This window comes from Paenibacillus sp. E194 (assembly GCF_000935845.1).
Lineage (GTDB): Bacteria > Bacillota > Bacilli > Paenibacillales > Paenibacillaceae > Paenibacillus_B > Paenibacillus_B alvei_B.
Window position 1 is genome coordinate 1 of record NZ_JMDX01000003.1, and the last position, 57671, is coordinate 57671.

At 48.1% G+C, this 57671-nt stretch carries 50 protein-coding genes, 2 pseudogenes and 1 riboswitch (1 of these 53 running past the window's edge); of the genes and pseudogenes, 7 read left to right on the forward strand and 45 right to left on the reverse strand.

The features are described 5' to 3' along the window. The 15 genes and pseudogenes from AZ66_RS00710 to AZ66_RS00780 all read right to left on the reverse strand — a co-directional run. Window positions 1-236 (reverse strand): annotated as a pseudogene (locus tag AZ66_RS00710) (4-hydroxy-3-methylbut-2-enyl diphosphate reductase); the annotation flags it as partial. Window positions 237-318: 82 nt separating this feature from the next. Further along, a complete protein-coding gene (locus tag AZ66_RS00715) occupies window positions 319-1788 on the reverse strand; it encodes a sensor histidine kinase (protein WP_044353174.1) in 1470 nt (489 codons plus the stop codon). A 4-nt stretch (window positions 1789-1792) separates the two neighbouring features. Continuing rightward, entirely contained in the window at window positions 1793-2479 is a 687-nt protein-coding gene (locus tag AZ66_RS00720) for a response regulator transcription factor (protein WP_021261002.1), read from the reverse strand. A gap of 175 nt (window positions 2480-2654) precedes the next feature. Further along, window positions 2655-4304 (reverse strand): S1C family serine protease, encoded by a 1650-nt coding sequence (locus AZ66_RS00725; protein WP_044353175.1) that lies wholly within the window; start codon window positions 4302-4304, stop codon window positions 2655-2657. Window positions 4305-4592: 288 nt separating this feature from the next. Beyond that, a complete protein-coding gene (locus AZ66_RS00730) occupies window positions 4593-5258 on the reverse strand; it encodes a response regulator (protein WP_082061391.1) in 666 nt (221 codons plus the stop codon). Window positions 5259-5284: 26 nt separating this feature from the next. Next, window positions 5285-6370: a HAMP domain-containing sensor histidine kinase gene (locus AZ66_RS00735; RefSeq protein WP_044353176.1), complete on the reverse strand. Its 1086-nt coding sequence runs from the start codon at window positions 6368-6370 to the stop codon at window positions 5285-5287. 7 nt (window positions 6371-6377) lie between these two features. Beyond that, a complete protein-coding gene (liaF, locus tag AZ66_RS00740) occupies window positions 6378-7424 on the reverse strand; it encodes a cell wall-active antibiotics response protein LiaF (protein ID WP_044353177.1) in 1047 nt (348 codons plus the stop codon). Window positions 7425-7666: 242 nt separating this feature from the next. Then, window positions 7667-7855 (reverse strand): hypothetical protein, encoded by a 189-nt coding sequence (locus AZ66_RS00745; protein WP_044353178.1) that lies wholly within the window; start codon window positions 7853-7855, stop codon window positions 7667-7669. Between the two features lie 139 nt (window positions 7856-7994). Continuing rightward, window positions 7995-8612 carry a 3D domain-containing protein gene (locus tag AZ66_RS00750; protein ID WP_442950264.1) on the reverse strand — a complete coding sequence of 206 codons (618 nt, stop codon included), beginning with the start codon at window positions 8610-8612 and terminating at the stop codon, window positions 7995-7997. A gap of 321 nt (window positions 8613-8933) precedes the next feature. Continuing rightward, a complete protein-coding gene (locus AZ66_RS00755; RefSeq protein ID WP_231586679.1) occupies window positions 8934-9551 on the reverse strand; it encodes a PadR family transcriptional regulator in 618 nt (205 codons plus the stop codon). Beyond that, a complete protein-coding gene (locus tag AZ66_RS00760) occupies window positions 9548-11080 on the reverse strand; it encodes an MDR family MFS transporter (protein WP_044353180.1) in 1533 nt (510 codons plus the stop codon). Before AZ66_RS00760 ends, AZ66_RS00755 begins: the two co-directional genes overlap by 4 nt. A 172-nt stretch (window positions 11081-11252) precedes the next feature. Beyond that, complete coding sequence (locus AZ66_RS00765; RefSeq protein ID WP_044353181.1) at window positions 11253-15191, reverse strand: SdrD B-like domain-containing protein; 3939 nt, start codon at window positions 15189-15191, stop codon at window positions 11253-11255. A gap of 280 nt (window positions 15192-15471) precedes the next feature. Beyond that, complete coding sequence (sdaAA, locus tag AZ66_RS00770) at window positions 15472-16341, reverse strand: L-serine ammonia-lyase, iron-sulfur-dependent, subunit alpha (RefSeq protein ID WP_044353182.1); 870 nt, start codon at window positions 16339-16341, stop codon at window positions 15472-15474. Next, window positions 16326-17033 (reverse strand): L-serine ammonia-lyase, iron-sulfur-dependent subunit beta, encoded by a 708-nt coding sequence (gene sdaAB / locus AZ66_RS00775; protein ID WP_044353183.1) that lies wholly within the window; start codon window positions 17031-17033, stop codon window positions 16326-16328. Before sdaAB ends, sdaAA begins: the two co-directional genes overlap by 16 nt. A 76-nt stretch (window positions 17034-17109) precedes the next feature. After that, window positions 17110-18171 carry a PTS sugar transporter subunit IIC gene (locus tag AZ66_RS00780; RefSeq protein ID WP_021261982.1) on the reverse strand — a complete coding sequence of 354 codons (1062 nt, stop codon included), beginning with the start codon at window positions 18169-18171 and terminating at the stop codon, window positions 17110-17112. Window positions 18172-18774: 603 nt separating this feature from the next. Here AZ66_RS00780 and AZ66_RS00785 point away from each other — a divergent pair. Further along, entirely contained in the window at window positions 18775-19449 is a 675-nt protein-coding gene (locus tag AZ66_RS00785; protein ID WP_044353184.1) for a helix-turn-helix transcriptional regulator, read from the forward strand. 167 nt (window positions 19450-19616) lie between these two features. On the opposite strand, the gene AZ66_RS00790 is transcribed toward AZ66_RS00785, so the two are convergent. The 8 genes from AZ66_RS00790 to metA form a co-directional block, all read right to left on the reverse strand. Beyond that, window positions 19617-21089, reverse strand: a complete 1473-nt coding sequence (locus AZ66_RS00790; RefSeq protein WP_044353185.1) for an ammonium transporter — start codon at window positions 21087-21089, stop codon at window positions 19617-19619. Between the two features lie 285 nt (window positions 21090-21374). Continuing rightward, on the reverse strand, window positions 21375-23600 hold the full coding sequence (locus AZ66_RS00795) for a M1 family metallopeptidase (RefSeq protein ID WP_044353186.1): 2226 nt from the start codon (window positions 23598-23600) through the stop codon (window positions 21375-21377). 221 nt (window positions 23601-23821) lie between these two features. Next, window positions 23822-25795: a threonine--tRNA ligase gene (gene thrS, locus AZ66_RS00800; RefSeq protein ID WP_044353187.1), complete on the reverse strand. Its 1974-nt coding sequence runs from the start codon at window positions 25793-25795 to the stop codon at window positions 23822-23824. 543 nt (window positions 25796-26338) lie between these two features. Continuing rightward, a complete protein-coding gene (ytxC, locus tag AZ66_RS00805; RefSeq protein WP_082061394.1) occupies window positions 26339-27295 on the reverse strand; it encodes a putative sporulation protein YtxC in 957 nt (318 codons plus the stop codon). A 181-nt stretch (window positions 27296-27476) separates the two neighbouring features. Continuing rightward, on the reverse strand, window positions 27477-28616 hold the full coding sequence (gene mqnC / locus AZ66_RS00810) for a cyclic dehypoxanthinyl futalosine synthase (RefSeq protein ID WP_044353216.1): 1140 nt from the start codon (window positions 28614-28616) through the stop codon (window positions 27477-27479). Window positions 28617-28840: 224 nt separating this feature from the next. After that, window positions 28841-30016, reverse strand: a complete 1176-nt coding sequence (locus AZ66_RS00815; protein ID WP_044353188.1) for a trans-sulfuration enzyme family protein — start codon at window positions 30014-30016, stop codon at window positions 28841-28843. A gap of 5 nt (window positions 30017-30021) precedes the next feature. After that, window positions 30022-31203, reverse strand: a complete 1182-nt coding sequence (locus tag AZ66_RS00820; protein WP_044353189.1) for an aminotransferase class I/II-fold pyridoxal phosphate-dependent enzyme — start codon at window positions 31201-31203, stop codon at window positions 30022-30024. After that, the gene (metA, locus tag AZ66_RS00825; RefSeq protein ID WP_021261991.1) at window positions 31200-32144 is read right to left on the reverse strand and encodes a homoserine O-acetyltransferase MetA; all 945 of its coding nucleotides are present in this window, start codon (window positions 32142-32144) and stop codon (window positions 31200-31202) included. The genes AZ66_RS00820 and metA overlap by 4 nt, the downstream gene beginning before the upstream one ends. A 168-nt stretch (window positions 32145-32312) precedes the next feature. Further along, window positions 32313-32440: riboswitch (SAM riboswitch) on the reverse strand. 536 nt (window positions 32441-32976) lie between these two features. Here metA and corA point away from each other — a divergent pair. Then, entirely contained in the window at window positions 32977-33912 is a 936-nt protein-coding gene (corA, locus tag AZ66_RS00830) for a magnesium/cobalt transporter CorA (RefSeq protein ID WP_021261992.1), read from the forward strand. Between the two features lie 81 nt (window positions 33913-33993). On the opposite strand, the gene AZ66_RS00835 is transcribed toward corA, so the two are convergent. After that, complete coding sequence (locus AZ66_RS00835) at window positions 33994-34359, reverse strand: winged helix-turn-helix transcriptional regulator (RefSeq protein ID WP_044353190.1); 366 nt, start codon at window positions 34357-34359, stop codon at window positions 33994-33996. Window positions 34360-34510: 151 nt separating this feature from the next. Here AZ66_RS00835 and AZ66_RS00840 point away from each other — a divergent pair, with 151 nt between their 5' ends. Next, window positions 34511-35599 (forward strand): LLM class flavin-dependent oxidoreductase, encoded by a 1089-nt coding sequence (locus AZ66_RS00840; RefSeq protein ID WP_044353191.1) that lies wholly within the window; start codon window positions 34511-34513, stop codon window positions 35597-35599. 124 nt (window positions 35600-35723) lie between these two features. On the opposite strand, the gene AZ66_RS00845 is transcribed toward AZ66_RS00840, so the two are convergent. Next, the gene (locus tag AZ66_RS00845) at window positions 35724-36785 is read right to left on the reverse strand and encodes an HRDC domain-containing protein (RefSeq protein WP_044353192.1); all 1062 of its coding nucleotides are present in this window, start codon (window positions 36783-36785) and stop codon (window positions 35724-35726) included. 281 nt (window positions 36786-37066) lie between these two features. Here AZ66_RS00845 and AZ66_RS00850 point away from each other — a divergent pair, with 281 nt between their 5' ends. Further along, window positions 37067-37363, forward strand: a complete 297-nt coding sequence (locus AZ66_RS00850; protein ID WP_021261995.1) for a DUF3055 domain-containing protein — start codon at window positions 37067-37069, stop codon at window positions 37361-37363. Between the two features lie 99 nt (window positions 37364-37462). Here AZ66_RS00850 and AZ66_RS00855 read toward each other — a convergent pair whose 3' ends face one another. From AZ66_RS00855 to AZ66_RS00915, 14 genes and pseudogenes are all read right to left on the reverse strand, one after another. After that, window positions 37463-38353: a 5'-3' exonuclease gene (locus AZ66_RS00855; protein WP_044353193.1), complete on the reverse strand. Its 891-nt coding sequence runs from the start codon at window positions 38351-38353 to the stop codon at window positions 37463-37465. 117 nt (window positions 38354-38470) lie between these two features. Next, window positions 38471-38596 (reverse strand): CBS domain-containing protein, encoded by a 126-nt coding sequence (locus AZ66_RS33670; RefSeq protein ID WP_442950263.1) that lies wholly within the window; start codon window positions 38594-38596, stop codon window positions 38471-38473. Window positions 38597-38672: 76 nt separating this feature from the next. Next, window positions 38673-38888: pseudogene (locus tag AZ66_RS33675) on the reverse strand (magnesium transporter); the annotation flags it as partial. A 59-nt stretch (window positions 38889-38947) separates the two neighbouring features. Next, on the reverse strand, window positions 38948-39652 hold the full coding sequence (locus tag AZ66_RS00865) for an MgtC/SapB family protein (protein WP_021261998.1): 705 nt from the start codon (window positions 39650-39652) through the stop codon (window positions 38948-38950). Between the two features lie 473 nt (window positions 39653-40125). Continuing rightward, window positions 40126-40497, reverse strand: a complete 372-nt coding sequence (locus AZ66_RS00870; RefSeq protein ID WP_044353195.1) for an arsenate reductase family protein — start codon at window positions 40495-40497, stop codon at window positions 40126-40128. A gap of 32 nt (window positions 40498-40529) precedes the next feature. Then, complete coding sequence (locus AZ66_RS00875) at window positions 40530-41537, reverse strand: RluA family pseudouridine synthase (protein WP_044353196.1); 1008 nt, start codon at window positions 41535-41537, stop codon at window positions 40530-40532. Then, window positions 41534-42121: a cob(I)yrinic acid a,c-diamide adenosyltransferase gene (locus AZ66_RS00880; RefSeq protein ID WP_021262001.1), complete on the reverse strand. Its 588-nt coding sequence runs from the start codon at window positions 42119-42121 to the stop codon at window positions 41534-41536. Before AZ66_RS00880 ends, AZ66_RS00875 begins: the two co-directional genes overlap by 4 nt. A gap of 65 nt (window positions 42122-42186) precedes the next feature. Continuing rightward, window positions 42187-42753, reverse strand: a complete 567-nt coding sequence (locus tag AZ66_RS00885; RefSeq protein WP_044353197.1) for an adenosylcobinamide-phosphate guanylyltransferase — start codon at window positions 42751-42753, stop codon at window positions 42187-42189. 88 nt (window positions 42754-42841) lie between these two features. Then, window positions 42842-43381 (reverse strand): hypothetical protein, encoded by a 540-nt coding sequence (locus AZ66_RS00890; RefSeq protein ID WP_044353198.1) that lies wholly within the window; start codon window positions 43379-43381, stop codon window positions 42842-42844. Between the two features lie 132 nt (window positions 43382-43513). Beyond that, window positions 43514-43774 (reverse strand): aspartyl-phosphate phosphatase Spo0E family protein, encoded by a 261-nt coding sequence (locus tag AZ66_RS00895; protein ID WP_021254576.1) that lies wholly within the window; start codon window positions 43772-43774, stop codon window positions 43514-43516. A gap of 147 nt (window positions 43775-43921) precedes the next feature. After that, the gene (locus AZ66_RS00900) at window positions 43922-45130 is read right to left on the reverse strand and encodes an aminotransferase class I/II-fold pyridoxal phosphate-dependent enzyme (protein ID WP_044353199.1); all 1209 of its coding nucleotides are present in this window, start codon (window positions 45128-45130) and stop codon (window positions 43922-43924) included. A gap of 13 nt (window positions 45131-45143) precedes the next feature. Continuing rightward, entirely contained in the window at window positions 45144-45644 is a 501-nt protein-coding gene (locus tag AZ66_RS00905; protein ID WP_021254574.1) for an Lrp/AsnC family transcriptional regulator, read from the reverse strand. Window positions 45645-45918: 274 nt separating this feature from the next. After that, window positions 45919-46311, reverse strand: a complete 393-nt coding sequence (locus AZ66_RS00910) for a spore coat protein (protein WP_021254573.1) — start codon at window positions 46309-46311, stop codon at window positions 45919-45921. A 27-nt stretch (window positions 46312-46338) separates the two neighbouring features. Further along, window positions 46339-46608, reverse strand: a complete 270-nt coding sequence (locus tag AZ66_RS00915; protein WP_044353200.1) for a hypothetical protein — start codon at window positions 46606-46608, stop codon at window positions 46339-46341. A gap of 106 nt (window positions 46609-46714) precedes the next feature. On the opposite strand from AZ66_RS00915, the gene AZ66_RS00920 reads away from it, so the two are divergent. After that, window positions 46715-47935 carry an NAD(P)/FAD-dependent oxidoreductase gene (locus AZ66_RS00920; RefSeq protein ID WP_044353201.1) on the forward strand — a complete coding sequence of 407 codons (1221 nt, stop codon included), beginning with the start codon at window positions 46715-46717 and terminating at the stop codon, window positions 47933-47935. Between the two features lie 95 nt (window positions 47936-48030). On the opposite strand, the gene AZ66_RS00925 is transcribed toward AZ66_RS00920, so the two are convergent. From AZ66_RS00925 to AZ66_RS00940, 4 genes are all read right to left on the reverse strand, one after another. Next, entirely contained in the window at window positions 48031-49236 is a 1206-nt protein-coding gene (locus AZ66_RS00925) for an MFS transporter (protein WP_021262006.1), read from the reverse strand. Window positions 49237-49323: 87 nt separating this feature from the next. Continuing rightward, the gene (locus AZ66_RS00930) at window positions 49324-49842 is read right to left on the reverse strand and encodes a hypothetical protein (protein WP_044353202.1); all 519 of its coding nucleotides are present in this window, start codon (window positions 49840-49842) and stop codon (window positions 49324-49326) included. Window positions 49843-50100: 258 nt separating this feature from the next. Then, window positions 50101-50520 carry a DUF350 domain-containing protein gene (locus AZ66_RS00935; protein ID WP_021254568.1) on the reverse strand — a complete coding sequence of 140 codons (420 nt, stop codon included), beginning with the start codon at window positions 50518-50520 and terminating at the stop codon, window positions 50101-50103. 26 nt (window positions 50521-50546) lie between these two features. Continuing rightward, window positions 50547-52910 carry an endonuclease MutS2 gene (locus tag AZ66_RS00940; protein ID WP_021262008.1) on the reverse strand — a complete coding sequence of 788 codons (2364 nt, stop codon included), beginning with the start codon at window positions 52908-52910 and terminating at the stop codon, window positions 50547-50549. 154 nt (window positions 52911-53064) lie between these two features. On the opposite strand from AZ66_RS00940, the gene AZ66_RS00945 reads away from it, so the two are divergent. Together AZ66_RS00945 and AZ66_RS00950 are read left to right on the forward strand one after the other, a co-directional pair. Continuing rightward, on the forward strand, window positions 53065-53421 hold the full coding sequence (locus AZ66_RS00945) for a phage holin family protein (protein ID WP_021254566.1): 357 nt from the start codon (window positions 53065-53067) through the stop codon (window positions 53419-53421). Window positions 53422-53565: 144 nt separating this feature from the next. Next, a complete protein-coding gene (locus AZ66_RS00950; protein ID WP_021262009.1) occupies window positions 53566-53943 on the forward strand; it encodes a cytochrome c oxidase subunit II in 378 nt (125 codons plus the stop codon). Window positions 53944-54043: 100 nt separating this feature from the next. On the opposite strand, the gene AZ66_RS00955 is transcribed toward AZ66_RS00950, so the two are convergent. Together AZ66_RS00955 and zapA are read right to left on the reverse strand one after the other, a co-directional pair. Further along, the gene (locus tag AZ66_RS00955) at window positions 54044-54658 is read right to left on the reverse strand and encodes a CvpA family protein (RefSeq protein WP_044353203.1); all 615 of its coding nucleotides are present in this window, start codon (window positions 54656-54658) and stop codon (window positions 54044-54046) included. A 32-nt stretch (window positions 54659-54690) separates the two neighbouring features. After that, on the reverse strand, window positions 54691-57671 hold the 3' portion of the coding sequence (gene zapA / locus AZ66_RS00960; protein ID WP_044353204.1) for a cell division protein ZapA. 577 nt of this gene lie beyond the right edge of the window; 2981 of the gene's 3558 nt are visible here — the last part of the coding sequence; its start codon lies off the right edge, out of view — the gene reads right to left on this strand; its stop codon occupies window positions 54691-54693.

Genomic DNA, 57671 nt, shown 5'->3' on the forward strand with positions numbered 1-57671 from the left:
GTGAAGATAATCGTCCCCGACTCTACTTGATCCAGGATTTCCATCCGGTTCGGGCCATCAAGCGTAATGATGCCCTCATCCTCGAATGCGTTCGTCACATGACTGTTGTGCACAATCATGCCCAATATATAGATAGGCCGCGGCAAATCCAGATTGCGTGCGGTTTGCTGTGCAATGACCATTGCATCAACAACACCATAGCAATAACCGCGCGGTGTTATTTTCATTACTTCCACAAGTACACCTGCTTCCCTTCCAATCGCTTCGTCTGCTATAAGAGCTGCAATGAAACTGCACCACAAGCATCCGGCATCTTCATTATACCGGAACTTCCTCGCATTCGTCGACCGAAGCAAGCGGCAGCCAGATAATGAACGTCGTTCCCTCATTTGGCTTCGTGACTACTTCCACAGAACCGCGGTGCTCATCTATGATCCATTTCGCAATCGACAGACCGAGCCCCGTTCCGGAAGTAACGCCGCGAGATATGTCAGCACGATAGAATCGCTCAAAGATATACGGAACTTCCTTCTGATTCATGCCCATTCCCGTATCTTGCACCTTCAAGCCAATTTGCTCGTCCTGAATAATCGCATCCAGACGCACAAACCCGCCATCTGTGTATTTGAATGCATTCTCGATGAAGATGAACAGCATCTGCTGCAAATAATCTTTGTTGCCGTACACTATTTTCTGTTCGATTGCTTCTATATCTCCAAGAATCCATTCCGCCTTGCGCGGCAAGAATTGCGCTCTTCTCACAACTTCCTCCACGAGAGACTTCAATTCAATCATCGACTTCTCCATCACATAACCGGCATCCGCCCGAGCCAGTGACAGCATATCATTGATGAGCCTGCTCATTCGACGCGATTCATCTGCTATGTCGCTTAACGCCTCCATAGACATTTGCTGCTTGTCTACTTCCGTTAACGACAGAGTCCCGCTTTCTTGCAGCCACATCTTCTCAAGCAGATCAACATTTCCCCGAATCGTAGTCAGCGGTGTGCGCAGTTCATGCGATGCATCAGAAACGAATCTGCGCTGTGCCCGGTATGCCTCGTCAAGCTCATTATAGAAGGCTTCCATCCGCCCGAGCATACTGTTAATGCGGTCAGTCAATTGACCAACCTCATCATCCGGCGGCCCGACGCGCGGAATTCTTACACTGAGATCCGCACCCTTCTGAACCCGGTCTGTCGCTTTAATAATGTTCTCAATCGGACGTAATGATTTCTGCGCCAAGAAGAGCCCTAGTGAGAACGCCAGTACAACGGTAACCATGGACGCAACAACGAGAATACTCCTTAGTTCACGCATAAATCGAGCCTCATGTCCGGTAAAGGCAGCGACCTGTACAGCTCCGATAATCGTATCATTGTTCTCCAGCTTCAACAGCTTCTCATACACGAGAAATTGAAACGATTGCACTTCAACCTTACGGATACCTGCTTTAATTTGGCTTGGATTCGACGGAACAGGCAGCTTCAGATTGAGGGACTTCAAATTATCAGAACGAATTAGCTTGCCTGAACTGAAGTTAATCGTCTGAAAAAACACTTCCTCATTATTTAACCGATTAGACTGCTGAACATCCCAATTCAGCTGGGAACGTTCCCAATCGATAGATGGGAGGATATACAATTGATCCATCTGGTTGGAAATGCGGGTCTTAATATCTTTATAGATGTTGTAGTCGACAAATGTATAAATCGCAATCCCGAACAAAAATAAGGTAAAGGCAAGCAAAGCCGAATACCAGACTGTAAGCCGCAAGCGAATTGACATCGATCTAACTGTCCCCTCTCAATACATAGCCCGTCCCACGGATCGTTAATATGATGCGTTTGCCTCCATGCTCCTCTGTCTTCTGACGAAGCATGGCAATATATACTTCCAACACATTGGATTCACCGCTGTAATCATATCCCCATATCTTCTCCATAATCATATCGCGCGGCAGTACCCGCTTCGGGTTCTGCATGAATAGATGGAGCAGTTCAAATTCCTTCGCTGTAAGCTCGATCGCCTTGCCGTCCCGCTGAACTTCACGTGTATGTAAGTCCAGCACAATATCCTCGAATGTTAGGCGATGCGATCCCCCTTCACTATCACTGCGACGCCGCAACAGGGCACGGACACGTGCAAGCAGCTCTTCAAGTGCAAACGGCTTGACCAAGTAATCATCTGCCCCGTTATCAAGCCCCTTCACGCGATCCTGCACCTCATCCTTAGCCGTCAGCATGAGCACAGGCACACTGCTGCCCCCTTCACGCATGCGGCGGCATACTTCCCATCCATCAACTTCGGGCATCATGACGTCCAATATGACCATGTCTGGTTCATGCAGCATCATGTCCCGCAGCCCTTCCGATCCATTCGAGGCCGTGCGCACCTCGTACCCTTCAAACACCAACCCCCTTCGAAGCATGGAGGTAATTTTCTCATCATCGTCAATTACCAGTATCGTTGATCGCATCATACTCATCCCCTTTTTCCGATTTCCATCAAATATGCAAATCATTTGTTATTCTGCCAATAAAGCGAAAAGGAAGCCAGAAATCGCATAAGCCATTCTGTGCTTCCTATCTTTATACTTAGGGGGATGCGTCCTTCAAGTGCCATTGCTCATGTCGTGACGCACTCCCTTCCCCTTATTGCTGCAATTGTTTCGTGAATTTGTTCTTATCGCCAATCTTCACATTCACATCGATCGACTTGCCGTTGCGTACGACTTGAAGCTTAACGGTATCGCCAACCTTCTTCTTGCTAATCTGTTCAATTAGCTCTTCCTTGGTTGTATATTTAGTCCCATCCATACCGGTAATGATATCATAAGCGCGCAAATCTGCCTCATAAGAAGGAGTACCGAACAACACTTCACTCACGAGAGACCCCTTAATTAGATTCATACCTAATCGTTCTGCAATATCATCTGTCATCGTAATGAGTGTTGCACCGATAAATGGCAGAGGCTCCTTCGCAATCTCGCGTTTGTTCTTCAAGTCCTCAACAACCTTACTCATCACATTCGATGGAATCGCAAACCCAATCCCTTGCGCCTGGCGACTTACCGCTACGTTCATGCCGATAACTTCGCCCTGCATGTTCAACAACGGACCGCCAGAGTTACCAGGGTTGATCGATGCATCTGTCTGAAGCAAGTGTTGGTATTCACGAGCGCTGCCGTTATCGTCAACATTGATTTTGCGTTCGCGTGCACTAAGTACACCAACAGTAACCGTATGATCGAATCCAGACGGGTTGCCGATTGCAACAAGCCAATCTCCGATTTGAGTTGCATCAGAATTGCCAAGGCTAACAGTAGGAAGATCGCCCTTGCTTTCAATCTTCAGTACTGCCAAATCCAAGTCCTTGCTGTGTCCCAGCAGCTCTGCCTTAATCGGCTCCTTGTTTCCTTCCACCTGTACCTGAATCGCCTCCGCACCTTCAATCACGTGCTGATTCGTCAATATATAACCTTCTTTATCAAAAATGAACCCTGTTCCGATTCCAAGAGGCTGCAGCTTCGGCTTCACATCCTGGCGGGAATTGTCATTCCCATAGCTGTCTCCGAAGAATTGGCGGAAGAACGGGTCATCCGTCCACGGATTGCTGCCACCACCACTTTGCCCTCTTGTCGTTGCAAATGTCTCGATCTTCACGACAGCAGGACTAGCTTTCTTAAATACATCCGCTACACTGTTCGAGCCGTTCGGCAGCGTAGTTCCAGGACCATTGGTTTGCACCGCATTCGCTCCTGCCGCACTGCTTCCAGCGCCCTCACCCGCAAGCGCCGTTCCGCCCGTAAACAGGTTCGTCTTGTCAGCCGTAATCATAAGCGCCGTAATGACGAGTGCCCCTGCCATGAAGGAAGCAAATATTGCCTTGAAGGAAGTCCCCTTCTTACGCTTCGAATCCTTGAAGTTCCAATCACCTTGCGGTGGAGCAGATTGTCCTCCTCCGTCACCACGCATATTCGGAGCCACGTATCCACCCGCTTGAGCCCCACCCTGCTGCGTAGCGCTGGAGAATGGAAGCGGCTTAACTGGATTCGGCGGCGTTACCTGCACATCATTCATACGTCCAGTCGTATCTGTCGATGTTGTGGTTCTCGAAGGTTCTTCTTGTTTTACGGATTGATAAGGGCCGTAGGCGTAGTAGTAACGTTCATTTTGCTTGCCCAGTTCCTGTTCTTCACTCAGGCTGCCATCGTGCTCTTGTCGAGCAGCGCTGTCGTCTGATGCTGATGTATGAGAATCCTTGTCGGATGCACGAAATAAATTGCGTTTTTGTTCGTCCATTTTGCCTACCTCCTAATGTACTCGTATCAAATGAAGTATCGTAATGATATGTTTATATAATGGACGATAAACCTTAATCCTAGCTTAAAAACAATATAAAACACCATAAAAGATGATCATACAAAAGTTCGACAAAAAAACAGGCCCTTCGGCCTGTTCTGCAATTCCTGTCGACGCAATAAACAGCACAGTTCAAATCTGTTAGTGTCTAGACCTAGAATATCATATATCTAGAAAACTGAGGCATCACGTTCACAACTACTACGTCTATTTACAGGATAGACGAAATTATTCGTTTTTAACCCACCCTTTACGATGAGCGAATACCGCAAGCTGTGTACGATCCTGCAGCTCACATTTCATAAGAAGATTCGATACATGTGTCTTAACCGTCTTGATGCTGATATGGAGCTCATCTGCAATATCCTTGTTCGTCTTGCCATCAGCAATAAGCAGCAGCACTTCCTTCTCCCGCTCCGTCAGTCCCTCGTCATCCGGCTGTGCTGCACGCTTGCGCAGCCCACGGGTCAATGCCTGCGATACTTCACCGCTCATAACTGGTCTGCCCTGCAGCGCGCCACGAATCGCATATACCAGTTCTTCAGCCGACACCGTCTTGAGCACATAACTGACTGCCCCCGCCTGAATCGCTTCGACAACCTGCTCATCTTCCATGAAGCTGGTCAGCATGACAATTCGCAAATTCGGAAACTGAGCGATAAGCTCTCTTGTCGTCTCTACCCCGTTCAAGTCAGGCATCATTAAATCCATAAGAATCAAATCAGGCAGCGGCTCATTCCGACTGGCCATCGCTTGGATGGCAGCAATCGCTTCTCTACCTCCACTAGCCTCGCCAATGACTTCAATCTCCGGATCGAGCATTAAGTACGTTTGAAGACCTAGCCGTACCATTTCATGATCGTCCACAAGAAATACCGATGTCCTATCCCCCAACCGATTCGCCTCCCGTCCGTTCTCCGTTACTCACATATTTCTTTATCGGAATGATCTCCGCCGTTTGTTTGTTCTTCTACTTGTTCAAATCGTGGGATATGTACGCGAATCGTCGTTCCCGCTCCCGGACGGCTAATGAGATCCATGTGACCGCCAAGCTTATCCACCCGCTCTCGCATCGTCGTCAATCCATAGCTTCCTGCCTTGAATGACGCACTCTGAAGATCGAACCCTTGACCATCATCTGCCACAGCAAGAATAATCTGATTCGGCGTCTCCTGCAGAGTCAAGGTAACCTTCGTCGCCTTCGCGTGCTTGACTACATTGGCCATAGCTTCCTGAATCATTAAGAAGCACTGATGTTCTTTCGCTTCCGACAACTCACAATTCAGTTCAATATCAATTTTACCTTGCAAGCCATTCTGCCGGCAATAGTCAGGGAACCAGCGTCCCAATGCTTCTTGCAATGTCTTGCCGTCGAGCTCAAGCGGCCGCAGCTGTGCAATTAAGCCGCGCATTTGGCGCTGTGCGGTATGGGACATCTCAACAAGATGGCCAACCACCTTCTTCGCCCGATCCATATCCATGTCCATGACCTTCGTCAAGGAAGAGGAAGCCATATGAAGTGCAAATAGCTGCTGACTGACTGTATCATGCAAATCCCTCGCTAGACGTCTTCGTTCCTCCAGCACAACAGCCTCGCATTCCCGCTCCCGATCCATTACTTGCTGCTCGGACATCTTCTGCAAGATGCGAAGCTTCTGTTCCATCCCGCTTACCATCGTATTGAAGTCTTCATACAAGCGAGCAAATGACTCTTCATCGCCAAGCGGAATCCGCTCTGCCCAATTGCCCTTCATCACCTGCATCATACTATCGTGAAGCACGTCCAGGCGGCGCTGAAGGCGCACGCCTGCGACATAACCCATAATGACCGATACGATGATGACCGTCACAATACCGAACAGCCACCAGTTCATCCCACTATACCAGGAACCTCCATAGACGAAGCCAATCCAGAACACACTCATGATAATGCAGCCTGAAATCACAAAGGTGAGAAGCAGCTCCCACTTGACACTCTTCGTGCTGCGAAACCAGCGTGACACCATGATTGCACTACCCCACTTTCATGACCTTTACATCTCCTATGAAGGTACTGACGGAGATTTTCACTTTCTTGCCTGCTTCATAATAATAGGGAGTCTCCACTTGCAGATTGTTCATGAACCCTTCCTTCTCCTGATTGAATACTCTCACATCGCCAAGGAAGGAGCTTGAACTTACCACTACACCAAGATCCATATCATTCGGAACATATACTTTCACATCTCCTATAAAAGAAGAAACATTGATCTTCGTCTCGCCGTACGACACTTGCGCCTTCGTCAAGTCGATTACCGTGTCACCAATGAAATGCGAGATGTTCATCGGCTTCAATTCCCAATAATCAGAGCCTAAATGAATATCACCGATAAAGCCTGACTTGTTCACCGTGTCGAACTTCGATCCCGAGCCCATTGGCGGAGGCGGCGGTGGTGGCGGTGGTACTGATCCCTTATACGAAAATGGATCATAATCAGATGATTGACTTTGATTGCGTCCAAACGGTTCTTGATAGCGTCTGTCGCTATCCCCGCCTACTGCCGATCCAGTCTCATCATATCCCGGAGGCGGAGGAACATCGGATACACCATCTTTATTAAAATGCTTATTAAAGGTCTGATCAAAGTCATCATCTAGTGGACGCGGTTCACTATACGGTCGATCCTGTTGTCCACCATGTTCATGCCAGTACCCTTCGTCCCAACGCTTACGATCACGATACTTATCTCTATGCCGATTTTTTCGTGGACGAATCAACATCCCTACACCGACCATAATGAGGATAAATGGAACGAGCATCCTCATAGCTGAACCAATATCCACCGTCAGAACTCCTAAATTCGATAACTGGAAGTAGCCACCGATGGCTAGAAGGATAAGCCCCCAGAACGCCCCCTGTATAAGCGCATTGAATCCCGTTAAGATGAGGATCACCGGCCAGAATGTGCGTATCAATTCCCCAAAATCCATATCAATATAACCAAGTTGGTTAAGCATAAAGAAAGCGCCGATCGCGATTAGAAACAACCCTCCCGACCATCTGCCACGCTGATTATTCATACGGTTCCCTCCATTTCTCTACAGTCATTTCATTTATTATGTAGTAATTGTAAGAGAAATCATGTCCATCTACCAGCGACGGAGGAAGGAAGTTTGTCTCAGTCTCGAGACCGAGGAACTGGTAATGAATTACTATTTTGATTTTCACCTCCCCAATGAAATGAAAATGGCTGCCCAAGCAAGGGCAGCCATTCGTTACGATGCCTGGCTGAGTCTATAACTCGCCGCTGCATCTTGGTGTATTATTGTTGTTGATCAGCTTCCTGCACTTTTTGCACGATGCCTTTTTCTGTTCCTTTTACAGCACCTGCTGTAGGAGCAACCTCTTGGCCAAACTCAATGTCAGCAGCGTTGTTTTGTGCTGCAAACTCACCAGAAGTGTACTTCGCGTTAGCAGGTTGCATGCGGTTCGCTTTGTTGTTCTTCGGCATTTCCATTCACCTCCTGCATCTCCGCGTTTCGGCGGGTCAAATTCAGAAACTTGCGTTCCTACAGGAGATATTATGCTTAGTGCAGCACTCGATTATTCGAATGCACACCCCTAGCGCTCATCATGAAACAAAGTCCCAATTAGAGCATGGACTCCGGAATCCCTTTATTTTTAAAGACAGCTGCATTCAAATCGTCCAGCATTTGTTCCGATACTTTTCCATTGCCGCGTTTAATTAGCTTGACTTCCACTTCTTTCTTGCCCCACTGCCCGTATACCTGCTTCTTTGTTTGGAAGAATAGATCAAGCTTCTTTCCCTTAATTTTGCCACCAATATCCGTTACAATCCCATATCCATATCCCGGAATATAGAGGATGCTTCCTAATGGAAATACGGATAAATCCGCTGCGATCGTTGACACATAGTCTCGACGCACTTTAACACCGGAATAAGTAATCCCGTACTCTGGATGCCCCGGTTCCTTGCCAGTTGATTCCGCTCCTGCCGTATAGCCAGTAGCAACTACCTTTACCGAGCGAATGATGCGCTCCTGTTGTGGAGCAAGCTCAGCAGCCGTGAATGTCAGTTTGGCCGCTGCAACCGCCACATGTGGACGTTCCTGCTCTTCCTTCACCTTCTGCCCTTTGACCGTCGGCAATGGCTGCACATACACAAGCGGCAGCGCTTCAGTTGCGGCGTTCGAGGTCCAGGTCAATTTCTTTGTTTGCTGCACCTGTGAGGAAGCATGGGTGGACAACGTTGCTTGTGTTAACGCTCCTTGTTGATATGCACCCGTCTCTGTCGTCCACGCTTGGACAGACATTGGAGCTATAAGCATACCCGCTGCTACACACAGCACCGCTCCAGCAATACCTAACGACAACCTTGTGAATACGATAGCGCGCTTATCCGATCTCGATGTCATGTTTCCCTTCCGTTCCGAACTTGTAGTCGATATTGTAAACATATGGTTACCCCTCCCTTAGTGGGAAGGATGTCCTGCTCATTTCGCTTTTATTCATATTCAACAAAAAAAGAACATCCCCGACATTCCGAGACGTTCTTTCGACAACTTCCATTAATGCTGCTTCTGTACTGGCAAGGGTTCGCCCTTACTGCCTAATTTGCCAGCCAGCGCATCTTCGTGAAGGCTTTTCAGCCAATTCAGTTCCGTTACAGTATATTTATAGCCTCCATACAACATATGAAGAACGGAACGAGGGGCATATGAGATATGCTCCTCATATAGCGCCCACATACGTTCTGCTTCCTGCTCATAAATGTGAATGCGATTCTGAATAATCTCCATAACTATAGCCTGATCCGCATACTTCACAAAGGACAGCGCCGCATAAAAGGGATGATTCAAATGAGGCAGCTTTTTCATTTCTTCAATTAGCAGTTCTTCAAGCTCACGCTTTCCTTTTTCCGTAATGCGATAAATCGTCTTATCCGGGCGAGAACCACCGCTAACGAATTCAGCCTTTTCTATAAACTCGCATTTGTTTAACTGGTCAATGGCATAATACAGCGACCCGTATTGAATTTTCATATAATTATGCATTTCGCGTTCTTTCATAGCCTGACTCATCTCATAAGGATGGCGATCTTGCTCCATAAGCAAACCAAGTATGGCCAGCTTCATCGACATGTGTTCCACCTCTTCCTTCATGAAACGACAGCCATTCGCAATCACGCAGGTTCTCCACCTTGCTCTGCGGCTGCCGCACTCCCATGAGAGTGTTTAGACATCATTGTAACACGTCCCATAAGCAAAATGAACAAAAGGGAAAGCACCGCGATCGGAATGGACCACGCATAAACATGGGCAATGGAATCAGACAGCACACTGGTCAACTGTTTCAAAATTGGTTCGGGAATGGATGAACGCACTTGATCCTGCAGCAGAACCTGCGGGTTGCCAAGCTGCTCCACAAGCTTTGGATCAGTTAGCACACCGCCGAAGCGATCTCGTAAATAAGAGGTCTGAATACTCCCTAATATACTGATTCCGAGCGTATTGCCAAGTGTTTGGAAGAACCGCACTAGCGAATTGACTGTGCCCCGCTGCTGATAATCCACCTTATGCTGTGCCGCGATCGAGGTAACAGGAAAGGAAGCACCTATCCCCAAGCCCATCATGATCATATATACAATCATCGTAGACATGGAGGTGTCAGGCGTTACCTGTGATAAAAGCACAACAGACAGCAGAAGCAATGTTCCCGATATAAGCATTATGCTGCGGAACGACATCTTTCTCAGCAGAAATCCTGCCGTAACGGTGCTGCAGACGAGTGCCAGCATCATCGGCGTCAGCACTGTACTAGCATTCGTCGCGGATCCGCCCACAACTCCTTGAATGAATAACGGAATGAAGGTCGCTCCTGCCATCAACAGCATTCCAATTAGCAGCCCTGCCCCCATGCTCGCGGTAAACAGCTTACTCTTGAACAAACCAAGCGGGACGACTGGCTCTTGCACCTTCATCTCGACAATGATAAATAGAACAAACATAAGGAGTGCCCCTGCAAAAAGTGAGATGATCGTCGGGGAAGACCATGCATAATCCTTGCCCCCCATCTCCAATCCGAACATGAAGCACAATATTGCAGCAACCAGCGTGAATGTTCCCAGCCAATCAATCCGCTGCTTCTTGAAGCTTAGCGTCTCCCGATAGCCAAGCATAACAAGTAGAAGCGCAATCAATCCTAATGGAAGATTCACGTAGAAGATCCAGCGCCAGTGCAGGTGGTCGGAGAAAAAAGCTCCAGCCATGGGCCCAAACACACTGGATAGACCAAATACTGCCCCGAACATCCCTGTCATCTTAGCTCGTTTTCCCTCTGGGAATATATCGAACAGAATTGTAAATACAACGGGCATAAGCGCACCGCCGCCAATACCTTGAATTGCACGATACCAAATTAATTCCTGCATCGAGCCGGCCATTCCACATAGTGCCGAGCCTACCATGAATACGATGATCCCGAGCATATAGAATCGCTTGCGTCCGTACATATCAGATAACTTGCCGAACAACGGCATACACGCCACGCTTGCAATCAGATAAGCCGAGAACAACCATACATACTGTTCGAAGCCGCCAAGCTTTGCAACAATTGTCGGCACGGCTGTCGATAGTATCGTCTGATCCAGCGACACAATCAACAGCCCGAGCAGAAGACCAATAACCGTTATGCGAGCACGAGAAGAAGAACTCACCCTTACCACCTCTATATTCAAATTTGAATAACGCGAACATAAATTCATTATATTCAAATTTGAATATAAAGCAACTTTTTTATCGCATGATTTTGAAAATTTGTACGCACGTTTGTCCGTCAATGCACAAACAAAAGCCGTCAAGGAGCTTTGCTCCTCGACGGCTGATTCGTTAACGATCTGCTGCCCCTCTTTTGCTTAATCTCCACATGATGACAGCTGCGGCGCACAAGAATATACCGATGATTGGTTCAATTGGCGCTTGCTCTCCAGTCTTAGGCAAGACGTTCGGGCGATTCGGCTGCCGATCAACGTCCTGCTCCCCGCCCAAATCGGTACCGTCCGCTTCATCCTCATTCGTTCCTTCAACTGGATCTTTATCAGTACCTTGACCTTTATCTGGCTTTGTATCGCCATCCGGCTGTGTCACTTCGCCTGGGTCGGGCTTCGTCTCGCTATCTGGATTCCCAGTTCCAGGTTCTACAATTGTACCTGGAATCGTTGGCCGTTCCTGATCGCCCGGTTTGCCCGGCTCTACAGGCGTTCCAGGATTTGTAGAACCGCCACCTCCAGGATCAGTAGATCCGCCCGTTCCCGGTTCCGGATCTGGATTGACCGTTCTTACAATAAGTCCCGCATCAATCGTTAGATCCCGTGGTCGTTCCGCCGTAAGTACGATGTTGTCTGACCAGCCATTCAGATCCGCATCAGAATCGAGTGCGCGATCATCTCCCTGATACCGTTTCGTGAACGAATACCCCTCTGGGGCAATGAATCGAATCTTATAAGTACTGAGATCCAATTCATTAAATAAGTAGTAACCAGACTGATACACGTAATCGGTCACGGCAGGATCGTAGACCGATCCCGTGACAGTCGGATCATAGACCGAATTTGTCACCGAGCTGTAATACACGGAATGGGTGACAGTCGTAGTCAGCTTCTCATTATTGTGGTTATATAATTCGACCACAACCCCATTTAATCCAGTACCATTTTCATCTTGAATCCCATTGCCGTTCGTGTCTATCCATACATATTTGCCGATGGCTCCCTTGCCCGGAATAGATGGAATATCCTTCTTAATTAGACCTGCGTCAATGTTATGATTTTTACCGCCCTGCTCCAGTGTAATGATGTCTGTTCTACCTTCCACATTCGCCTTGGAGTTTCTCCCTGGATTCGTTATCGTATCTTTCACCGTAAATGCATCATAGCCTTCCGGCAAGTGGAACGTAACGTAGTATTTGCCCGCATCCAAGCCAGTAAACAGATAGTATCCGGGCTGACCTTCGTGATTATTGCCGGTTACAGTGCTTTGTATTACCTTGCCGTCACTCTCGCGATGCAAGTCGACGCGAACGCCGTTAACACCATGATCCGGTGCTTCATCCTGAATCCCATTGCCATTTTCATCGTACCAGACGTAATCCCCAATCTCTCCCTTTGGATCGCCCTTGATCTTAATGCCGACCTTGAGCGGCTCTGCCGGGAGCATAGCCTTATCGCTAATGACCGGAGTCGCGGTGTATCCGAAGGAATTCCATGCGATCTGATCGTCGCCTGCAGGCGTATCAACAGGCGCACGCATTGTCCATGTCAATTCCTTGGATTGGCCAGGAGCCAGTATGACATCACCAGCGAATTCGAACTTTAAGGCTCGCACCTTCGATATATCTTGCGGAGGCTCTTTATCCCAGTTGCCGCCTGACATCGATATCTCCTCATCGATGCTGTAATATACCGTTACACCGTTCGGAGGCGATATCGGCTCCTTCAGAATCGGGGTCCACTTGCTGCCTCGCGACGATTTGTCGATGACTCCGTGATCACCGATATGCGGAAGGGCATCTACGATCAAAAGATTTTTGACGCCAATTGATCCCCGATTCGTTATAGAGATCTTATACTTAAGTTCCCCGCCTGGCGCAACATTGCCGATATCTGGATACTTAGACCATTGTCCGTTATCCAAATCCCCTTGAACCCATTTTTCGGAGATCAAGCTATCGATGCCGTTCACATCAATTTTATCTCCGTTGTATACATACCACTTGCCGTTCTCTTCCTTATAGCGCTGGTTCTTGAAGTTGGTCAACCCGTTAATATAGTTGTGCCGTTCTGATGTGACCTCAACTTCATTGTAAACTTCGCCCGTCGGGGTATCCGGCTTCACTCTCGCTTCGAAGGTAAAGGTGAGCGCTTCGCCCTTCTGCAGCGTCAAGGAGTTGCTGCCTTCTGTACCCCACGCCCATGTAATCGGCGTGCGCCCTTGCTGATCCTGCTTGGCTTCTGAGAACGCAGGGGCAGGCATCTGCTTGCCGTTAAGCGGCCCCAGCTTCAAGCTGTCCGGCACATATTCCAATTCTTTCGGCAGCAGATCCGTTACAACCGGGTCGCGAAACGGAACATCAATCGGACTGGCATTGGTTACAACGATCCTATAAGTAACCGTACCTCCTGGGGAAGTACTTTTTCCACTCACAACCGATTTATCCACTTCCAGCAGCGGACGCTTATCCACCGCCAATACCTTAACCCCCGTCAAATACTCGGTCTTCTCGCCATTGAAGCTGTATTCCATGCTTGCATAGTTAATCGTTTGTTTCCACTGCTTCGGGTGCTGCTTGGCTTCCTCGTTCGTAGGAAGGCCGTTATTTTTGTCCAGATAAGTAAAGTCATCGTGCGGGTACTTTTCTGTCAGTCGAGGGAAATCTCCATACTTATAATCATTATGTTTGACACTATCATAAGAGGTTAATTGGTAACGAAGTTCTAAAACATCATGCGGACGGAACGCAACGGGTACGTCTCCCAAAACAAGGCGAATGCCTTGAATGTCAGCGTTCAGATCTGCTGCCAACAGCTTGTGTTGTGTCTTAAAATTTAATTCCTTCCAGAGTTTCCAGTCGCTCTCATCAGGTGTGCTTTTCGACGTGTACTGAATTTCGTACTCATCTTTATCTGCACCGTCAAAGGCTGGAATACGGATATACTGCAATTTCATGCCCTTCGGTGTCATATCTGTCATGACGGCTTTATCCAGAGAGACATTGGCAGCATTCCCTACTCCGCCAATATAAAAGCTGACTTCCTGGCCTTCCGACAATTCCTTCTCCTGACCGCTCCAGATTTGCTTGTAAATCCATATTCCTCCGCCAGGCTGCTTGATAAAGTCGTGTTCCGCCTTCGCAGTCAGTTCCTTGGCCGCATCTCCCAAAGGTTGATAAGATGCTTTGGCCGTATTCACCACCGATTTCGTGTTGCCGGTGCTCGGATCAATCACCTTATCTTTAGGGTACTTAACCGTAACGAGTATGCTTTTGGAACGATCCGTTATTTTCTCCTTATTGAGTTCCTTCGCATCAATCTTCCATGTCAGGGTCTGACCCTGTATGGAATCAGGCGCGGGGGCCGCCTTGGAGAATTCGGCTTCAGGCGGCAGAACGTCGGTAATCACTACATGGTCAATGTTAAGATTGCCGTCTTTGTCTGCCGGATTCTTGTTATCCTTCAGCATAATTTCGTAGACGACTTCTGTTCCTGGCTGCGGCTTCACACCTTCAACAGGTACGATTCGCTCCTTCGTAAGTATCCAGTCCGCAGATGCCTTCCCTGTAACTGTTACAGGGTTCGATTCAACCTGCAAGCTTCCGGAATGGTGGATGAATGTTGCCGTTGCCGTTCCGGCAGTCCCGTCAGGCGTTGTGTGGTTAGGGAAATGTGCCTTCACCTGCAGTTTTCCCGTCGCGCCGGATGGGGTAGGATTTTTGAATGTAAACGTCACCTTATCCACGCCGCCCACATTCTCATGTTTGCTTACGACATGTTCAGATCCCTGCACTTCCTCGAATACGATGCCCTCAGGCAAGGGAAGCACAATTTCCGCATCGGAATAGTCCTCTGTCGTGCTGGATAGACTGTAATCAATTGTGTAGGTAAAGGTTGCTCCTGTGAGCACAGTGTCCTTACTGCTGCTTAATCGCAATTGAATTCCTTGTGAGTCGTTACCATCTGCGTTCGCATGCGCCGTAACAGGCAGGAGCACTATGTTCAAGATGAGCAGCAGCGCCCATATAGACGCCTGCGCCCTTCTTAGTGTCCTCCTCAAATCGTTCCCTCTCCTTTCCGTAAATAAATTTGAGCCGTACGTTTGGAAATTCTACCCACACGAACGACTTCCTTCCTATCCTAATCAATGGCACTGAACAAATTCTGAATGAAAGTTGGGGGCAATCTTAATCGATATGCAAAGATAGGGAACTGAACTAAAAAGCGATGACAGAAAAAAGGCAGGCGATTGCCTGCCTTTGCCTTACATGAACGTAACGTTGAACTCCATCTCATGGCATATAAGCCAAACAAGCTTCCAGGGGAACTTTGGCGTTCGGTTATTGGCCCAGCACGAGCTGTTCCAGCTTGCGGCCTGTCGGCGTGTTGGCCAGACCGCCTTCGGCAGTTTCGCGGAAGGAGCTTGGCATGGAACGTCCAACTTCATACATGGCCATAATCACCTCATCGGCCGGTATTCTGCTCTTGATGCCGGCTAAAGCCATATCCGCGGCTACGACTGCCGACGAAGCACCGACTCCGTTCCGCTTCACACAAGGGACTTCGTCAAGTCCTGCTACCGGGTCGCATACTAATCCCAGCATATTCTTGAGTGCAATCGCCATCGCTTCTGCTGATTGCTGCGGCGTTCCGCCTGCCATTTCCACGACTGCCGCAGCAGCCATTCCCGTTGCGGATCCAACCTCCGCTTGGCAGCCGCCGGCCGCGCCCGCGATGAAAGCATTGTTTGCGATAACGAACCCAAAGGCGCCTGCCGTAAATAGGAATTCGAGCATTTGCTCCCGCGTAGGTTTCAGCTTCTCCTTGACGGCGAACAAAACACCTGGAACAACACCTGCCGAACCTGCGGTCGGATTGGCGCAGATAATGCCCATGGCCGCATTTACTTCGTTGGTTGCAATGGCCTTGCTGACTGCGTCAAGTACGAGAGATCCAGCTAAGGCATTGCCGCTGGCAATATATTGATGGAGGAGGAGGGCATCCCCTACGGTTAAGCCCGAGAGAGACTGGACTCCTTTTAGGCCTTTTTCGATGGCCTGCTCCATCACGGTTAGATTGGCATCCATTGCCTGCATGATTTCTTCTTCCGTCTGCTGCCGAAGCGCTACTTCTCTCTCCAGCATGACGCGGGATATTTTACACTGCTTTTCTTCGGCCAACCGGACAAGCTCGGCTACGCTATGGAACATGATTGTCCTCCTTCCGCGCTTGTACGCTGGTAGGTTTGCACTTGCCATACTTCTTTAATATGAGGGAGCGCATGCATGCGATTGATTACAGTCACATCAACCGCTTGGTCAAGCTCGATGGCCATCAAGGCGCTCTCGCCTTTACCTGAACGGGACACTTCCATATATCCGATATTAATATGATGCTGTGCAAGCAGCGAGGTTACATTCGCCACGGCACCATGCTTGTCCTCATGCAGGACGAGCATGGCCGGGATTCTGCCGATTGGGTTCGGATCCAATTGTTTGACTTCGCGGATTTCCATGCTGCCTCCACCGATTGACACGCCGACGACTTCGATCGCACCGCGCTTGTCCCGCAACGTAAGGCGTGCCGTATTCGGATGCTCACTCTCCTCCTCTGATGTCACGAAAGTAATGTGGACGCCCTGCTCTTCTGCGATGCTGAGGGCATTCGGGATACGCTCATCTGACGTGTCAAAATCCAGGATTCCGCTTACAATTGCCATATCAGTCCCATGGCCTTTGTACGTTTTCGCAAATGAACCGTATAAGGTAACCGTGACGGATTCTGGTAGCCGTCCGAACAGATTGCGGGCTGCGCGTCCAATTCGGTTGGCTCCTGCCGTATGCGAGCTGGATGGACCGATCATAATAGGGCCGATAATATCAAATACAGATGTGAACGGCATAATAATCCCCCTCTTACACAGAATTGATGAAAGATTGATGCTACTAATACTAACTTTCGTTATATCTTGTTCTGGTCTACGCCACTTCAGTGCCCACTGCGGCTGTAGGCTTAGGAGCAGGCGCGGTTCCGCGAATCTCAGCGACTGTGCGGATCTTATAGTTCTTGAAAATCCGTGAGCCGATTAAACCTGCCGTGATGCCGCAAAGGGCGCATAGGGCTGCCGCAATTGTTACCGTAAGCGCATCGTTGAAGCCGTACATGACCATGAGTCCTGCAATTGGGGTTGCGGTACCTGTCGCATTATTCGTTAGATTGAACAAAGCCACGACGACCCCAGCCATCGCTCCTCCCAGAAAGTTGGTTACATATACCGGAATCGGATTGGCTGATATGATGTCTGCTTGCGTTAATGGTTCAATCGCCACCGCAATCGTGTCTTTGCGGTCACCGAACTTCATTCGATGGAAAAAGACGAAGTTCATAAAGGATGATCCCATGACGGACAAGGCTCCGATGGCCATCGGCAAGCCCGTAAGTCCCAGCATGGCAGTAAGCGCCATCGAGCTGAGCGGTGCGGTTGCCACGACGGTTATGACTCCACCAAGCACGATACCCATCACGATTGGATTATCATTAGCTGCCGTTGTGATGATGCCGCCAATATTAAGCAATGTCGCATTGACTACTGGTGTTGCTATGTTTGCTACAAATCTAACGAGCGGTGCAGCAACGATGATGCAGACGATGAGATCAAGTCCATCCGGGACTTTCTTTTCAATCAGTTTGACAAGGAACGATACGAGATAACCGGCAATGAAGCCAGGCAGCAATCCTGTTCCCGCACAAGCTGCCCCCAGCAGCAGAGCATAGACGGGGGAAACGCCCATTGCAAGCGCTACCAATGCAGCTGCGGCCACACCGCCCATACTTCCGGAAGCGAGCCCAACCTCCTTGGCAAGACTGAAGCCGAACAAATCGCCACCTACATAACTTTGAAATGCTTCTACCAAAAAACTGGCAACTGCCGCATTTGCTAGGGCTCCCATTGCCTTCATGCCGTTAGGTGCTTTGAAGCTGAAAAGGGAGAAAAGGGACAATACAAGCAATAGTAGGGCTGTACCGATTACGATGTCCATACGTAACGCTCCTCCTTCATGGGTACAAAGTGTGGTAACCGCTTACAAAACATTAAAAGTACATTTATACTGCGACAAGATTGATTGAAATACATTCTAAATGAATGATTATTAGTTAATAAACTCAAAAATAATTGAGTTTATTAACTTCAATTTGATTGTATCAACTTTTCTTTATTTACACAATTCTTTTATACATATTTTCGGAAATTGCCGCAATTTACCTTTATTAAGCCGTTTTCCATGGATACTGATTCGAGGAATACGGAAACTGAATGGAAAAGGAAGACGCTATATTAGCTTATAATGAGGCACGTCTCCCTATTTAAAGATCGTAAAATTAGGTATAACTAATATCGAATTCCGAACGGATGATTTTGGAAAGTCCAATGAATCGGGGATTGATTGCGGTTGAAGTTCGCGTTATGATAATAGTAATTTATCATTACTAATTGTTGATATAATCAACTTGAATTTATTTCATCAACTATTTTTGATTGTCCAGAGCGTCATTATTGTGTTGTATCAAGCAATATAATATTTCTCGAATGACAAAGAAATCTTCTGGTCAAATTCGGGTTGTCTAGGGAAGGACTTGATGCAATGAATACAAGATTTACAGAGCAAGATCATTTAATTTTGGAATCTTACGATGCAGTAGTAGAGGGATTAGCCAACTATTTGGGGCCTGCTTCGGAAATTGTTCTTCATAGTTTGGAAGATTATCAGCATTCGGTTGTCAAAATCGCAAATGGGCATCATACAGGCAGGGAACTGGGAGCGCCTATCACCAATATTGCTTTGCAAATGCTGCAAGAAATTGAACAATCCAATGGGAAGCAGTCGCTCAGCTATTTTACGAGAAGCAAGAATAATCGTCAGATGAAGTCCAGCACGATCGCGATTCGGGGTGATAGCGGCAAGATTATCGGACTGCTTTGCATCAACATGAATATTGACGAATCTTTTGCCGATGTGCTGCAAACCTTCCTGCCGCAACCGGATATGGAAGCAAAGGGGCAGTCCGAGCATTTTGCTTCATCCGTGGAGGATATGATTCAAGAAACGATTGAACGAACGATTGAAGAGGTTGATTCTTCTCCGGACATCTCTTATGCGAACCGGAACAAGCATATTATCGGACTGCTGCATGAACGGGGCGTATTCAACCTGAGAGATGCGGTCACCCTTGTGTCAAACGCGCTGAAAATCACCAAACACACGGTATATCTACATTTGCGCAATAATGCCTCCAAAGCTGAAAAAGCAATGAAATAGAGACAGAAAGAACGATGAACACAGCAGGATTAGCGACCGGGTTTTCAAAATGAGCCTGGTCGCTGTTTTTTTGCGGGCAGCACCTGCCGTAAGGATAGCCCCCTTCAGGGGAGATTCTTTAGGTTTTCTCACCACTTCAACAGAGTTTTATTCGCAATCACTCCCCTTTAGATCAAGAGATTTTTTCGTCTTACTCCTTCGGAATACTGCTTCACGCTTTCCTCATCTGACTCCGTTCTGAGCGATTCTTGCATGTCTTGATCAACATGTTCGAAATGTTCTGGATAGCCATACTCGCCATGTTCACTTAAATCCAAGCCGATACGCTCTTGCTCCGCATTGACACGCAAGCCAAACAACCGTTTCCCTGCATACAACAGCACGTAAGAAGAGACAAATGCAAATCCGCCCGCCGCTAGAATCCCATAGGCTTGCACCCATAACTGATGCAGACTGCCTGTATCCAGCCAGCCTCCTTGGCCTACACCAACCTTCTCCGCCAATGCTGAAGTGGCGAATATCCCATTGGACAGCGTGCCCCATACCCCTGCCACCCCATGTACCGACAAGGCTGAGACTGGGTCATCAACTCGCAGATGATCGAACCAGAGCGCGCTGTAGTACACTAGAATACCAGCCGCCAAACCAATTATGATGGCCGCCCAAGGCTCCACGAATGCACACGAAGCTGTGATCGCAACCAAGCCCGCCAGCATTCCATTCAAGAGGGTAGGCACATGTGCCTTGCCGCTGCGCAGCCAACTAATCGCAAGCGCCGCAACAGCCCCCGCTGCAGCTCCAAGCTGTGTGTTCATGGCGACATACCCAAAAAATCCATCTCCGACCGACAACGTACTTCCTGCATTAAAACCGAACCAACCCACCCACAGCAGAAGTACACCGAGCGTTATATATACTTGGTTATGACCTTTTATTTTCTTTGACGAACCGTCTGGATCGTATTTATTCATGCGCGGCTTCAAAAGCAATGTCGCTGCCAGCGCAGCCATAGCCCCTGTTAAATGCACAACCGTAGAACCAGCAAAATCCTGCTTGCCATGCATCGCTAGCCAGCCACCTCCCCATATCCAGTGAGCAACCACTGGGTAAATCAATGCCATAAACAGAATCGTAAACCAAATGTAAGCGGACAATCGCGCGCGCTCGGCAAAACCACCCCACACGATCGAGAGTGACACAGCAGCAAAGGCTAATTGGAAGGTAAAAAATACGGAAAGTGGTAACCCTGTAGTGGAAGCTGGAGTAAAGAAGAAATCACCCCAACCAATAAACGCATTGCCATTCGTACCAAAAATCAAGCCATAGCCGACTGCCCAAAATACAAGGGAGCCAAGCCCAACCGTAATGACCGTTTTTGCGGCAATATGACTTGCGTTCTTCATTCGTGCAGACCCTGCTTCCAGCAGGATGAATCCCGCTTGCATAAGCAGCACCAGTATAGCCGACAGCATTACCCACAGTGCGTTCAGACCAGATTCCAGTGATTGCACAGAAGCCTCCCCCGCGGCACTGACAGCATCCGGAAATAGGCTAAAACATGCAAATCCAGCACCAAGCACACCAGTCCCCGAAGCAAGACATCTGCTCCTACTCCGATTGAGGCTCTTGTCTCTGTTCATCCTCATTTACACTCCTCGCTATTTATATGTTAGATTTTATTACACAAAATCTTGTTGTTAGAGGAATTATATAAAGGTAAATTGTGCAAATCAATGGGTTATGTTATAAAATCCATGAAATGCTTTAAGTTATACAAATTGTATGTGATATAACCTAACACAATGTATTCATGAAGATAGTGATAAATAAAAAAGACTGCAGATTTATTCTGCAGCCCAAGTCTTACATTCTTGCTTCATTTGTCTTGGATTGATTAATCCAATATCGCTATTTCTTACTGTTGATTACTCGGCTTGTTCAAAAAACTTGGCAATCGGATTTTCAACATGCTTTTCTTTATAAATAGAACCGTCGGCCTTTTTCACAATATACTGTTGGAAATTACTCGTAACCGATAAGCTCTGCATGCCGATTCCCGCCAACAACTGCTCCGCTGACTTCTGCGTCATATGATCATCTGTCCAGAAATAATGCACCACTAGACGATCCTTATTGTACGGATGCATAATTCCGTAGCCACCCAGCAGCCCTTTTGTGTTCATTACTTCCTTCCAAGGGAAGCCCGCTTGTTCCGATTTCGCAATAATCGCCGGCTTCAATGCTTGAATAAATGAATTGGACTTCGGATTGCCGATTACAATAACATTGCTCTTTGCCAGAGAAGTCTCCAACTGTTTTTTTACAGCCTGCTTCTCACTCAAGATCACAGGCTTAACGCCGCCCATGTTCAACACATTGGAAATATTCTCGAAAAATTGCTCTTGCTGCTTTTTCGCTTCTGCGTTTACAGGACTGCTGTATATGATCGCTAGCGGTTCTCCATGCATCGCCTTGTTAAGCACCTTGTACATTGTCTCTTTCGGCAACTTAGGATAGGACTGATCGATCCCATCATATATTCCCACAAGCGACAATCGCATATACTCCGCCATTTCAGCTTCCGTCATCTGGTATTCCGGCTTGAATTCAAAATTAGGCTTGTTTAAGTTATCATCCATTCGATCGCGCACAGTCTTGCCAAACTGATCCTCAATCGTTTGGAGCAGTCCCGCTACGGTTGCGTTGCGGTATGCATAGCGATTGAAATATTCTTTCATAAAAGCATCGAACTTCGCTTGACCAACAGTACGGTACAATTCATAGATCGCAAGACGACCTTTTTTGTAGTACAGCGCATCAGGAGAATCCCCAGCCTGATCATTCGGAGAATTGATTGCCCGATCCAAAGTGAATGTATCGATGCGGGCACTATCAAATCCATTCATTTTGTCGCCCTGGGCATCATAGTAATACACCTTGGAAAAATCAGCAAACCCTTCATCCAAGAACGACTCGGTTTCAGAATCGTTGCCGATGATGGAATGGAACCACTGATGCGCAATCTCATGGACAAAGACAGAATCCTTTTCAGGAACAGCATTTGGACTTACCCGCCCCATTTGGATAAGGCGTGCAAACTCAACGGCAACCCCTTCTACATGGGATTCTACGATCCGGAAATCTGGGTATTCGTACTTGCCGAATTTATCGCCAAAAAATTCAATTACTTTAAATGCCTCATCAATATATTTATTGATAACTGCCGTCTTCGCTGGGTCATTGTTGTCGTTGTAATATACATATTCAATCGTTAAACCATTCTTGGTTTTGCTGGCTTTATGGAACTTCTCACTGGAGAAGAACACGAGCTCGCGCGTCTTGTCCGATTTCGTCGTTACGATTTTGCGGCCAGCTTCCCCAGACTTCTCCGACATTTGTCCAGGCATCGCGATTTGCAGCTTGTCTGGAACATCCATTGCAACCGTATAGTCGGCAACCTCATAGTAATCCGTTTCGAATGTCTTACTATATGGGGTCTTATTCCACTTATGTGCTGCTTCATCGTACACAGACATAACCGGGAACCAATGCGCCCCATTAATGATGTCCTTATAGTAGGACAAGCGCTGTGAACCAAATGGAATTTTCGTTTTATATTCAAGCTCTAACGTTACTTCTTCATCCTTGCCCAACGCTTTTGCCAACTGAACCGTAAGCGCCTGCTTCTCATTTGTGGTAGCTAGGATCGCACCGGTCGAAGCATCCTTTACACGAATGATATCAATACCGCCAAGGAAATCCTCTGGTTTCTTATCTGGGTATTCCTTTGCAATCTCCCCATTTGCTCGCACGAACATGCTCGATTGCGTATCCTTCGAACGATTGGCATCTGCGAACAGACGGAATACAACATCATTCAGCTTGTCCTTAGACGTATTGCGGTATTTCACGGTCTGCTTACCTGTAATGGTCATGTCATCCGTATTCAGCTTCGCTTGGATATTGTATTGGATATGTGAAGTTGCTTGTTGTTGAGACTGCATTCCTGCTGTGCTAATCGTCTTGACTTGATCCGCCACAGCCTCCTGTGCATAAGCTGTGCCTCCAGATGCTAGCGGAGCAGCAAGAAGGGTAAAAGCCATTGCACATGCTATTGTTGTATGTAGCAATTGTCTTCCTGTAAGTTTCATTCGTCCAATCACTTCTTTCCGTTTGTGTTTCATCTCATGATGATATATTCAATTATAGAGCAAGATACAAATGATATCGTGCGATTAACCTTATGCGGAGCTTACAATATTGTCACGTAAGATTTTAAGGAACTTTATTAATGAATGCCGCGAATCAAAAAAAGAAGCCCCCGTCTAAGACGAGAGCTTCTCTATGACAAGGGTGCTACTTAGCTCGCCCTTTATTTCTGTGAATCTTCTTGTGGAGCAGCCTGCGCAATATAGCGTGTACGGATTTCCTCTTGCAGCAGTGCAACCACTTCTGCTACCGGCTTCATGCCAAGGTCGCCTTCTCCACGCTTACGCACGGATACAGCACCATTGTTCTTCTCATTCTCACCAACGACGAGCATGTATGGTGTTTTCTCCAGCTGTGCCTCGCGAATCTTGTAGCCAAGCTTCTCGTTGCGCACATCTGCTTCAGCACGGATACCTGCATCACGCAGAGATTCCGTTACTTCCTTCGCATACTCTTCATAGTTCGGCGATACCGGAATTACCTTCGCTTGAACCGGAGAGAGCCAGAGCGGAAGCGCCCCTGCGAAGTTCTCCAGCAAGAATGCAGTCATGCGCTCCATCGTACTGATGATACCACGGTGAATAACGACAGGACGATGCTTCTGTCCGTCATCGCCGACATATTCCAGCTCGAAGCGTTCAGGAAGCAAGAAGTCCAGCTGTGCAGTCGACAGTGTCTCTTCCTTGCCAAGCGCTGTTTTAATTTGCACATCCAGCTTCGGTCCGTAGAATGCAGCTTCGCCTTCTGCTTCGTAGAATGGAAGACCCAATTCTTCAACAACCTCACGCAGCATGCGTTGAGACATTTCCCACATATGATCGTCTGGGAAGTACTTCTCTGTATCCTGCGGATCGCGATAAGACAAGCGGAAGCGGTAATCCTTAATTCCGAAGTCGTCATATACGCGACGAATCAAATTAATAACACGTGCGAACTCTTCCTTGATTTGATCCGGACGGCAGAAAATATGCGCATCGTTCAATGTCATAGCACGAACACGGTGCAAACCAGTGAGCGCCCCGGACATTTCATAACGGTGCATCGTTCCCAACTCGGCGATACGAATTGGCAATTCACGATAGCTGCGCATGTCAGACTTGTACACCATCATATGGTGCGGGCAGTTCATTGGACGCAGAACAAGCTCTTCATTGTCCATGACCATAGTTGGGAACATATCCTCTTGGTAGTGCTCCCAGTGGCCGGATGTCTTGTACAATTCCACATTCGCAAGCACCGGTGTGTACACGTGGCTGTATCCCAAGCGCTCTTCGATATCCACGATGTAACGCTCCATCGTACGACGCAGTGTCGCACCATTTGGCAGCCAAAGCGGCAAGCCTTGTCCAACTTTTTGGGAGAAGGAGAAGATCTTCAGCTCTTTACCTAATTTACGGTGATCGCGCTTCTTCGCTTCTTCCAAGAAGTGCAAGTACTCATCAAGCTGTGCTTTCTTTGCAAAGGCTGTACCATAAATGCGCTGCAGCATCTTGTTGTCCGAGTTGCCGCGCCAGTAAGCCCCCGCCAAGTTCAGAAGCTTGAATACCTTCAACTTGCCTGTAGATGGGACGTGAGGTCCACGGCATAAGTCGAAAAATTCACCTTGGTCATAGATAGTAATCACAGAATCTTCAGGCAAATCGCGGATAAGCTCCAGCTTCAACTCATCACCGATTTCTGTGAAGATGCGTAGAGCTTCTTCACGAGATACTTCACGGCGTTGAATTGGCAGGTTCTCGTTCACGATACGCTGCATTTCCTTCTCGATCTTCGGCAGATCCTCAGGCGTCAAGGAGATATCAAGGTCAATATCATAGTAGTAGCCATCTTCGATAACGGGACCAATACCAAGCTTCACATTCGCGTCCTTGTACAAGCGCTTGATTGCTTGCGCTGTCAAGTGGGCTGAACTGTGGCGAAGCACTTCAAGCCCGTCTTCTGAATCTGCAGTTACAATTTCAATCTTTGCATCTTGCTGAATTGGCGTATACAGATCAACGACCTTGCCATCCAGTTTCCCCGCTAGTGCAGCCTTCTTCAATCCACTGCTAATCGAGCCCGCTACATCTTCGATAGTAGTGCCTTGCTCATATTCACGAACAGCACCGTCTGGAAATGTTACTTTTACGTTAGACATTTGCGATTCCTCCCAGTTAATATGGCATCATTCAATCTGCTGTCAATCTTCTTTATGCCGGCTAGGAAACGAACAAATACACGCTCTTCCCATCTTCACCGTACATAACACAGCCTATTGAACTTGTCTGAAAAAATAAAAAACACCCGCCCTGTAAAGGGACGAGTGTTATAGACAATTAGTAACCCGTGGTTCCACCCTCATTCAACTGCTGATGATGCTTAGCCATTACAATTACAGCATCATATGCCGCAATGCTCTGTCGCACGCTTTCCTCAGATCAGTCCTTGAGCATTCGGTAACGGGAATGATTCGTTGGATGATACTAACCGAGATAAGCTCGTTGTTCCCATCCAAAGCTCTAAAGTGGTAAATAAACAGCGTTGCCGAAGGGATTTGCAGCCTCGATCCCTCTCTCTGAACGGTTCCGTCCGTTATTCATGTCTTTGTCATCGCATATCGTATGCTATTGATTACTCAATACCGCATATTATATGCGATCTTCGCAGGGTGGTCAAGCTCCGATTCCCGAATCATGAAATGCTATGGCCGCAGCATCGAACCGTCCTGCACATTGTTATGTACAAGAGTCTCGTGAGGCCAGCCATCTCCACCAAGCACAGCATGACAGGAACTACACAACACACATACATGCACCCTCGATTCGAAGATTTGCTGAATCGTCTTAATCACCTGAGATTCTGGTTCGCGTGTATGGATGATAATATTTTGCGGGGATACATTGATGAGTGTACTCACAATCATATCCTCCATCTCCATATCATAATCAATCATCTCCACAACCATGCCATTCATCACATGCTTCGGCTCAAGCGGCTGAAGATCCTCATCCAGGAGCGTAAATTCATGACCGCCCTTATGCATTAAGTGCGCAAGCGGGATCTTCGTCTCCTGAATGAACACGAAGTATTTCAATAGACCAATGAATTCTTGATACTGCCGTTCAAGTACATATTCATCAATCGCATAGTCAACCACTTCACGAAGCTCTGTTAAATAGTGCCGCAAGCGGAACTGAATGAACCCTTCAACATTAAGGGCAGTATGATCTTCTAAATATCGCCGCAGTGCACGTGTAAGTTTCCCCTTGCGTCTGCGTCTGGACTCACTAGAACCGGTTTCATCTCCACCGTTGAGCAGCTGCTGGCAGTATTCCTCAATTCTACGGCGTTCCTCTTCACTGTATTTCGAATCCTTTGCAATTAAGGAAGCAAGAAGCAGCCTTTCTTTTTGGGATAGAATAAATTCAGCAACTGCCTTGGCCGCTCTGTTCCATACATCTTGTCCTTGTGTAGACAGTTGAAAACCTGGCAAGATGCCCCGGCATGTAATCCAAGCCGTCTGCCCTTCAGACCATTGTTGGAATTCCACGCCATTCGGCTGTTTATGTAAATCGCTCAGCTCCTGCTGCAGCAAATCAGTCAGCGTTACTGCGTCATATTCGGATCGCAGCGGCAACGAGATCGTGAACAACTCCATGAGCCCACTCCTTTCTGTTCCTTCTTAAGTATATGGGGTCATGAATGGAGATATACGAAGACGAATCTGGAAAACAGAGGACGATTGCATTCCTTCTGGCATAATTGCCAAAAATAAAAAACACCTGCTGGCTTTCCAACGGAAAGTCCAGCAGGTGTACTGTTTCATTTTCAATTAACGCTTAATTTTGCATAACAAAATCTTTGGCAACCGTGGCATGTTCATCATCAAACACACGCAAAATATTATACTTCGTATCACGCTGTGCAGGAATCTTGCCCGCTTCGCGGATAAGCTGCAGCGTGCTTCCGATGTTTACTTTATGTGTAGCACCAGCAGCCGATACGACATTCTCCTCAATCATCGTACTGCCGAAGTCATTGCAGCCGAAGCTGAGCGTCTTCTTGCCAATTTCCGGCCCCATCGTTACCCATGATGCTTGGAAGTTCGGAATATTATCTAGGAACAAGCGGCTGATCGCGAGTGTCTTCAAATACTCTTCAGGCGATACGCGCTCTGCCTTCATGTTCGTGTTGTCCGGTTGGAATGTCCATGGAATGAACGCAAGGAAACCCTTGGAAGGATGGCCGTTCTGCATGCATTCATCTTGTGCTGTACGAATACGCTCCAAGTGCAGTGCGCGCTCTTCGAGCAGTTCGCCGAAGCCGATAACCATCGTGCCCGTTGTATTCATGCCGACCTTATGGGCAGTTTGCATGACGTCCATCCAATCACGCCATGAACCCTTCAAGCGGCTGATCTTCCGGCGAGTACGGTCGTCCAAAATTTCGGCTCCGCCGCCCGGCAGCGAGTCAAGACCCGCTTCATGAATTTGACGGATTACCTCTTCTAGAGATAGTCCATTCGAGACTTCCTTCATCTTCATAATCTCTGCAGGAGAGAAGGAGTGCATTGTAATACTTGGGAACCGCTTCTTAATTTCGCGAAGCAGATTCGTATAATAGCTGAATGGAAGCTCTGGGTTTGTTCCGCCCTGCATCAGAATCTCAGTTCCGTCTACATCGATCGTTTCCTGAATCTTCTGGAAGATGACTTCATCAGGAAGCACATAACCTTCCTTAGAACCCGGAGCACGGTAGAAGGCACAGAATCTGCAGTACGTATCACAAATATTTGTATAGTTGACATTGCGCCCAATTACAAATGTAGCAATCGGATCTGGATGCCATTTCTTCATAATTTGGTTGGCAGCTGCCCCCATTTTCTCGATCTGATCAGATTCGAACAAGGTCACGCAATCGTCTGTATTCAATCGTTCACCACGAAGCGCTTTGTCCAAAATGCGGTCTATCGGTGACATCGTCACAGTCACTTCCCCTCTCATATGTTGCCTTACACTCTCGTATATAAAGCGAAGTAGACCCCGCTTAAGGCGGGGTTAAATTGTACGGATTATTGCACATGCCGCTTCATTATCTATGTTGTGCATTGTATCGCTCAAGAAGCAGCTTCACTAAATAATCGTAACATACATCGCCCATAAAAACAGCACCCTCCCAAGGGAAGGGTGCTGGATAGAATCGGTTATTTGGATAACGCCTGATCCAAATCCGCAATCAAATCCTCGACATGTTCAAGCCCAACAGAGAAGCGGAGCAATCCATCCGTAATTCCACGCTGCAGACGAACTTCATGCGGCATTGCTGCGTGAGACATCATGGCAGGATAAGACAAGATGCTCTCAACAGCGCCAAGGCTGACTGCCACAAGCGGGATTGTCACTTTGTTCAGCACTTGCTTCGCCCGTTCACCAGAACCCACATCGAAAGATACCACTGCGCCGTATCCAAGCGATTGCTTCTCATGAACCTCACGGCGAGGATGATCGGCTAGACCAGGGTAATAGACGGCGGAAATGTCCGATCGTTCACTCAGCCACTGAGCAAGGCGGCGGGCGCTCTGCTCACTCTGATTCATCCGAGCTTCCAATGTCTTCATGCCGCGCATCAGCAGCCAGCTGTCCTGAACCCCAAGCACAGTGCCAAGGCCATTCTGCAATTGCTTCACACGGCGGCCAAGACTCTCATTGGCTGTTACTGCTAGACCTGCGAGCACATCACTGTGTCCGCCCAAGAACTTGGTTGCACTATGTAAGACTAGATCAACACCAAGCTCAATCGGACGCTGATGATAAGGGGTCATGAACGTATTATCCAGCATGGTGAGCAAACCCTTTTCCTTGGCCCATGCAGCCACTTCTGCAATATCCGTAATTTTGAGCGTCGGATTGGACGGTGTCTCCATATAGACAGCCTTCGTATTGGGACGAAGCGCAGCCTTCACCTGCTCAATGTCGGTCATATCCACCAAGGTGGACTCAATGTTCAACCGGTTTAAAATGGAGGTCAAGAGACGGTACGTTCCACCATACACATCTTCCGTTACGATAACATGATCTCCTGCCGATAACAGCAAGAATGTCGAAGAGATCGCTGCCATCCCTGATGCGAAGGCAAATCCATTTGTCCCGCCCTCGAGCAGTGCAATATATTGTTCCAATGCCTCACGTGTTGGATTGCCAGAGCGAGAGTAATCGTACTGAGGCGGATTGTAAATGTCCTCATGATGGAATGTCGTAGCTTGGTATATCGGGACACTGGAAGCTCCCGTACCGGCATCGATCTCACCGCCAAAATGGATCAGCTTCGTCGCAAACCGGCGTGATTGCTTAATTGGTTGACCGTCTGATGCTTGATTCATCTGCGTTATCCCTCCACTTCTACTCTAGCCGCTTCTATAGCTTGCTCCAAGTCAGCGATTAGGTCATCAACATGTTCAATTCCAACCGAGAATCTTAGCAAGCGATCGTCAACACCAATCCGATCCCGAATCTCCTGCGGAATATCCGCATGGGTCTGGATCGCCGGATAAGTCATCAGCGACTCTACCCCACCCAAGCTCTCCGCGAAGGCGATTAGTTTCAGGTGGCGCAGGATCGGCTCTACATAAGCTGCATTCCTCAAGCGGAAGGAGAAGATGCCTGTGTTGCCCGACGATTGACGCTGTTGGATCTCATATCCCGGATGCTGCTCGAGTGCAGGATAATACACATTGTCGATGGCAGGATGTTCTAACAACCACTCGGCAATGCGGGTTGCGTTGTACTGATGCCGCTCCATACGAAGGGCAAGTGTCTTCATGCCGCGCATCAATTGATAGGAGTCAGTCGGGCTCAGGACAGCCCCGATCGAATTATGCAGGAAGGCGATTTCTTCCGACAACTGCTTCCCTTTCGTTACGATCAGACCAGCAAGCACATCATTATGTCCGCCCAAGTACTTCGTTGCACTGTGTACTACCATATCTGCCCCAAGTTCGATCGGGCGCTGGAAAAATGGCGTCAGCAGCGTATTGTCAACGATGGTGAGAATTCCATGAACCTTCGCCCACGCTGCTACCTTCTCGATATCCGTAATCATCATCAAGGGGTTCGTAGGCGTCTCTATGAAGACGGCCTTCGTCTGCGGTGTTCTTACAGACTCAAGCGCATCAAAATCATTTGTATCTACATAAGAGGCCTTCACACCGAAACGAGACATAATCCGCTCCAACAGACGATAAGTACCGCCGTACAGATCGAGGGAAACAATCAGATGATCGCCTTGCCCGAACATCGCGAACAATGTCTGTAATGCCGCCATGCCAGAACTACAGGCAAATCCAGCATCCCCACATTCTAACGTAGCTGCTGCTTCCTCTAGAACAGTACGAGTCGGGCTCTTCGTCCGAATGTAATCAAACCCCGTGCTCTGCCCAAGCTTCGGATGCCTGAATGCAGTTGCTTGGTAAATCGGATAATTAATAGCTCCTGTTTTTGGTTCATGAACCGATCCAATTTGAGCTAGTCGACTTTCGATGCGGTAGTTCTCTTCGTTACGTTCGATCATAATTGATGAGCCCCTTCCTTGCGCGGTACGGCCTTGCCCAATTCGTAAGGTGTTTCTTGATATACGTAGTAGTTCAGCCAATTTGAGAAGAGAAGGCTGGCATGCGCACGCCAAGTAGAATAAGGCTTGCGGGAAGGATCGTTATTCGGGAAATAATTTCTCGGAATGTCCATCTCCATCCCTTTCGCAATATCGCGGTCATATTCCCATTTCAGGGTACAGCAATCGTATTCCGAATGACCAGTCACGAAAATTTGTTTCCCATCATGTGTCGCTACCAAGTACACTCCTGCTTCTTCTGACTCCGCTAATATTTCTAACTCGGCAATCTTCGTGATATCCTCTCTCCGAAATTCCGTATGACGGGATTGCGGTACAAGAAACATCTCGTCGAAGCCGCGTGTCAGATTCACATTTTCCTTAGCTAGTACATGCTCATACACACCGAAAATTTTCTGATCCAACGCATATTTCGGTACCCCATAGTGATGATAGAGGCCCGCTTGTGATGCCCAGCAAATATGGAACGTGGAAGTTACATTCTCCTTAGACCATTCCATAATGCGGCACAACTCATCCCAATAGTCTACATCTTCAAACTTCATCTGTTCGACAGGAGCACCCGTAATGATCATGCCATCAAACTGCTCTCCTTCAATATCTTCAAATGTTTTGTAGAACGAAGATAAGTGCTGTGCGGACGTATTTTTGGATGTATGGCTTGCTGGATGAAGGAGCGTCACCTCAACTTGCAGCGGCGTGTTGCCCACTAAGCGCAGGAGTTGGGTTTCCGTAGTCTCTTTCGTCGGCATCAAGTTGAGAATGATGATTCGCAGCGGACGAATATCTTGATGATAGGCTCTCGTTTCGTCCATGACGAAGATATTCTCCTGAGTCAAAATTTCTTTGGCCGGCAAATGATCCGGAATTTTAATCGGCATTGACGCTCTCCCCCTCGAAAATGGTTATTGGATGGTGCTAGTCACATGAAATCAGCATTGCGGCAACCGTAAATTGGCCTGCCTTGAAACGGATAAAATGGCTTGGAGACATACAAAAAGACCTTCCTCGACTACGAGAAAGGTCATGTTGTACATGCTCATGAGCCTCTCTCATCTGTCAGTAACGACTTCCATCGTTCCTGCAAGAATTAGCACCGTGCATCGCGCTTCATATGTGCGCATTGCCGGTTGCCGGGCTTCATCGGGCTTGTCCCTCCACCTACTCTTGATAAGATTGCTTATATGAATATTCATTTGATTTGGTCTTGGTAATAATGTACGGCAAAGAGAAGCTGTTCGTCAAGAGGTGAACACAACAAAAATTCACGATTCCACCCCCTTCGCATACGATGCATTATTGACGAATTCCGCCAATGGATTTTGTCTTGAAAGGTTGAAGTACGAGCGTTATACTTAACAAGGTGCATCGAGGCCTTAACTTTTCAATGAAGGCAACAATCATTCCTTCACTGGGCGCATGATGTATAAAGTCACGTACAATTATTCAAGCTGAGGTGAGTTCGGATGGATGGCGACCCGAGGTCGTTCCGTAGTACGTACGTACAACCGAATATTACGATTCGACAGGCAGCGGCAAGTTCGCAGTCCAATGTCGGGATTCGTGCCTCTGCGAGAACCTAGTTCACTAATTGTGCCTAGGCTTATATCACGTGCGCGAACGACGGACTGCGCATGCCCAACCTTGTCGAGTCGTCTGTAACATTAGACGATGCGCATGTCGCAATGGCGACAGCGCCAAGGAGTGAGTGCAATGAAAATCCGTCTGGTCAACGAGGGCGTCTTCACGACTGAGGAAGATATCAATGTCGCATTAACACCGCCAGAGAATGGCTTCTACTGGATCGATGCTGACATTGAGGATTTGGTCGTTCTGCAGCCATTATTCAGCATGCATGATTTGGCAGTTGAGGACTGCATGAGTGAAGAAGAGCAGCGTCCCAAAATCGAAATTTATGAAGGTCATTATTTTATCGTGTTCAACAGCATTCGCTTTGACGATGAAGAGATCTTTTTACGCTCATTGAACATTTTCCTCGGCAAACACTTCATTATTACCGTAACGAAGCAGAAGATTAACGAGCTGCGTATGGTGAAGCCTGTATTGTGGGAGCAGCAAGCGAGCACCCCTGACCTTATGCTCTACCTGCTCATTGACTTGGTTGTCGACAACTACTTCACAGTAGGAGATCGAATTGAAGCGAAGATCGACAAGCTTGAGGAAGAGCTCATTATGAGCACGAAGAAAGAACATCTCAATGAAATCATCAGCTTGCGAAGTGAGATTCTGTGGCTCAAGAAGGGTCTTGGCCCTCAAAAAGAGGTATTGCTTGTCCTCTATCGTAAGGAATTGCGATTGATCGGCGATGACCTGCAGAAGTACTTCCAGGATATTTACGAGAATGCCGTCAAAGTATCGGAGACATTCGAAACGTTCCGCGACCTCATGGGCAACTTACGTGAATCTTATCAGCTTAGCATCGCGAATCGCGCAAACGATATTATGAGAGTGTTCACAGCCATTACAACTATATTCATGCCGCTAACCTTAATAACAGGGATCTACGGCATGAACTTCGGATATATTCCAATTATGGACTGGGAGTACGGCTCCTTGTATATGATCGGATTCATGCTTGCGCTTGGTATCTTTATGTTCTACTTATTCCGCAAGAAAGACTGGATTTAATATTCAGCGGGGGTGTTCGAAAGTCATTTGATAATGACCTTGAACACCCCCACTTTATTTTCTTTGCATTACTAGCCTAAACTATTTTATTGGAGAACGATCGCCTGTCGAATGATCAGAACCCTGTTCCAAGTGAGACAAGTGAGCCATTCCCCAATCCTGGAGCGATTGCAGGATCGGAATAATGTTTCGCCCATATGCAGTAAGTGAATACTCCACTCGTGGCGGTACTTCCGCGTATATTACACGACTTACAACGTCATGTTCTTCTAGCTCTCTCAAGTGAGATGTTAACATTTTCTGAGTGATTTCTGGTATGAATCGTCTTAGCTCATTAAAGCGAACCGAATCGGACTGAGCCAATCGATATAAAATACGCGGTTTCCATTTCCCCGTAATGACATCAATGGCCGAGTAAGCTCCCGGACATTTCCCTTCCGTCCCCATAAACCCAACATCCCCCATCAATGGTATCTTCAATGATACTATACCACTTTATAGTGCCTTCTTTTCAACTCCCCTAATAAACATCATAATTCAATTGCAGCGAAGAGAATTCACATCATGTTCCCAACCAACAATATGAGGTGAAATATTGATGAAGAAGAGTGATGTTCAACGTAATAAAAGCCAAGCTGGAATCGAGATAGGAGTCTACACGTTCGGGGACGTTATTCAAGATCCTTTGACTCGACGCGCGATTAGTCCCAAACAGCGTCTTGAGGAAATTGTAGCCGCAGCCAAGCTAGCCGACGAAGCCGGCCTCGATGTGTTCGGTGTTGGAGAACACCATCGATTAGATTTTGCTGTATCGGCTACACCTGTCGTATTGGGTGCGATCGCCTCAGTCACCAAGCAAATTCGATTGACTAGTGCCACCACGGTGCTAGGCAGCTCAGATCCGGTGCTTGTGTTCGAAGATTATGCGACACTCGATTTGCTATCGAACGGACGTGCAGAAATTATCGCTGGCCGTGGCGCATTTGTCGAATCGTTTCCTCTGTTCGGTTACGATCAGGCAGATTATGAAAAATTGTTCTCGGAGAAAATTGACCTGCTGCTTCAACTTAACGCCAAAGAACGCATTACCTGGAATGGCAGTCTCCGCAAGCCCCTTGTCGATGTCGAAATAGCGCCACGGCCGGCGCAACAAGCACTGCCCATCTGGGTCGGCGTCGGGGGAACGCAGGAGAGCGCGATTCGGGCTGGTAGATTGGGGACGAATATGGCGATGGCTATATTAGGGGGCGAATTTGCAAGGTTCAAGCCGTTGGTAGAAGTATATCGCGAGGCAGGAAGCAGGGCCGGCCACGACCAAGAAAAACTCCAAATAGCCGTAACGAGTCACGGTTACATCGCCAAAACATCGCAGCAAGCAATGGATGAATTCTATCCTTACTACGCGAATTACTACAAGCACTTTATGCGACGAAGCGGCCGTGATTCCAACATAACCTTCGGTGACTTCGAGCAGTTGGTTGGCCCAGATCAAGGCCTCTTTGTCGGAAGCCCGCAGCAAATCATCGAGAAGATTCTCCGCCAGCACGAATTATTCGGACATAAACGCTTCATCGCCCAGATCGATATTGGCGGCCTCCCGTACTCGAAAGTCGCAGCAGCTATCGAATTATTAGCTGCTGAAGTTGCTCCTGTCATACGCAAAGAGACAGGATATATTCATCAATGATTCAACCGTATGCAAATCAAAAAACATCCCGCTCCACCTTCGAATATGGAGCGGGGTGTTGCTACTCAGCATTGAAAATTCATTAACGAGCTCGGCATACGCCCTTCGAATCATGTGGCATTTGTCAGCTAGCCGCCTGTGCAAGTCTGCCGCTTCTCGCTCTGCTTCGATGCAGAAGCCGCAGCAATCGAATCCGCTCATAGTTCGCTTGTACCTCGGCATAGGATTCGTCCAATGCCGATTCTCCAAATGCCTTCACATAGATTGGCTTCAAGTATTCATCGCCCAGTTCATCGAATGCCAGCTCTATCGTTGCCCGCTGCTCTTCCGTCATAGATTGAAGCTCCGATTCAACCAGCATGCACACATTATAGCCTTCACGTTCTACCGCCTCAATGCGCATAATGAGTTCACGCCGATCTACCTGAAGAAGCTCGATCAATTGCGCAATCGACAACTGCTGCTGCAAGCCTTCCAGCAATACACGGCGATCTGTCAGCTTGGAGAGCTCTTGGTTCTGCTTCGATTCCCATTCGGAATAGACCCACTTCGCGAACTCCTCTTCGGATACAACGGAGGATATCCAATCCAGCGGGAAAGCCGTCGTCCTCTCGAATCGCTTCGCAATTGCAATGATATCGGCTCCATACGATGTCAGCTTCGCATCCCCGAACCCAGGAAGCTGCTTCAGCTCTTCCAAGGTGTGCGGAAGCAAGGCACTGACCATACGAAGCATACGATTCGTTGCAATCCAATAAGGGGCCCGGCGCAGCTTACTCGCCGTCTCCCTACGCCACTTCGCAAGCTGTTCATATACCTCAGAACGGGCATATAGATCCGCATAGCAGGCAACCCATTCATTGCGTTCCTTCATTCTGCGCTCGTGTATATCGGCCTCCGGCACAAAACCAATAGTCAGACGGTACCCAGCGTGCAGCAAGCGTGCCATGCCACGCCGCATAGCCGCCCGCATCTCGGCCCATACCGTCCCCTCGAACCATACTTCGGCAGGCTGTCCATCTGGTTCCCAGAGTAAGATCCACTTCCCCTCATCTACTCCAGCCGTAACTAATCCATATGAGGTATCACGAGAAGAATCTACTCCCCTCTTCCGCTTACGCGGAGACACCATCTCCCCATCGTCCAGCACCATTCGCTCCAATCTGGCCATCCATACAATTTGCATCAACTATACCCTCCCTATTCGATAGACCTGATAATGTGAAACAACATCTCCGATTGCTTGCGACCTTCTATTCACTTCTTTCGGACAAAAAGAAAGCACCTCATCACGGTGCGTATATACGCATCGCAATGAGGTGCTTCCTCGTCCTAGTTATGAATTTATTACCATTATAGCATGCTCTTCTCAAGTGTCAATTCCTGTATTTCTATTTCTAAATGTTGGACGCTACTATATAATAATATCATTCTTATTGGAGCAGCAGATAAGGAGGCTAATAAACAATGAGCAATCACGATCTTGATTTTCTATCGGACAGCACAGAGACGACAACGACACGCTTCATCACCTTTGTAGGGCACAGCTATCGGCGCTTTGATTTGGCAATTACATCTACAGGCCGTTTTTACGGCAAGAAGCTCGTTACCGACTTGCAGAGCGGGCTGACCGCCATTCTCGGACAGGACGATCTCAAGGAAGAAGGCTATTTAGAATCCTTTTATCGTTTGTCGGAGGAAGAGGGAGAAGAGCTTCGAGGCTTCCTGTACATGGTCATAGGTGAGGCGCATTTCACCGATTAAGCTGATGACTCGGATGCACGAACCCAACTTCATACAGCACTAATGATCAAAAAAGGGAGGAGCTTCTGCTCCTCCCCTTCATTCTACCGCCCATGTTCGTTACATTCCGACGTACGATATCATACTTTTCATTTCTAGACGCTCAAATATTGCACTGACGGACTCGAGCTCTGGCGTAAATACACAGACATCCATCTGGCATTCTACCGGCACATCGCAGTTGATGCGTGCAAGCTGTCGGGACAAATGGAGCATCTCAAGGTCGGACTCAATCTTCGTCCGTACACCTTTCGCAAGCTCCGGCAAATTCTCCAAAATTCCCTCAATGCTCTGATATTGCTGGATCAGCTTATGTGCTGTTTTCTCACCTATCCCTTTCACGCCTGGATAGTTGTCCGCAGTATCTCCCATAAGCCCCTTCACATCAACCACCTGCTCTGGAGTCAGCTGACGCTCCTCCATGAGTGACAATGGAGAATAGACTGCATAATTGCCATGTCCCTTCTTCATGATGACCACAGTCGTCCGTTCATGAACGAGCTGCAGCATATCGTGGTCGCCTGTCAGGACATAGACATGCATATCATCACGGAATAAGCGCGACAAGGTTCCGATACAGTCATCTGCCTCGAATCCTTCAGCCGATATATTAGGGATGCCGAATCCATCCATTACATCCCGAATGAGTTGAAATTGTGGTACCAGATCCTCTGGGCAATCGGGACGATTTGCTTTGTACGCTGTAAACTGTTCTGAGCGAAATGTCTTGCTCCCGAGATCCCAGCAGCATGCAATATGCGTTGGCTCGAACCGTTCTACTGCATCCCAGAAATATCTCATAAAGCCATACACCGCATTCGTTGGTGTTCCATCCTTCATTCGACGAATAGAACCGCCGTACGCAGTAGCGAAATAGGCGCGAAATAAGAGCGCCATTCCATCAACGAGCAGTAAGCGCTGCTCCTTATTATCATTCAATTGTACTTCCATCGGTATGGATTACCCCTTTCGCTTCAATGCCTATCGTCAAGTATATCATAATTCCTACAATCACTAGATAACGGATTCTGCCAAGCAAGGAACCCATACTCATTCTTTCTATTTATGCTACAAATGAGACATTACATCATCAAAAGTCACGATCCCGACTAACCGACTGCCCTCCGTTACTACCGGAACAGCCAGAAGGCCATACTTCCTTAATAATGTCCAAGACATCCGCCTGCGGTGCATCTGGTTCGATCGTAACGAGATGCGGATTCATCATCTCATGCACCGACCGCTCGGGCGAAGAGATAAGAAAATCACGTAGTGACACAACGCCGAGCAACATATCCCGCTCATCGGTCACATACAAATAGTAAATAGTCTCCACATTCGTCAAGCAACGGCGCAGCCAATCAAGAACCTCAGCAATTGTATCTGTCGTACGGATTCGGATGACCTCCGTTGTCATAAGTGATCCAGCTGTACCTTCTGGGTAAGCGAGCAATTGCTTAATGTCCTCTGCCTCTTCCTTCTCCATATGATCAAGATAGAAATCCGCTTCTTGATAAGACAGCAATCCATCTCCTTGGGCTCTACTTACAATTGCTCAATCTCTACGCTCACAACATGCTCAATCTTCTTGATGTAATAATAGATTTCCGTCAAGTATTGATTGCTTGGCACAGATAGCACTAGGTCAATGCGCTGACGATCCTTATCCAGATCCTTGAGCTTAAAGTGGCGGATATGGAACTCATCTGCATCTGTTCGATCCTTACGCTGAATCTTCTTAATGAGATCCGTCATTCGGTGGTTCGATTCTACGACGATCTTCAACGCCACATCATGCCGGTTCAACCTAGCAGGAGCAATCATCTTAATTAGTCCCGGAATGAGATTGACAGCCGTAATCAACAGCGCCGCACCGCAAGTCGCTTCCAAATAGAATCCAGCCCCAATCGCCACACCGAGAGCAGACGCCGACCAGATTAATGCTGCAGAAGTGAGACCGGAAATAACCTCATTGCTTCTTCGCAAGATAACACCCGCCCCAATAAAACCGACCCCGCTTATGATCTGAGCTGCCAAGCGCATTGGATCCATATTCGGATGGTTAGTGCCGCCGAACTTCCCGAATGCCTCAATTGACACAATCGTGACCAGACAGCTAGCAATGCATATGACCATACTCGGTCTCAGTCCAAGCTGTTTTTGCTTAATTTGTCTGTCGAGACCAATCAACAAACCGAATAATAGCGCCAAACCGAGCTTCATCATCATTTCCAATGTCAAAAATATCATGTCGATCACCTGCTTACCCAAATTCAACTTACTCAATTTCAAATTAATCAAATTCAACATCTGCTACAAAAAAACATCTACACGCAAAAAAAGCCCCCTCGCAAAGAGAGAGCTTGATTTCATCCAGCAAGTCGATTCCTCACACGTCAAATAAGCCTACTGATTCTTCTCGTGCATACAGGATGCAAGACGATTCAGGGCACAACAAGACATGGGAGGGTCGCTTGTATAGGACACATCCTCTCTACGAGTGTATATCAGTTGTCGCAAATGACTTGGACTGCCTTCCACCATTACCCTCCCCTTTCATTGCAAGTTAAATACTTCCATGAGGAATCATACTTGTTCGTTCACGTGATGTCAACCATCATCTTCCTTGTCTTGCATACATCTGTTAACACTGTTCATGTTAACCTGTCAACCTGAACAGCTACCTGTGTGCTGCTTGTCAGGATCGATAGTTGCAAACCTTTTTAATGCTTGGAGGCCGTGCCCCACGCTTCTGCAAACATCTCTTCCTTGAAGCCAACTGTTGCTCGATATCCATCTGTAACAATAGGACGCTTGATCAGCTTGCCATTCGATGCCAGCAAATTCAACTGTTCCTGCTCGCTCATTGTTGGCAGCTTGTCCTTAAGCTGCATCGCCTTGTATACTTCGCCAGACGTATTGAAGAATTTCTTCAATTCCAATCCGCTTCTGGCAACTAATGCGCGCAATTCCTCGCTGCTTGGCGGCTCCTCTACGATCGGGATCAATGCAACATCATAGCCTTGTACCTTGAGCCACTGCACTGCTTTACGACAAGTGCCGCATTTGGCATATTGATATACAGTAACGTTCATATGTCATGTAACTCCTCTCATAACATCATTCATTATTGCTCGCTCCATCCAATAAGCCGATCACGCAGTTCTACTAATTCCTGAGGAAGCTCAGCCTTGAAGTGAAGCTTATCCCCACTCATCGGGTGTGTAAACCGCAGCTCAGAGGCATGAAGCGCATGCCGCGTTAATGGCTCCACCGCTGCCTGAAGCAAAGGAGTATTCACCAAATTAGGATCAGCATAGAACTTATCGCCCAGCAGCGGACTTCCGATATGCTTCATATGCACCCGGATTTGATGAGTACGTCCCGTCTCCAGTCGGCAGCTTACTCTTGCGGCTTGTCCATGGTAGGATTCCAGCACACGATAATGCGTGATGGAATCGTATCCATCCGGTGTCACGACACGAAGATGAGGCTGCTCCTTGTCTCTATCGATTGGAGCATGTACCGTCCCTTCCTCCTCACGAGGAATCCCAAATACAAATGCCTCATACTGCTTCCACACCTCATTCTTCTGCATCTGATCCGATAATTGATGATGAGCGTGGCCGTGCTTCGCAACAATAAGCAGCCCAGAGGTCTCTTGATCGAGTCGATTCGCCGGGCGAAAGCGGGTTCGCTCCCCACGCATCCGCCAATGATAGACAACTCCATTTGCCAATGTCCCATTCGGATATCCCTTGGTTGGATGGACAACTATGCCTGCCTGCTTATTGAGCACGAGAATATCCTCATCCTCGTACACAATCTGAATCGGGATAGGCTCTGGTTCGATTGTATCCACATAATCCTCTGCAATCTCCACCCGGATCAGATCACCCGCACGAAGCTTGTCGCGCACCGTAAGAATTCTGCCATTGTATTCTGTACCGCCATTTACTGTTATCGCCTGTTCCAGTGTCTTCAGCCGCTTCAATATACGCCTCGACAAGTTCAGTCTGGAACGGAGAACGGTTCTGAGCTGAATCCCTTCTTCACTCTCAGGCACTACATAGGACAGCTCAGCCGCAATCTCCCCGGATAAACCGTCTGCCTCTTGCTTCTCTTCTTCAATCATGCATCATGCTGCTCCTTCTTCCTGAACACGTCAGCACTTCTCACATATTCCTGATCCTGAACGCCAACGAGACCATTAGCTCGGCGTGCCACTGCAAAGAAATAGTCTGACAATCGATTCACATATTTCATTACTTCGACATGTACGGTCTCCTGATGCGAGAGCGTAACGAGCTGACGCTCCGCTCTTCGACACACAGTTCGACATATATGCAAGGCTGCTGCTGCCTCGGATCCTCCTGGCAAAATGAACTTTGTGATCGGTTCATTCGCAGCCTCATGTTCGTCCATCCATTTCTCGAGCTGCTCCACCTGTTCTGGACGAATTTTATAAATGAATTTCCCCTGCTTCTGCTCCGCATAAGCGGTATCGGCTCCGCAATCGAACAGTTCATGCTGGATCACGGATAACTGCTCCCGTAGTGCTTTCATTTCATCTCCATGGCAGCAAGTAATCGCCCAGCCGACGAATGAATTCAGCTCATCAAGCTCCCCATAAGCTGCTACCCGCAAATGATCCTTCGGTACCCGACCACCTATCAACGATGTCGTTCCTTCATCACCCGTACGCGTATATAACTTCATTTGCTATGCCCCCTCATTACCGTTCTATCCTGGGCTTAATGTCCTCTCCACGTGCACATTGCTATTTACTTTCGTTTCCGCTTCGCGCTAATGTCCTCTGGAATTCCTGATGTCATTCGGAACCATTGTGTACTCCGCTTTACAACCTCGCGATTCAGAGCGGCGTGCTGCACAATGTACTCAACTTCAAGCGGATTCGTGAACGGTGTGTAGCCTGGCGGCTCGTTCGTAATAATGAACAGCTTGCCTTGAAAGATGAACAATGCCTCTTGCAGTTCCATCCGCGCAGCTGTCAATCGCCCAGCGTATTCAGCAAGATTCTGCTTATTGTCCATTTCCTCCATAATTCGTTCGTGTGCGCCATGCAAATACGAGGTAACGCTATCAATGACAAGTACACGCCGGTCGGCCCGGTACATATTGGATTGCTCATTGATTCGATGCAGAACTTCTGGCAATGCACATTCCGTATCAATTGTCTGCCATGTGAAATGGGGTGGCGCAGGCAATTCATCCGGAAGCGGCGTAAGACGGGTCGTCATGTAGAACCCTTCACGCCCGAACGTTGCAGCATAATGCATTGCAAATGATGTTTTCCCGCTCCCGGTGCTTCCTGTTACACCAATGATCACGAGCGCTCCCCCCCTTTCACCTATGATGTCTTACCGTGATGTCCAATGATTGTTATCTATCTGTACAGTTTGTCCGAATCAAGCCACCTTACTTCTCTTCAGCAAGAGCCCTAAGTATCTCAACGGATCTGGCTTCATCTGGTGTTCGTGAAGGAATCGTAACAGACAGCCCCTTTTCCTGAATGCCATGTTTCTTCAAGATAGGCAGCTTCTCTGCAGACAACGAGAATAAGAAAGTTCCTTTATTCTCATCCTTGCCTTCATATACAGCACCGTCATACACGCCTTCGTTATATTTTTTGGCATCAAAATACTTATCGAGAGCTACGTGTCCACCCTGAGGAGCCATTCTCTTCGCGTCCTCCTCTGGAATGACCATTACACTATTCTCTCCAGCCGCATATTCCACAAACAACTTCTCGATGCTGTACAACGGTGAAGCGACGACTTGGACTGTGAATTTATTCTCAAACGTCTTATTCAGATCATCCTGCAGTGCACTTGTCATTTCGGGAGGTAATGACGATGATGTCATGATGAATACCGTAGCATCGGCTTTAGGCCCTCCACAACCACTTACAAGCACAAGCAATACCGCTAGAACACCGATCCATCTCCAATTACGCATGATAGCCTGTCCCCTCTCCACGTTGCCCCATATAAATGTATTATCCGTTTAATAAATCCCAACCTTCACTATATCATAAACAACATAGGCAAAAAAAGAAGACTCCTCATAGGAGTCTTCCTCACGCACCATCTATTTCATCGATTGTGACTTCATATATTCATTAATCTTCAAGTCCAACATGCTGCTAATCTCGATTACTGTCTCTGCAGTAAAGGACTGCTCCTCTTGGAACATCTGCTCCATTTGCTTGCGAAGGACAAGGATCTCATACTCAAGCGCCAATAGCTTGGACGAAATGTTTCTTGTTCTGCCCGACCATCTTACATGAGATCTATCTTCTCTCACTGAACTATGCGGATACGACGTCAAGGTATAGTTCGAACAAAACAATCGACCTTTCCTCCCTTCATGGCGATTCTAGAATATCCTAGAGTTCTCCAGTTGTTCCATAACATGGGACAGTTCTGCGAGACATGTTATATTATACCAGAGGGAAAGAAAGAAAACTAGTTCATTTTCGTTGATTATGAATAATTATCACATTTCTTGCTTCATCTTGTCGAGGAAACGACCCATTCGATCAAGGGCTTCATTCAATTGCGCAACTGATGTCGCATAAGAGCAGCGAATATGACCTTCTCCTCCTAAGCCGAACACATCACCCGGAACAGCCGCAACCTTCGCTTCGAACAACAACCGATGGGCAAATTGCTCTGAAGTAAGTCCAGTTGACTTAATGGATGGGAATGCATAAAAAGCTCCTTGCGGCTCATGGCATTCCAGACCAATTTCGCGGAATCCGTTCACAACAAGACGTCTGCGCTGATTGTACGACTCCATCATATGATCCTTCTCGCTCATCCCATTGCGCAATGCTTCAAGGGCGGCTATCTGTCCCATTATCGGTGCACACATGACCGTATATTGATGAATCTTCATCATCGCGGCAATGATCTCCGGATGACCGCATGCATACCCCATCCGCCAGCCAGTCATGGCAAATGCCTTGGAGAATCCGCTGACAAGCACTGTTCTGTCCTTCATGCCTGGAATGGATGCGAAGCTGACATGCTTCTGATCATAAGTCAATTCAGCATAAATCTCGTCTGAAATGACGATCAAATCATGTTCTTCAACAATCTTTGCGATCGGGAGCCAATCCTCATAGGTCATAATACCGCCTGTTGGATTACTCGGATAGCATAAAATCAGTACCTTGGATTTCGGTGTAAGCTTAGCCTTCAATGCCTCCTCAGTCAGCTTGAACTGATTAGCAGCATCCGTCTCAATTCCTACCGCTACCCCACCACCAATCGACACGATCGGCGAATATGAGATATAACACGGTTCCGGGATAAGGATTTCATCGCCTGGAGCAACCAGCGTCCGCAGAGCCAGATCAATGGCTTCCGATCCGCCAACGGTAACAAGCACTTCATCTGACGGTTCATATTTTACTTGGAATGAATTGTTCAAATATTCTGCAATCGCTTCGCGCAGTTCCAGCATCCCTGCATTGGATGTGTACTTCGTACGACCACGCTCTAACGAATATACACAAGCTTCTCGAACATGCCAAGGCGTGCAGAAATCCGGTTCCCCGACACCGAGTGTGATGATGTCCTTGCTGGCGTTAGCCAAGTCGAAGAACTTACGAATACCGGATGGCGCAATGTCACGTACCAATGGGTTAATATAGTCGCTCATGGAGCGTACGCCAGCTTGCTTCTCTTCTTCCTTAATCATGGCACTTCACCTTTCACGGGGTAATTACGAGACGATGATCGTCCTCGCGCTCTTCATAAATAATGCCGTCCTGCTTATACTTCTTCAGGATGAAGTGTGTCTTCGTCGACAATACCGATTCAATCGGAGACAGCTTGTCGGATACGAAGGAAGCTACTTCACGCAAGTTCTTTCCTTCTACCTCAACTAGTAAATCATAGGCGCCAGACATCAAGTATACGGACTTCACTTGTGGGAATAAGTATATTCGCTCTGCAATACCCTCGAAGCCACGACCACGCTCTGGAGTTATTTGCACTTCAATAAGGGCGGTTACAGTCTCATCATCAACCTTGCTCCAATTCACTACCGTTGCATATTTAACAATAACGTGCTCTTCTTCCATCTCGGCAATCGCAGTGCGAACTTTCTCTTCGTCAACACCAAGCATCGTAGCGATGAGCGCCGGGGAACGACGCGCGTCCTCTTTTAACAATTTAAGTATGCTAATATTAAAATCGCTCAAATCCTTCATATTCGATCCTCCCTCGACCTGCAGTGGCAAGCCGACTTAGTGTAAATATGCTACATATGATACACCTTTTCATATGCGCGCGCCAATATCAACAGGCTTTACTGCGCATTCCATGATTTCCTAGTGCATTTCCTACTGCTATGATACCTGTTGCCGTAATGGAATTGAAGGTCCACGACTATGCGAAATTGCAGCTTTGCTGGTTGGTAGGTCATCTCCCTACTACAGCCGCAAGTAAAAAGGCCGCTGAAGTACTCAGCAGCCTGTCCCTGTATTACATGTACTGATTGTAGTTGCCTTGATGATGCTCTTGTTGTTGATGCGCATGCTGCTGATAGTGACCGTATCCCGCTTGGCCCAGCTTCTGCTGCACGAACTGGTTGGATTTCATTTGAAGCTGTTGATTGTCCTTCAGTTGCTTGTCCAACTCTTGGCGCAATGCTGGTGATGCGACGGAATACATATTGTTCTTCTCCATGAGCGTGAACAGCTGTCCTTGCATCGTTAACGTACTGTGAGTCAAGTCCGTGAACATCTGCCGAACTACCGGACAAGCCGCTTCTGTTACACCTGTTGTATACTCGCGAGAAGTTCGCTTCAAATCAGCCAAGATCGTGTACAACAAGTCTTCCTCTTGCATGAATTGATTTTGTTGTGAACCATTCATGTTGTCGTTCCTCCTTCATTACTTCGATTATTGAGATTGTTGCGGACTAGTTGGCGCCATATGTGTGTGCTGCTGCAGAGTATGTAGCAATACATTCATGTGCTGCTGATGAACACCGACCATGTGCGTCAGCGCTTGCTGAACGCCTGGAGTTGTCGCCATTGCTGCGGTTGCCGCACACTGCTTAATAAGCAAATCCTCATTGGAGATCGAATCCACGATGTACTCCAATTCCTTCGCCGATAACGGCTTCATATTACCTTGATGTGACTGTTGGTTATGCTGAGCATATTGCATCTGAGCATACTCCTTTCATCCTGTCTGGAAGTTGTCGTTCTCTATGTATTATGAACCCAACATTAGGGAAATATGTAATCGGAAATCGGGTGAAAGGAGATGTCGCGTGGATCTACAATTTGGGTCGCTTCCATGGAAGAGTACGCTGCCATCTAGGCATGTTCATCCCCCATTATCTGAATCCATTCACTGCGACGTGCTAGTAGTCGGATCAGGCATTAGTGGCGCACTTTGCGCCTATGAGCTGTGCAAGCGCGGGTTCAATGTCGTTGTGCTGGAGAAGAGGCATGTCGGGGGCGGCAGTACGAGCTCCAATACAGGATTGCTTCAATACATGAATGATCGTTCGTTGACCTCATGCATCGGTTTATTTGGTGAGCGAAAGGGAGTTCGTTTCTATACACTGTGCAAGCAGGCAGCAGAACGTCTGCTTACGATCGCTTCCGAGCTCGATGAGGATTCCGAGATGTTCCCTCGCAGCAGCCTCTATTATGCCAGCAGCGAAGAAGACGTAAGAAGTCTGCGAGTCGAATACGATACATTGCATCGCTATGGCTTCCATACAGAATGGTGGGACAGCGAACAAATTCGTCATCGGTTTGGATTCGATAAGCCGGCCGCGATTGTTACTCATGGTGATGCAGAGGTGAATCCATACCGGTTCACACATTCACTATTCCATACTGCAAAAAACAAATATAAGCTGCGAATTTATGAGCACACCAAGGTCACCCAGGTAAGACACGAGGGTGGTCTCGTTCAGTTGCAAACGGATAGTGGATATGTTGCCACAGCCAAGCATGCTGTATTCGCGCTCGGGTATGAAACGAATGAAATGAAGCCTAATCCGAACACAAGAATTACTAGCTCCTTCGCGATTAAAACGCAGACTATCCCTAATCTGCAGGATGTATGGCATGAACGCTTCCTCATTTGGGAGACAAGGCGTCCTTATTTATATTTGCGCACCTCGGCAGATGATCGAATTTTGGCGGGTGGATTAGATGAAGGGGATGTAAGTACAGAAGAGCGAAATAAGCTGCTCCCCAGCAAAACCGCACAGCTTATCAAGGAAGTGGAGGCTCTGTTCCCACAGCTGTCCCCGCTTATAGCAGAAAATGCATGGGCGGGTGCTTTCGGTGTCACGCAGGATGGCTATCCCTATTTTGGCGAGGCTCCGCACCAACCAGGATGCTTCTTCATTGAACCATTTGGCGGCAATGGCACCGTATACAGCACGATATCATCTCAAATCATTGGTGATATGATTGAATTCGGCTCCCACCCAGACGCTGAACTGTTCAGCTACCAAGGAGATAGAGGGTGAACCGGGACGGTATAGAAAAAAATTACACGTACTATTCGTAAAAAAGGCAGGAATATAAAAGGCCCTGATGACTCATGCGAGCAACAGGGCCTTTCTTATTTTCCAATTCGGTGATTCGATACTAATGTCCGGATGCTTACTGCACTGATAATAGGGAGAGCCCCCATGACAGCTAAGAAAGCAACAACAACCGGCTCTGTCGTCCTCCACTGCACAACAAGCAGATAAGCTGCAACCCCTGCTATTCGCCCGATCAACAAACCAAATTCACGCAGCACCGTCAGCTCCACACGCTGGGCTGCTGAACGCTCATCTACCCCCATAATGTCGAAAGTAGCGGTTGTCATCGGGATCGCAAACAGCGGTGAGAATAGCGAGGTAATAATCCCGAATAGGAGCAGGCTTCCATAGGCAACACCGAAGAACAAAGGAATGACTGCCAGCGCCATTGCGATCGTCCCGATAAACAAGCCGGGTGCCCGGAAGGAAGGACGCATAACTCTGCCTATCACATAGAAGCTGCCTAATGCTACGGCTGATGTGATCAGGGTGTAATTGCCCAGCTTCATCTCATTGGTCGTCGCAATGTAAACTACAAGTCCGATCAGGAAGGCAAAGACCCCGTCTTTGGCGCCTTGTGCAGCAAGTGCGGGCAAAGCATGCCGCCAAGGACTGTCCGCCTTCTTCCATGCGGTAAATGGCAATGTCCAATGGTATTCGCCCTCCGGAGGACGCTTGTGCAGCCAGAAACTAAATACGATTGCCCCAATAAACACACAAAATGATACGGTAAAGATGATGCGGTAGCCCGTTCCATCGCCAAGCTTGGTGATCAAATATCCGGATGCCCACGGCGCGGCCATCCCGCAGCATGAACCGATAAGCCCAACCCATCCATTAAATAAATCACGATTGTCCGGATCAGTCACTTCAAAGTACACCACATTAAAGGCGAGCCAAAAGGCACCGAAGGCAGCACCCAATACAAATCCGAGCAGCCATATGTAATCGACCGCACCTTTACCAAGCCAGAGTACTGCTGCATAAAATGCCCCCGCCAATCCAATGCCGAGCCGCAGGCAATTCATTTTGTTGCCTTCCTTCACCCATTTGCCTGCGAAGTAGAAGGTCAGCCCGCTGGATATATGCTGACTGAAGGCAAACCAACCAAGCAAGCTGTAATCTGATGCAGCCTTCCATAGAAAAACATTGACGAATGCTCCCGAAAGAGCATTCGCCAACGAAAAGAGACCAAAAACGATCAACAGCAATAGCGATTGAGCGTCAAGACGCGCTGTCACGAAGGGAACCCCTCCCTGCTTAATCGGGCATATAGCCCTCTTCGTTACAGCTTATAAGTTGCCCTAAAGCGGACGTCTTATGATAATTTATTCAGATTGCGCACGGCGGACGACTTCCATAAGCGGCTCACGGTGCGGCTCAGCCAGTACTTTGGATACTTGGAAGCAAGAAGTGCATACATATACATTCAAGCGGAATGGCACTGTTACAACCGGCGCCTTCAAGGCTTCCGATACATGCGGCTCGAAGTGATTGGAACCAATCGTCTCTGTGCCAGCTAGTAACATATATTCTCTGCACTGAGGACATTCCGGTACTTCAGATTGCCCATGAAGCACCTTATCTACGCCTTCTTGGTACTGCAATGAACTCTCATCGCCGAACAAGGCAGCATCTTCTGTCCAGCCGAAGTTGGACCAGCCCTTTTCCTCGGATTCTTCCTCATGATCATGATCATCATGCTGCTTATCAGGATCGTGCTCAATATCTACATTCAATGTCCGAAAAGCATTCAGCTCATTGTGGCAATGCGGGCACTCTTCTTCTGGGCCTAGCACCTCATCCCATACAATTTCCGTATCACACCAAGGACAAATCTGACTCATGTCCGTTCAACCTGCCTTTCTTATCAGAAGGCTCTGCAAGTTGATTACAGAGCACATTCTCCCCTATCTAGATGTCAATTCATAATGATCTGCACTTGTTCGTGCTGGTACTTCTATTATAGAGCATCCATTACAGATTCGCCCAATACACGATTCCAATAATAATAAATATCGCTGCCAATGCAAACAGTGTTCCCCATAAATACTTCATGCAAGACCTCCGCTGCCATAGTAACGAACCTGCTGTTCCTACGTAAACTACTTAATGCTAGCTCCGATAATGTAGGACATGGATACGGAGATAACCATAGACAGCAAACCAACTGCACGGTTATCCTTCTGAATTTCATCATCCAATTTGAAATACGGCATCAGAAATCCAAACAAAAAATATGCCATTAATAGCAGTACATACCCGAGTGCTGCCCATGTCAATGACGCATACAACGTATCCCGTGCTTCGATTCCGAAGCGGAATATGTTGCAAATTCCAAAGATTTTGCCAGAGGTAGCCATCGCCACACTAATATTGCCTTTGCGGATCTCCTCCCAGCATCTGTATCTTGTCACTAATTCAAAGATGGACAAGAACACGACAAGCGCCAGTACGGTTACAGAAAAGTAAGCACACATGGATACGTATGGGTTACTAAGCCATTGCTCAATAAATCGTTCCACATTCATCCTCCCCGGTTCGTTCGCTGTTACGAAAGTTCAGCAACCGTAATCCCTGTACCGCCTTCGCCGTAGTTGCCGAGACGGAACGTCTTCACATGTCTGTGTCTACGCAAGAACTCCTGAATTCCCGTTCTCAGAATCCCAGTCCCTTTGCCGTGAATGATATATACTTGACCCAAGTTCGCGAGTAAAGCTTCATCAAGGAAGCGATCTACCTCAATAATTGCCTCTTCTAAATTCGCTCCACGCAAGTCAAGTTCGGAACGTACATTGTCTGCTCGTGTCCGCTTCACATTTGTGCCTGTCTTCACGGACTTACTGCTCTGCTTCGAAGCGGATGAAGTGACAAGCTCCAAATCATCCATTCGAACCTTCATCTTCATAATACCCAGCTGAACAACAGCTTCGTTGCCCGCCAGCTCAACCACGCTGCCCTTCTGATTCAAGCTGTATACCATAACGTCATCCCCAGCTTCAATCTTGCGTGCTTGCTTCTTCACAGTCTTCGACTTGGAGGCTAGTTTACTAGCCGGAGCAGCTTCATCGAGCTTCTTGCGAGCCTCGGTCAACAAATGCTCCTTCACACTCACGCCTTCTTGAGCGAGCAGTTTCAATTCTGTAATGATATCATCTGCTTCATGACGCGCCTTCCGAACAATTTCACGCGCTTCCTCAGAAGCACGATCAATTCGTTTGTCCCGCTCTGCCTGAAGCTTCGCTTCCTCTTCAACAATCGCCGCACGAAGGAGCTCTGTTTCCTTCCGAATCTTCTCTGCTTCCACACGCTCTGCTTCTGCACGAAGACGGTTCTCCTCGAGCGATGCGATCATCGTCTCGATACGCATGTCTTCTTCTGTCACTTCGCCACGAGCGTGCTCAATGATGGAAGACGGAAGGCCAAGACGTTCTGCAATCGCAAATGCGTTGCTTCGGCCAGGAACACCAACAAGCAGTCTATACGTTGGGCGCAATGTCTGCACGTCAAATTCCATGCTTGCATTAATGACGCCCTTGCGTTCATATGCGTACGCCTTCAGTTCACTATAATGCGTCGTCGCAACGAGTCTGCAGCCAAGACGATGAATATGCTCCAGAATCGCGATCGCCAGTGCAGATCCTTCTGCAGGATCCGTTCCTGCCCCAAGCTCATCCAGCAGCACGAGGCTCTTCGGAGTCATTTCTCCCAATATGCGAATAATGTTCGTCAGATGGCTGGAGAACGTACTCAAGCTTTGTTCAATGCTCTGTTCATCGCCGATATCAGCGTAAATGGCATCGTATACACATAGTTGGCTCCCATCCTGTGCCGGTATGAACAAACCAGACATGGACATGAGACTTAGCAGTCCCATCGTTTTCAGGGATACCGTCTTACCGCCTGTGTTCGGGCCGGTAACAATAATTGTCGTATAATCATTACCAAGCTCCACATCGATCGGCACTACTTGTTCCCGATTAATAAGCGGATGGCGGCCCTTAATGAGCTTCATATAGCCGCGGTCATTCATGCGCGGCAGTGTTGCCTTCATTTCATGTGCTAGACGAGCCTTCGCGAAGATGAAGTCCAACTGTTCAATGCAATCGGTATCGCTTAACAGCAGATCAACTTGCAAGCCAACGTGCTCGGTCAAGCGGGACAAAATACGCTCAATCTCACGCTCTTCCTTGAGCTTAATTTCCCGCAGCTTATTATTAAGTGTCACAATCGCCTCAGGCTCAATGAAGAGCGTCGCCCCTGAACTGGATTGATCATGAACAATCCCGCCGTAATGGCCGCGGTACTCTGCCTTCACCGGGATTACGTATCGATCATTACGAATCGTGATCAGCTGTTCCTGCAGCATCTTGGACGCGCTGGATGAACGAATCATGGACTCCAGCTTCTCACGGATGCGTGTCTCCCCGATGCGCAGTTCACGGCGTGCCGTTGCCAGTTCAGCACTTGCCTGATCCAGCACCTCGCCCTGCTCATCGATGCAGCGTCTAATCTCTTCTTCCAATTCCTTCTGCCAGCTTAGCGAATCCGCCAGCGCCATCAGAAGCGGTACAGGATTATCTTCATGTACACTCTCAATATGGCGTCTCACACGACGACCTGCGAAGATAAGCGCTGAAATATCCCACAATTCATTGGCACTCAGCATTGCATTAATACGTGCGCGCTTCACGGCAGGACGTATATCGGTAACACCGGAGAATGGAGCTCCCCCCTTCAACCGCTCTATCGTCATCGCCTCATCCGTCGCTTGCAGGCGTCGTTTCACTTCCTCCAGATCCGTGCTTGGCAGCAGAGACAAGGAAGCATGTTCCCCTAACGGGGTAGCCGCATGTCGCGCGAGCGATTGCAGTATTTTATGGTAATCCATTGTTTTTAAAATTTTCGAGTCCAAAACAAGTCACGACTCCTCTCGGTGTTCATTATAGCGGTATACCGAAATAATGGCTATCCAATGTCTGAACATGCCACTCATGAATATCGCGGATAAGGTTACAATAATTGTTGCACAAACCTATACCCTTCAAACGAGTAAGGAGGAAAAGTCCATGAGTTTTCTCGGTCATGTGGTTCGATTCATTGTGGCAGCCATCGTATTGATGGTTACGGGCTGGATTGTGCCGATGTTCACCGTAGGCGGTTTCTGGAGTGCCTTAATCCTCGCCTTAGTCATAGCCTTATTCGGCTGGATTGTCGAAGGCATATTTGGAAAACGAGTTACGCCGTTCGGACGCGGGATCGTCGGCTTCATCGCCAGTGCGGTTGTCATCTACATCGCCCAGTTCTTTGTTGGCGGTGTATCCGTCACTGTACTCGGCGCTATTCTTGCAGCGCTTGTCATTGGATTGATCGACTTGTTCATTCCAGTCGCAACGCCGTTCGAAGCTGGCCACGAGTCCAGATAACGGCGTGATCATCATCCAGGGCTGCTGTGCTCATTCCCATGAGTGAGACCCTTGTATAGCTTCCTTCTCTTCGCTCCATATAAGCAATGGAAAAAGGATAAAATTTCCGTTACACTATATGGACGAGGAGAGGAGGAAATACGAATGTTGACTCGGGGTAGCCTAAGTTCGCTCATCTCATGCCTATTGCTCGCAGCGGTCATAGTATCCGGATGCGGGGGACAATCTGGACAAAAGCAAGATGACGATGTAAAAACAGACAAAGAGCTTATCATTAAGGCCACGAATTTCAAATTCGATCAGTCTGAATACCGTGTCAAATCCGGTGAACCCATACGCATCGTATTAGATGCCGTCGGCAATCACGGAGTTGCTATTAAGGCATTGAATTTGTCCCTTGATCCAACTCATCCGAAGCAAGTTATCACTCCGGAACAACCCGGTACATATGACATGTCATGCACAATTCTGTGCGGTCCGGGACACAATGAAATGACAGCCAAATTTATTGTCGAAAAATGAGCGGCCGCCGTTGATCCCTGCCTTTTGCTTGGGAGGACGGCGGTCTGTTCATTCATGTATATGACGATTCATGCATGCCACGCATTTACCAGTGTTTCCATTACAGCCACTGAGCCCATTTTACAGCTTCAACCATAACATCTGGCATCCACTTCCCCGTTCGATTTACCCATATCGAAGCATCAACCCAGTCGCGAAATACACCTGCCGGCCATGCCCGCAGTAGTACGTAAATCATACACCACAAAAAGACAAATTGCACCAATCCGAGAACTGCCCCTGTTAGCCGATCCACGGTTCGTACCGGTGGTACATCCGTGAATTTCTTCAAGGCGAACCGAATTAGCCAGAGGCCTGCCAGTACAAAAGTGAACAGAAGCAAAAAGGCCACCACAGCATGTACAGTATCCATAAATGTTGCCGCTAAGGGCGTACCGCCGCCGCTGGCTTCCGCCCCTGATCCACTGCTAACTGTTGTAAATACTCTCTTCCTTACCCATGGTATAAAATCTGCATAAAACCGAGCCGCGACGATAAAGGCGACAATATAGCCGAAGAGGGAGAGCGCGATAGACTTGAATCCCCGCACTGCTCCCAGAACAATACATGCGATTGCTGCTCCCACTATGGCATAATCCAAGCCGTTCCATGAAGCGAATACCGCCGCGATTTCCATCCATACGTTATTAAAAAACTTCCCTATATCTTGCATCATTTATTTGCTATTCCTTTGTTCGCTCCGTATATCTACTCGATCATTTCCAGCCATTCGTTGAATTCGCTTTGGAGCTTCGCGTACTCATCCTTGAGCTTCGTGAGCTCATCATTAAGCTTGGTATATTCATCAGTAAGCTTCGAATAAGCCCCTTGTGTCTCGTCCGCTTGTCTGCGTTCTTTCTCCCGCTCCAGTTGGGATAAGCGGAATTGATGAGAGAGAACCTCGAATTGCTCCTGAATAACCTCCATCTCAGCATGAGAGCGAGCCTGCTCTTCTGTATGCTTCTTCGCGTCCTCAACTTCAGCCTTCAATCTCTCGAGCTGTTGCTGCAGCTGCTCACGCTCTTCACTCCACGTAGCCGCTGTCTCTGTCCACTGCTGCTCTTGCTGTGCCCATTCTTGCTCACGCTGCTTCAAGAGAGACTTGGCTTCTTCATATTGTTCAAGCTCCGTGATGTATAGCTGCTGTTCTTCCTCCAGCTGGTCATAACGGGACTGAACTTCCTCCACCTGCTGTCTCGCCTCTGCAATAGTGGCAGCTGCTTCATGCTGCGCCTGCTGGATGCTTGTGAAAGCCGCTTGCAGCTCTTCCTTCTCAGATTCAAGCTGACGGCATTTACCTTCATATTCTGCGAGCTGATCGTACAAGGCATCCTGCTCTTGTTCACCCTGCTCTTTCCAAGCATGGCGTTCTGCTTCCCATTGTTCTTGCAGTGCGATTCGTGCTTGTTCGGCTTCACGCATCCAAGCCGCTCGTTCTTGGTCAAGTCGCTCATTCAGCTCACGCTCGAATTGAGCACGAAGCGCTTCGAGCTCTTCTTCCTTGCTCTGTTCGATCGCTTCAAGCTGCTGCTGCAGCTCAGCAGCCTCAGCCTGCACATGATCTCGCACGCGTATAAGCCGCTCCATCTCCACCTGACGCGCTCGATCAAGCTCCTCTGCGCGTCCCAAATGTCCTTCGAGCTGATGAATGCGCGCATCCTTCTTCTGCACGTTCTGCTCAGCTTCTGCACGCAGAGACTGCTCAAGATCCGTCAGTTCCTTGGCATGTACAGCCGATGCTTCCTCCTGCAATGCAGTCCAAGCATCTACATCTCCCTCATATTGGGTGCGCAATTCCTGCAATTTCCGTTCATGCTGGACTTGCTGCTCTTCATGCCGCTTCTCATACTGAGCGCGTTCTTCTTGCAGTTGATTCTCGCGCTGAGCACGTTCTTCTTGCAGTTGCTCCTCATACTGGGCAAGCTCATCTTGCAGCTGCTCCACATGTTGAGCACGCTCTGCTTCCAACTGCTGCCCATGCTGAGCACGTTCTGCTTCTAACTGCTCCTCATACTGTGCACGTTCAGCTTCCAATTGCTCTTCATACTGTGCACGTTCAGCTTCCAGCCGCTCTTCATGCTTAGTACGTTCTGCTTTCAACTGCTCTTCACGCTGAGCACGCTCCGCTTGCAATTGTTCTTCATACAGAGCGCGTTCTGCCTGCAGCTTCTCCTCATGCAGAGATCCCTGCTCTAGCTGCTGTTGCTCGGATTGTGCACGCAGTTCATCCAGCTGCCGCTCATACCGAGCGATCAATTCCTGCTGCTGTTGCTCATGCTGAGTAAGCAGTTCTAGCTGCTGCTCCTCATGCAGCTCCGTCGCTTGCTTCAGTGCAAGTTCACGCTCTTGCTCAGATTGCTGGAGTCGCTCTTGGTAGACAGCCTCAACCTGTTGAACAGCCTTGCTCCGTTCAGATTCAGCTTGGGCTAACTCCTGCTTCCATTTATCCTCAAGTGCAGCCATCGAAGATTGCTTATCTGCTTCTGCTTGCTCCAACTGCTCCAGATGCTCAATGATCAGTTGATCCAGCTCTTGATCATGTCGAGACTTGGCATCTGCCAGCTCTGCGCGCAATTGGGCAATGTCACTCTCATATTTGGCCTTAGCTTCGTCCAATGCCTTCTGGTTCTGCGTTTGCGCTTCACCTAGCGCGAACTCTTGATTCGCAACCAGTTGGGCGAGTTCTTTTTCATACTTCGTCTTCGCTTCATTTAAGGCCTCTTGATGCAGCACCTGCATGTCGTCCATCGCTTGTTTCTGATCGGCCAGCAGTTGAGCTATGTCGCTCTCACACTTCGCTTTCACATCATTCAATGCCTTCTGATGCAGTGCCTGTGCTTCATCCAACGCCTGCTTCTGCTCCGCCTGCGACTTCGCCAAATTCGAGCGTTGTTCCGCCTTAACTTGCTCGATCTCCTTCGCATGCTGGTCGGATAGCTCTTTGACTTTGGCTGCATGACGTTCTTCAGCCTGCTTGCGCTGATTGTCCTGGGCAGACTTCATCTGCTCGGCAACCTGCTCATGCTTCTGCTGCAACTGCTTGGTATTCGCCTCATGCTGCTGCTTGAGCAGCGTCAACTGCTTGTCTCGATCTTGAACGAGCTCTGCTTCTCTCTTCGACAAGCGCGCTTCCCATTCTGTAGCCTGAGCTGTCAATTGTCCTTCCCATGCAGCCGTCTGTTCAGCAAGTTGTTCTTCCCACTCTGCAGATAACTGCTCTGCATTCTGTTTCTCGGCAGCGAGTTGCTCTCGCCACTGCTGTTCCTTGGCGTCCAGCTTCTCTGTCCATTCCAGCTCCTGGAGAGTCCGCTCTTCTTCCCAGCTCTGTTCCTTGTTCGCGAGCTTGCTGGTCCAGCTCTGCTCTGCTTCATCGAACTGCTTCTGCCAGCCTTGCTCTGTATCACTTAGCTTGCTCTGCCACAATTGTTCGTTCTCCGAATACTTCGTCTGCCACTCTTGCTCGGATTCCGTCAACTGCTCCTGCAAGCTTTGCTCGGATTCCGTTAGACGCTTCTGCCAGCCCTGCTCTGATTCTTGAAGCTGCGACTCCCAAGTTTGATTCTGCTCATTCAGCTTCGTGCTCCACAGACGCTCTGTTTCCTCCAGCTTCTGCTTAAGGGTGCGGGCATGAAGCTGCTCTGCCTTCTGCTTTTCTTCCAAAACCGCCTTCAATCGTTCTTCTACTTGCT

What these genes read in the sequence shown, in the direction of transcription:
- AZ66_RS00715 (WP_044353174.1), bottom strand. Translation starts at nt 1,788, where the DNA reads ATGTCAATTCGCTTGCGGCTTACAGTCTGGTATTCGGCTTTGCTTGCC.
- AZ66_RS00720 (WP_021261002.1), bottom strand. Translation starts at nt 2,479, where the DNA reads ATGCGATCAACGATACTGGTAATTGACGATGATGAGAAAATTACCTCC.
- AZ66_RS00725 (WP_044353175.1), bottom strand. Translation starts at nt 4,304, where the DNA reads ATGGACGAACAAAAACGCAATTTATTTCGTGCATCCGACAAGGATTCT.
- AZ66_RS00735 (WP_044353176.1), bottom strand. Translation starts at nt 6,370, where the DNA reads ATGGTGTCACGCTGGTTTCGCAGCACGAAGAGTGTCAAGTGGGAGCTG.
- liaF (WP_044353177.1), bottom strand. Translation starts at nt 7,424, where the DNA reads ATGAATAATCAGCGTGGCAGATGGTCGGGAGGGTTGTTTCTAATCGCG.
- AZ66_RS00745 (WP_044353178.1), bottom strand. Translation starts at nt 7,855, where the DNA reads ATGCCGAAGAACAACAAAGCGAACCGCATGCAACCTGCTAACGCGAAG.
- sdaAA (WP_044353182.1), bottom strand. Translation starts at nt 16,341, where the DNA reads ATGTTCCATAGCGTAGCCGAGCTTGTCCGGTTGGCCGAAGAAAAGCAG.
- sdaAB (WP_044353183.1), bottom strand. Translation starts at nt 17,033, where the DNA reads ATGCCGTTCACATCTGTATTTGATATTATCGGCCCTATTATGATCGGT.
- AZ66_RS00780 (WP_021261982.1), bottom strand. Translation starts at nt 18,171, where the DNA reads ATGGACATCGTAATCGGTACAGCCCTACTATTGCTTGTATTGTCCCTT.
- AZ66_RS00785 (WP_044353184.1), top strand. Translation starts at nt 18,775, where the DNA reads ATGAATACAAGATTTACAGAGCAAGATCATTTAATTTTGGAATCTTAC.
- AZ66_RS00790 (WP_044353185.1), bottom strand. Translation starts at nt 21,089, where the DNA reads ATGAACAGAGACAAGAGCCTCAATCGGAGTAGGAGCAGATGTCTTGCT.
- AZ66_RS00795 (WP_044353186.1), bottom strand. Translation starts at nt 23,600, where the DNA reads ATGAAACTTACAGGAAGACAATTGCTACATACAACAATAGCATGTGCA.
- thrS (WP_044353187.1), bottom strand. Translation starts at nt 25,795, where the DNA reads ATGTCTAACGTAAAAGTAACATTTCCAGACGGTGCTGTTCGTGAATAT.
- ytxC (WP_082061394.1), bottom strand. Translation starts at nt 27,295, where the DNA reads ATGGAGTTGTTCACGATCTCGTTGCCGCTGCGATCCGAATATGACGCA.
- mqnC (WP_044353216.1), bottom strand. Translation starts at nt 28,616, where the DNA reads ATGTCACCGATAGACCGCATTTTGGACAAAGCGCTTCGTGGTGAACGA.
- AZ66_RS00815 (WP_044353188.1), bottom strand. Translation starts at nt 30,016, where the DNA reads ATGAATCAAGCATCAGACGGTCAACCAATTAAGCAATCACGCCGGTTT.
- AZ66_RS00820 (WP_044353189.1), bottom strand. Translation starts at nt 31,203, where the DNA reads ATGATCGAACGTAACGAAGAGAACTACCGCATCGAAAGTCGACTAGCT.
- metA (WP_021261991.1), bottom strand. Translation starts at nt 32,144, where the DNA reads ATGCCGATTAAAATTCCGGATCATTTGCCGGCCAAAGAAATTTTGACT.
- corA (WP_021261992.1), top strand. Translation starts at nt 32,977, where the DNA reads ATGAAAATCCGTCTGGTCAACGAGGGCGTCTTCACGACTGAGGAAGAT.
- AZ66_RS00835 (WP_044353190.1), bottom strand. Translation starts at nt 34,359, where the DNA reads ATGGGGACGGAAGGGAAATGTCCGGGAGCTTACTCGGCCATTGATGTC.
- AZ66_RS00840 (WP_044353191.1), top strand. Translation starts at nt 34,511, where the DNA reads ATGAAGAAGAGTGATGTTCAACGTAATAAAAGCCAAGCTGGAATCGAG.
- AZ66_RS00845 (WP_044353192.1), bottom strand. Translation starts at nt 36,785, where the DNA reads ATGCAAATTGTATGGATGGCCAGATTGGAGCGAATGGTGCTGGACGAT.
- AZ66_RS00850 (WP_021261995.1), top strand. Translation starts at nt 37,067, where the DNA reads ATGAGCAATCACGATCTTGATTTTCTATCGGACAGCACAGAGACGACA.
- AZ66_RS00855 (WP_044353193.1), bottom strand. Translation starts at nt 38,353, where the DNA reads ATGGAAGTACAATTGAATGATAATAAGGAGCAGCGCTTACTGCTCGTT.
- AZ66_RS33670 (WP_442950263.1), bottom strand. Translation starts at nt 38,596, where the DNA reads ATGCACCGCAGGCGGATGTCTTGGACATTATTAAGGAAGTATGGCCTT.
- AZ66_RS00865 (WP_021261998.1), bottom strand. Translation starts at nt 39,652, where the DNA reads ATGATATTTTTGACATTGGAAATGATGATGAAGCTCGGTTTGGCGCTA.
- AZ66_RS00870 (WP_044353195.1), bottom strand. Translation starts at nt 40,497, where the DNA reads ATGAACGTTACTGTATATCAATATGCCAAATGCGGCACTTGTCGTAAA.
- AZ66_RS00875 (WP_044353196.1), bottom strand. Translation starts at nt 41,537, where the DNA reads ATGATTGAAGAAGAGAAGCAAGAGGCAGACGGTTTATCCGGGGAGATT.
- AZ66_RS00880 (WP_021262001.1), bottom strand. Translation starts at nt 42,121, where the DNA reads ATGAAGTTATATACGCGTACGGGTGATGAAGGAACGACATCGTTGATA.
- AZ66_RS00890 (WP_044353198.1), bottom strand. Translation starts at nt 43,381, where the DNA reads ATGCGTAATTGGAGATGGATCGGTGTTCTAGCGGTATTGCTTGTGCTT.
- AZ66_RS00900 (WP_044353199.1), bottom strand. Translation starts at nt 45,130, where the DNA reads ATGATTAAGGAAGAAGAGAAGCAAGCTGGCGTACGCTCCATGAGCGAC.
- AZ66_RS00905 (WP_021254574.1), bottom strand. Translation starts at nt 45,644, where the DNA reads ATGAAGGATTTGAGCGATTTTAATATTAGCATACTTAAATTGTTAAAA.
- AZ66_RS00910 (WP_021254573.1), bottom strand. Translation starts at nt 46,311, where the DNA reads ATGAATGGTTCACAACAAAATCAATTCATGCAAGAGGAAGACTTGTTG.
- AZ66_RS00915 (WP_044353200.1), bottom strand. Translation starts at nt 46,608, where the DNA reads ATGCAATATGCTCAGCATAACCAACAGTCACATCAAGGTAATATGAAG.
- AZ66_RS00930 (WP_044353202.1), bottom strand. Translation starts at nt 49,842, where the DNA reads ATGAGTCAGATTTGTCCTTGGTGTGATACGGAAATTGTATGGGATGAG.
- AZ66_RS00945 (WP_021254566.1), top strand. Translation starts at nt 53,065, where the DNA reads ATGAGTTTTCTCGGTCATGTGGTTCGATTCATTGTGGCAGCCATCGTA.
- AZ66_RS00950 (WP_021262009.1), top strand. Translation starts at nt 53,566, where the DNA reads ATGTTGACTCGGGGTAGCCTAAGTTCGCTCATCTCATGCCTATTGCTC.
- AZ66_RS00955 (WP_044353203.1), bottom strand. Translation starts at nt 54,658, where the DNA reads ATGATGCAAGATATAGGGAAGTTTTTTAATAACGTATGGATGGAAATC.